This is a genomic window from Stutzerimonas frequens (assembly GCF_024448335.1).
In the GTDB taxonomy this organism is placed as follows: domain Bacteria; phylum Pseudomonadota; class Gammaproteobacteria; order Pseudomonadales; family Pseudomonadaceae; genus Stutzerimonas; species Stutzerimonas frequens.
The window spans coordinates 113,932-168,923 of sequence record NZ_JAMOHM010000001.1 but is presented as its reverse complement, the minus strand read 5'-3'; the positions used below and the strand labels follow the sequence as shown (position 1 = coordinate 168,923).

At 65.6% G+C, this 54,992-nt stretch carries 56 protein-coding genes (1 of these 56 running past the window's edge); 30 read left to right on the top strand and 26 right to left on the bottom strand.

The features are described from left to right. The 3 genes from NAO55_RS00780 to NAO55_RS00770 form a co-directional block, all read left to right on the top strand. Positions 1–148 carry the 3' portion of a cupin domain-containing protein gene (locus NAO55_RS00780; RefSeq protein ID WP_020306743.1) on the top strand. Its footprint begins 401 nt before the window's first position, so the window shows 148 of its 549 coding nt (coding positions 402–549); the start codon falls outside the window, past its left edge; the stop codon is at positions 146–148. Positions 149–310: 162 nt separating this feature from the next. Continuing rightward, on the top strand, positions 311–736 hold the full coding sequence (locus NAO55_RS00775) for a c-type cytochrome (protein WP_020306742.1): 426 nt from the start codon (positions 311–313) through the stop codon (positions 734–736). Between the two features lie 132 nt (positions 737–868). Next, on the top strand, positions 869–1,405 hold the full coding sequence (locus NAO55_RS00770; RefSeq protein ID WP_102839538.1) for a cupin domain-containing protein: 537 nt from the start codon (positions 869–871) through the stop codon (positions 1,403–1,405). 22 nt (positions 1,406–1,427) lie between these two features. Here NAO55_RS00770 and NAO55_RS00765 read toward each other — a convergent pair whose 3' ends face one another. The 4 genes from NAO55_RS00765 to NAO55_RS00750 all read right to left on the bottom strand — a co-directional run bounded on the left by NAO55_RS00765 (position 1,428) and on the right by NAO55_RS00750 (position 5,891). Continuing rightward, positions 1,428–2,000, bottom strand: a complete 573-nt coding sequence (locus tag NAO55_RS00765; protein ID WP_013981607.1) for a xanthine phosphoribosyltransferase — start codon at positions 1,998–2,000, stop codon at positions 1,428–1,430. A 136-nt stretch (positions 2,001–2,136) separates the two neighbouring features. Beyond that, positions 2,137–2,721 carry a 3-keto-disaccharide hydrolase gene (locus NAO55_RS00760; protein ID WP_102839539.1) on the bottom strand — a complete coding sequence of 195 codons (585 nt, stop codon included), beginning with the start codon at positions 2,719–2,721 and terminating at the stop codon, positions 2,137–2,139. A gap of 9 nt (positions 2,722–2,730) precedes the next feature. Beyond that, on the bottom strand, positions 2,731–4,353 hold the full coding sequence (locus NAO55_RS00755; protein WP_102839540.1) for an alpha-amylase family protein: 1,623 nt from the start codon (positions 4,351–4,353) through the stop codon (positions 2,731–2,733). A 2-nt stretch (positions 4,354–4,355) separates the two neighbouring features. Next, a complete protein-coding gene (locus tag NAO55_RS00750; RefSeq protein WP_102839541.1) occupies positions 4,356–5,891 on the bottom strand; it encodes an alpha-amylase family glycosyl hydrolase in 1,536 nt (511 codons plus the stop codon). A gap of 185 nt (positions 5,892–6,076) precedes the next feature. Here NAO55_RS00750 and gap point away from each other — a divergent pair, with 185 nt between their 5' ends. From gap to NAO55_RS00725, 5 genes are all read left to right on the top strand, one after another. Next, the gene (gene gap, locus NAO55_RS00745) at positions 6,077–7,087 is read left to right on the top strand and encodes a type I glyceraldehyde-3-phosphate dehydrogenase (protein WP_102839542.1); all 1,011 of its coding nucleotides are present in this window, start codon (positions 6,077–6,079) and stop codon (positions 7,085–7,087) included. Further along, positions 7,084–7,665: a cyclodeaminase/cyclohydrolase family protein gene (locus NAO55_RS00740; protein WP_102839543.1), complete on the top strand. Its 582-nt coding sequence runs from the start codon at positions 7,084–7,086 to the stop codon at positions 7,663–7,665. The genes gap and NAO55_RS00740 overlap by 4 nt, the downstream gene beginning before the upstream one ends. A 159-nt stretch (positions 7,666–7,824) precedes the next feature. Continuing rightward, complete coding sequence (locus NAO55_RS00735) at positions 7,825–8,991, top strand: iron-containing alcohol dehydrogenase (RefSeq protein WP_102839544.1); 1,167 nt, start codon at positions 7,825–7,827, stop codon at positions 8,989–8,991. A gap of 4 nt (positions 8,992–8,995) precedes the next feature. After that, positions 8,996–10,498, top strand: a complete 1,503-nt coding sequence (locus NAO55_RS00730) for a CoA-acylating methylmalonate-semialdehyde dehydrogenase (RefSeq protein ID WP_102839545.1) — start codon at positions 8,996–8,998, stop codon at positions 10,496–10,498. A gap of 91 nt (positions 10,499–10,589) precedes the next feature. Further along, complete coding sequence (locus tag NAO55_RS00725; protein ID WP_013981614.1) at positions 10,590–11,384, top strand: IclR family transcriptional regulator; 795 nt, start codon at positions 10,590–10,592, stop codon at positions 11,382–11,384. Here the strand turns inward: NAO55_RS00725 and trhA are convergent. Beyond that, positions 11,372–11,989, bottom strand: coding sequence for a PAQR family membrane homeostasis protein TrhA (trhA, locus tag NAO55_RS00720; RefSeq protein WP_102839546.1), 618 nt, complete (start codon positions 11,987–11,989; stop codon positions 11,372–11,374). The genes NAO55_RS00725 and trhA overlap by 13 nt on opposite strands. 89 nt (positions 11,990–12,078) lie before the next feature. Further along, complete coding sequence (rep, locus tag NAO55_RS00715; RefSeq protein ID WP_102839547.1) at positions 12,079–14,088, bottom strand: DNA helicase Rep; 2,010 nt, start codon at positions 14,086–14,088, stop codon at positions 12,079–12,081. 242 nt (positions 14,089–14,330) lie between these two features. On the opposite strand from rep, the gene NAO55_RS00710 reads away from it, so the two are divergent. Continuing rightward, positions 14,331–15,968, top strand: coding sequence for a putative bifunctional diguanylate cyclase/phosphodiesterase (locus NAO55_RS00710; protein WP_102839548.1), 1,638 nt, complete (start codon positions 14,331–14,333; stop codon positions 15,966–15,968). 39 nt (positions 15,969–16,007) lie between these two features. Here NAO55_RS00710 and NAO55_RS00705 read toward each other — a convergent pair whose 3' ends face one another. The 3 genes from NAO55_RS00705 to NAO55_RS00695 all read right to left on the bottom strand — a co-directional run bounded on the left by NAO55_RS00705 (position 16,008) and on the right by NAO55_RS00695 (position 19,906). Next, positions 16,008–17,981 carry a BCCT family transporter gene (locus NAO55_RS00705; RefSeq protein WP_102839549.1) on the bottom strand — a complete coding sequence of 658 codons (1,974 nt, stop codon included), beginning with the start codon at positions 17,979–17,981 and terminating at the stop codon, positions 16,008–16,010. 131 nt (positions 17,982–18,112) lie between these two features. Further along, positions 18,113–19,609 carry a YifB family Mg chelatase-like AAA ATPase gene (locus tag NAO55_RS00700; protein WP_102839550.1) on the bottom strand — a complete coding sequence of 499 codons (1,497 nt, stop codon included), beginning with the start codon at positions 19,607–19,609 and terminating at the stop codon, positions 18,113–18,115. 36 nt (positions 19,610–19,645) lie between these two features. Further along, complete coding sequence (locus NAO55_RS00695) at positions 19,646–19,906, bottom strand: accessory factor UbiK family protein (RefSeq protein ID WP_013981620.1); 261 nt, start codon at positions 19,904–19,906, stop codon at positions 19,646–19,648. A gap of 396 nt (positions 19,907–20,302) precedes the next feature. Between NAO55_RS00695 and glnK the strand changes: the two genes are divergently transcribed. The 5 genes from glnK to sutA all read left to right on the top strand — a co-directional run bounded on the left by glnK (position 20,303) and on the right by sutA (position 24,306). Continuing rightward, positions 20,303–20,641 (top strand): P-II family nitrogen regulator, encoded by a 339-nt coding sequence (gene glnK / locus NAO55_RS00690; RefSeq protein WP_003096476.1) that lies wholly within the window; start codon positions 20,303–20,305, stop codon positions 20,639–20,641. A 38-nt stretch (positions 20,642–20,679) separates the two neighbouring features. Further along, the gene (locus NAO55_RS00685; protein WP_102839551.1) at positions 20,680–21,996 is read left to right on the top strand and encodes an ammonium transporter; all 1,317 of its coding nucleotides are present in this window, start codon (positions 20,680–20,682) and stop codon (positions 21,994–21,996) included. 122 nt (positions 21,997–22,118) lie between these two features. Beyond that, the gene (locus tag NAO55_RS00680; RefSeq protein ID WP_102839552.1) at positions 22,119–23,369 is read left to right on the top strand and encodes an ammonium transporter; all 1,251 of its coding nucleotides are present in this window, start codon (positions 22,119–22,121) and stop codon (positions 23,367–23,369) included. A gap of 102 nt (positions 23,370–23,471) precedes the next feature. Next, positions 23,472–23,897, top strand: a complete 426-nt coding sequence (locus NAO55_RS00675; RefSeq protein ID WP_102839553.1) for a secondary thiamine-phosphate synthase enzyme YjbQ — start codon at positions 23,472–23,474, stop codon at positions 23,895–23,897. A gap of 79 nt (positions 23,898–23,976) precedes the next feature. Continuing rightward, complete coding sequence (gene sutA / locus NAO55_RS00670) at positions 23,977–24,306, top strand: dormancy-specific transcriptional regulator SutA (RefSeq protein ID WP_102839554.1); 330 nt, start codon at positions 23,977–23,979, stop codon at positions 24,304–24,306. Positions 24,307–24,375: 69 nt separating this feature from the next. Here sutA and NAO55_RS00665 read toward each other — a convergent pair whose 3' ends face one another. From NAO55_RS00665 to lptM, 6 genes are read right to left on the bottom strand one after another with little or no spacing between them, the layout of a single operon-like run. Next, positions 24,376–25,077, bottom strand: coding sequence for an HAD family hydrolase (locus NAO55_RS00665; RefSeq protein WP_063539580.1), 702 nt, complete (start codon positions 25,075–25,077; stop codon positions 24,376–24,378). After that, positions 25,074–25,973 carry a tyrosine recombinase XerC gene (gene xerC, locus NAO55_RS00660; RefSeq protein ID WP_102839555.1) on the bottom strand — a complete coding sequence of 300 codons (900 nt, stop codon included), beginning with the start codon at positions 25,971–25,973 and terminating at the stop codon, positions 25,074–25,076. Before xerC ends, NAO55_RS00665 begins: the two co-directional genes overlap by 4 nt. 56 nt (positions 25,974–26,029) lie before the next feature. Next, positions 26,030–26,722 (bottom strand): DUF484 family protein, encoded by a 693-nt coding sequence (locus NAO55_RS00655; protein WP_011911742.1) that lies wholly within the window; start codon positions 26,720–26,722, stop codon positions 26,030–26,032. Beyond that, positions 26,719–27,549: a diaminopimelate epimerase gene (dapF, locus tag NAO55_RS00650; protein WP_063539582.1), complete on the bottom strand. Its 831-nt coding sequence runs from the start codon at positions 27,547–27,549 to the stop codon at positions 26,719–26,721. Before dapF ends, NAO55_RS00655 begins: the two co-directional genes overlap by 4 nt. 10 nt (positions 27,550–27,559) lie before the next feature. Continuing rightward, the gene (lysA, locus tag NAO55_RS00645) at positions 27,560–28,807 is read right to left on the bottom strand and encodes a diaminopimelate decarboxylase (RefSeq protein WP_102839556.1); all 1,248 of its coding nucleotides are present in this window, start codon (positions 28,805–28,807) and stop codon (positions 27,560–27,562) included. Between the two features lie 12 nt (positions 28,808–28,819). Continuing rightward, on the bottom strand, positions 28,820–28,960 hold the full coding sequence (gene lptM / locus NAO55_RS00640; protein WP_003283423.1) for an LPS translocon maturation chaperone LptM: 141 nt from the start codon (positions 28,958–28,960) through the stop codon (positions 28,820–28,822). Between the two features lie 188 nt (positions 28,961–29,148). Here lptM and cyaY point away from each other — a divergent pair, with 188 nt between their 5' ends. Both cyaY and rnk read left to right on the top strand, forming a co-directional pair. After that, positions 29,149–29,481 carry an iron donor protein CyaY gene (cyaY, locus tag NAO55_RS00635; protein ID WP_020306713.1) on the top strand — a complete coding sequence of 111 codons (333 nt, stop codon included), beginning with the start codon at positions 29,149–29,151 and terminating at the stop codon, positions 29,479–29,481. 161 nt (positions 29,482–29,642) lie between these two features. Beyond that, complete coding sequence (gene rnk / locus NAO55_RS00630) at positions 29,643–30,047, top strand: nucleoside diphosphate kinase regulator (RefSeq protein ID WP_020306712.1); 405 nt, start codon at positions 29,643–29,645, stop codon at positions 30,045–30,047. A 177-nt stretch (positions 30,048–30,224) separates the two neighbouring features. Here rnk and NAO55_RS00625 read toward each other — a convergent pair whose 3' ends face one another. The 7 genes from NAO55_RS00625 to argH form a co-directional block, all read right to left on the bottom strand. Next, the gene (locus NAO55_RS00625; protein ID WP_102839557.1) at positions 30,225–33,047 is read right to left on the bottom strand and encodes a class I adenylate cyclase; all 2,823 of its coding nucleotides are present in this window, start codon (positions 33,045–33,047) and stop codon (positions 30,225–30,227) included. Positions 33,048–33,199: 152 nt separating this feature from the next. Continuing rightward, positions 33,200–33,445: a TIGR02647 family protein gene (locus tag NAO55_RS00620; RefSeq protein ID WP_063539585.1), complete on the bottom strand. Its 246-nt coding sequence runs from the start codon at positions 33,443–33,445 to the stop codon at positions 33,200–33,202. 78 nt (positions 33,446–33,523) lie between these two features. Beyond that, on the bottom strand, positions 33,524–33,967 hold the full coding sequence (locus tag NAO55_RS00615; RefSeq protein ID WP_102839558.1) for a hypothetical protein: 444 nt from the start codon (positions 33,965–33,967) through the stop codon (positions 33,524–33,526). A 65-nt stretch (positions 33,968–34,032) separates the two neighbouring features. Further along, a complete protein-coding gene (locus NAO55_RS00610) occupies positions 34,033–34,560 on the bottom strand; it encodes a hypothetical protein (RefSeq protein WP_063539586.1) in 528 nt (175 codons plus the stop codon). Between the two features lie 93 nt (positions 34,561–34,653). After that, positions 34,654–35,802, bottom strand: coding sequence for an NnrS family protein (locus NAO55_RS00605; protein ID WP_102839685.1), 1,149 nt, complete (start codon positions 35,800–35,802; stop codon positions 34,654–34,656). A 35-nt stretch (positions 35,803–35,837) separates the two neighbouring features. Further along, the gene (locus NAO55_RS00600) at positions 35,838–36,317 is read right to left on the bottom strand and encodes a GNAT family N-acetyltransferase (protein ID WP_102839559.1); all 480 of its coding nucleotides are present in this window, start codon (positions 36,315–36,317) and stop codon (positions 35,838–35,840) included. Between the two features lie 193 nt (positions 36,318–36,510). Continuing rightward, positions 36,511–37,905, bottom strand: a complete 1,395-nt coding sequence (gene argH, locus NAO55_RS00595) for an argininosuccinate lyase (RefSeq protein ID WP_102839560.1) — start codon at positions 37,903–37,905, stop codon at positions 36,511–36,513. A gap of 207 nt (positions 37,906–38,112) precedes the next feature. Here argH and NAO55_RS00590 point away from each other — a divergent pair, with 207 nt between their 5' ends. The 9 genes from NAO55_RS00590 to NAO55_RS00550 all read left to right on the top strand — a co-directional run bounded on the left by NAO55_RS00590 (position 38,113) and on the right by NAO55_RS00550 (position 46,453). Beyond that, positions 38,113–39,171, top strand: coding sequence for a sensor histidine kinase (locus NAO55_RS00590; RefSeq protein WP_102839562.1), 1,059 nt, complete (start codon positions 38,113–38,115; stop codon positions 39,169–39,171). Beyond that, positions 39,168–39,914, top strand: coding sequence for a LytR/AlgR family response regulator transcription factor (locus NAO55_RS00585; protein ID WP_102839563.1), 747 nt, complete (start codon positions 39,168–39,170; stop codon positions 39,912–39,914). The genes NAO55_RS00590 and NAO55_RS00585 overlap by 4 nt, the downstream gene beginning before the upstream one ends. A 155-nt stretch (positions 39,915–40,069) precedes the next feature. Continuing rightward, positions 40,070–41,008 carry a hydroxymethylbilane synthase gene (gene hemC / locus NAO55_RS00580; RefSeq protein ID WP_102839564.1) on the top strand — a complete coding sequence of 313 codons (939 nt, stop codon included), beginning with the start codon at positions 40,070–40,072 and terminating at the stop codon, positions 41,006–41,008. Then, on the top strand, positions 41,005–41,775 hold the full coding sequence (locus tag NAO55_RS00575) for a uroporphyrinogen-III synthase (protein WP_102839565.1): 771 nt from the start codon (positions 41,005–41,007) through the stop codon (positions 41,773–41,775). Before hemC ends, NAO55_RS00575 begins: the two co-directional genes overlap by 4 nt. 16 nt (positions 41,776–41,791) lie before the next feature. Continuing rightward, positions 41,792–42,967, top strand: a complete 1,176-nt coding sequence (locus tag NAO55_RS00570; protein WP_102839566.1) for a uroporphyrinogen-III C-methyltransferase — start codon at positions 41,792–41,794, stop codon at positions 42,965–42,967. Further along, positions 42,964–44,184, top strand: coding sequence for a heme biosynthesis HemY N-terminal domain-containing protein (locus NAO55_RS00565; protein WP_102839567.1), 1,221 nt, complete (start codon positions 42,964–42,966; stop codon positions 44,182–44,184). Before NAO55_RS00570 ends, NAO55_RS00565 begins: the two co-directional genes overlap by 4 nt. Positions 44,185–44,303: 119 nt before the next feature. Further along, the gene (locus NAO55_RS00560; protein ID WP_063539595.1) at positions 44,304–44,795 is read left to right on the top strand and encodes a disulfide bond formation protein B; all 492 of its coding nucleotides are present in this window, start codon (positions 44,304–44,306) and stop codon (positions 44,793–44,795) included. 252 nt (positions 44,796–45,047) lie between these two features. Next, positions 45,048–45,515, top strand: coding sequence for an Rsd/AlgQ family anti-sigma factor (locus NAO55_RS00555; RefSeq protein ID WP_063539596.1), 468 nt, complete (start codon positions 45,048–45,050; stop codon positions 45,513–45,515). Positions 45,516–45,619: 104 nt separating this feature from the next. Beyond that, positions 45,620–46,453 (top strand): AlgP family protein, encoded by an 834-nt coding sequence (locus NAO55_RS00550; protein WP_102839568.1) that lies wholly within the window; start codon positions 45,620–45,622, stop codon positions 46,451–46,453. Here NAO55_RS00550 and NAO55_RS00545 read toward each other — a convergent pair. Beyond that, on the bottom strand, positions 46,429–46,905 hold the full coding sequence (locus NAO55_RS00545; RefSeq protein ID WP_102839569.1) for a TIGR02444 family protein: 477 nt from the start codon (positions 46,903–46,905) through the stop codon (positions 46,429–46,431). The two genes, NAO55_RS00550 and NAO55_RS00545, sit on opposite strands and share 25 nt — an antisense overlap. 68 nt (positions 46,906–46,973) lie before the next feature. On the opposite strand from NAO55_RS00545, the gene NAO55_RS00540 reads away from it, so the two are divergent. The 5 genes from NAO55_RS00540 to NAO55_RS00520 are packed head-to-tail and all read left to right on the top strand — an operon-like array spanning position 46,974 to position 51,376. Continuing rightward, positions 46,974–48,884 (top strand): ATP-binding cassette domain-containing protein, encoded by a 1,911-nt coding sequence (locus NAO55_RS00540; protein ID WP_102839570.1) that lies wholly within the window; start codon positions 46,974–46,976, stop codon positions 48,882–48,884. Continuing rightward, entirely contained in the window at positions 48,881–49,465 is a 585-nt protein-coding gene (locus tag NAO55_RS00535) for a mechanosensitive ion channel domain-containing protein (protein ID WP_020306698.1), read from the top strand. Before NAO55_RS00540 ends, NAO55_RS00535 begins: the two co-directional genes overlap by 4 nt. Positions 49,466–49,468: 3 nt before the next feature. Continuing rightward, positions 49,469–50,230 carry a TerC family protein gene (locus NAO55_RS00530; protein WP_102839571.1) on the top strand — a complete coding sequence of 254 codons (762 nt, stop codon included), beginning with the start codon at positions 49,469–49,471 and terminating at the stop codon, positions 50,228–50,230. A gap of 43 nt (positions 50,231–50,273) precedes the next feature. After that, positions 50,274–50,906 (top strand): LysE family transporter, encoded by a 633-nt coding sequence (locus NAO55_RS00525; protein ID WP_102839572.1) that lies wholly within the window; start codon positions 50,274–50,276, stop codon positions 50,904–50,906. 14 nt (positions 50,907–50,920) lie between these two features. Next, the gene (locus NAO55_RS00520; RefSeq protein ID WP_102839573.1) at positions 50,921–51,376 is read left to right on the top strand and encodes a YaiI/YqxD family protein; all 456 of its coding nucleotides are present in this window, start codon (positions 50,921–50,923) and stop codon (positions 51,374–51,376) included. On the opposite strand, the gene NAO55_RS00515 is transcribed toward NAO55_RS00520, so the two are convergent. From NAO55_RS00515 to elbB, 3 genes are all read right to left on the bottom strand, one after another. Beyond that, positions 51,351–53,483, bottom strand: a complete 2,133-nt coding sequence (locus tag NAO55_RS00515) for a putative bifunctional diguanylate cyclase/phosphodiesterase (protein WP_102839574.1) — start codon at positions 53,481–53,483, stop codon at positions 51,351–51,353. The two genes, NAO55_RS00520 and NAO55_RS00515, sit on opposite strands and share 26 nt — an antisense overlap. A 111-nt stretch (positions 53,484–53,594) precedes the next feature. Then, positions 53,595–54,062 (bottom strand): thioesterase family protein, encoded by a 468-nt coding sequence (locus NAO55_RS00510; protein WP_017244283.1) that lies wholly within the window; start codon positions 54,060–54,062, stop codon positions 53,595–53,597. Between the two features lie 143 nt (positions 54,063–54,205). Next, positions 54,206–54,871 (bottom strand): isoprenoid biosynthesis glyoxalase ElbB, encoded by a 666-nt coding sequence (gene elbB / locus NAO55_RS00505; protein WP_011911772.1) that lies wholly within the window; start codon positions 54,869–54,871, stop codon positions 54,206–54,208. Between the last annotated feature and the right edge of the window lie 121 nt (positions 54,872–54,992).

Here is a 54,992-nt window from a genome sequence, read left to right as displayed (position 1 = left end):
GCGTCTCGAATTGACCGTGAATGGTCAGGTCTATGTGCTGGAGAGCGGCGACAGCTACTATTTCGAGAGCGCCAAGCCGCATCGTTTTCGCAATCCGTTCGACGCGCCGGCGCGGTTGATCAGCGCGACGACACCGGCCAACTTTTAACCACTACCGGCCTAGGTTCGTCCGAAAGTTGCGATGCGACAAAGCGTCGCTGGGAATCCTCGGGCCTTTCGTATTGTTTCGGCCGGCATGGCTTGCCGTTATACTGACCGCCGCTCGCGATACCGTGGCCGCGGGCGTGTCTAGCCACAATGAGGGTGTAAGGTGAACCTGATTAAGAAGATCCTGGTAGCACAGACTGCCGTATTGGCCCTGTGGGCAATGAGCGCTCAGGCTGCGACCGACGAAGCAATCGCCGAGCGCCTCAAGCCGGTGGGCGAAGTATGTATCCAAGGTGAAGAATGCGCAGCCGCTGGTGCCGGCGCTGCCGTTGCCGCTGGTGGTGCCGCCCGTAGCGGTTCCGATGTGTACGGCAAGTTCTGCACTGCCTGCCATGGCTCTGGCCTGCTGAACGCGCCGAAGACTGGCGATACCGCCGCCTGGTCGGCCCGTGCCGATGCCGCCGGTGGTCTGGACGGCCTGCTCAAGCACGCCATCAGCGGTATCAACGCCATGCCGCCGAAAGGCACCTGTGGCGACTGCTCCGATGACGAGCTGAAGGCCGCCATCCAGCACATGTCCGGCCTCTGATCGAGCGCCGCGTCATCAGCAAAGCCGCCTCCGGGCGGCTTTGTCGTTTCTGGCGGGAGCAAAGCGCGAGCGTCTCGAGTCGAAACTGATACGGCCGCCTGGCCGATTCATCGATCCGAGACGGAGGCCCGCATGCCCAGTACCGCGCCGCATCCCGAACAGTTGCAGCTCACCAGTGACGGGCGCACGCCCAACAGCCCGCACCCGGTGCTGATCTATCGCCACCTGCCCTTGGCGGGGCCGAGTCCGGCCGAGGCGTTCGAGCGGCTGTTCGACAGTCATCTCTGGCCGTCGGCCTGGCGCGGGACGGTTTACGACTACGACCATTACCACTCCACCGCCCACGAAGTACTCGGCGTGGCCAGCGGCTGGGCACGGTTGATGCTCGGTGGGGAGCATGGAGAGGAGGTCGAACTGCGCGCCGGCGATGCGCTGGTGCTGCCGGCCGGCACCGGGCATTGCGCACTGGAGGCCAGCGAGGATTTTCAGGTGGTGGCCGGCTATCCGGTCGATCAGCAGTACGACATGCAGCGCCCCGAGGCGGCCAGCCATGACGACTCGAAGGCGCGGATCGCCCGCGTCGGCGTGCCCGTCAGCGATCCGCTGGCAGGCACGCAGGGTGCGCTGGTTACGCTGTGGCGCGGGAAGGCCGCGCCGGTCGCCTCATGAACGGCGCATGCGCAGATCGCGTTCAGTCGATGAACTGCACGGCGCCATCGGCCAGCGAGGCGACCCGGGCCAGTGACTCGACGCGGTAGCCGGCTTCTTCCAGCTCCTTGCGCCCGGTCTGGAAGGACTTCTCGATGACGATACCGAGGCCGGCGATGCTGGCCCCGGCCTGATTGATGATCGAGATCAGGCCCTTGGCGGCTTTGCCGTTGGCCAGGAAGTCGTCGATGATCAGCACGCGGTCGTTGGCAGACAGGTGCTGCGTCGATACAGCGATGGTGCTTTCCACCTGCTTGGTGAACGAATAGACGGTCGCGGTGAGCAGGTTGTCATGCAGGGTCAGCGACTGATGCTTGCGGGCGAAGATCACCGGTACGCCCAGCTCCAGGCCGGCCATCACGGCCGGTGCGATGCCCGAGGCCTCGATGGTGACGATCTTGGTGATCCCGTCATCGCGGAAGCGACGAGCGAATTCTCGGCCGATGGCCTGCATCAGCACCGGGTCGATCTGGTGATTGAGGAACGCGTCGACCTTGAGAACCCGGTCGGAAAGCACGATGCCATGACTGCGAATCTTATCTTTCAGCTGTTCCACGAACGCTACCTCAAGCGTGGGCGGCCGCGGCTTGCCTGACGCTCGGCGCGGTGGCGCTTCTGCCGTCACTGCGTTTCGCAGCCTGGAAAAGCCGCGCATTCTCGCTCAATTCGCGGCGCCGATCCAAGGGCGACGTTCAGCTGAGCGGTTCGATCGACAGGCGGCGAAAGCGCACGGCCTCGCCATGGTGCTGCAGCACGATGTGGCCGGCGGTGGCCTGTGCATACAACGGCTTGTCGGCGAACTTGCTGGTCCGAATCTGCATGCGCAGATCCGGGTCATCCAGGCGATAAGAAAGCACCATGCGGTTGTCCAGCCAGTGTTCGACGTCCGCGTCGCGAACCAGCAGCGCGCCTTCCATGAAACTGCCCGGTTCGATCGGCGTTTCCTGCTGCGTTGCCCGCAGGCCGTACAGGGCGCCGTTGCGTGTGGTCGGCTCGGCGCCGTCGGGATGCACGGCATCGTCCAGCAGCTGCATTTCCGGCCCGCTTTGCCAGGCGAGTTCGGCGGCCTCGTCGACGCGGTAGAACACCCCGGAGTTGCCGCCGACCGGCAGCGCGTATTCGAAACGCAGGATGAAGTTCGCGTAGCGCTCGCGGGATATCAGGTCGATCCGCGGCGCACCGACGATGGCGCACAGCTGCTCCTCGTCGCGGTACCAGCTGCCCTCGGGAAAATCGGCGCCGTGCCAGGCACGCCACTGTGTTGCGTCGAGAATCATGCGTCGCTCCTATCCGAACAGTTGCTGCTTGCGCCGCAGCCAGCGGTAGCCGTACGGACCCAGCCGCAGCTGGAGCGGGGAGCCCTCGGGCTGCCCGTAGTCGCAGTCGGCGAGTACATCGACCATGTCCTGCAGGTCGTCGTCGGTGATCGTCACGGTGGTCTCGCGGTCCGCCAGATTCACCAGCATCAGCACCGTGGAATCGTTGTCGTGGCGAATGGCGAACACGCTCGGGTCGTCCACCTCCACCGTGCGCCGCTTGCCGATGCCGATCTCGCGCAGGCCGATGCGGGTGCGGATCATGTTGCCGGTGCGTGCCATCAGCGAGTCGCTGCGCAGGGTCTGGGCGAATACGTTGACCCTGTCGAAGGCGAAGGGCCCTTCATCGATCACCGGGGCGATCAGCCGTTGCGCGTCGATGCAGGAGAAGCCGGCGTTGGGCTCGTTGGACCACTGCATCGGCGTGCGCACCGCCAGCCGTTCCGGGCGCTCGAGATCGTCGCCCATGCCGATTTCCTCGCCGTAGCGGATGATCGGCGTGCCGGGCAGGGAGAAGAGCAGGGCGTGGGTGGCGGCGATGCGTCGCTCGTCGCCGTCGAGCATGGGCGCCAGGCGTCGGCGAATACCGCGGTTGTAGGCGCGCATGTTCTGGTCGGGGGCAAAGGTATCCAGCACCTCGTTGCGCTCATCCTCCTCCAGCCGGTCGAGGCTCAGCTCGTCGTGGTTGCGAATCCACAGGGCGTATTGCGAATGGCTGGGTGGCAGCGGCTGGCTGTTCAGCGCGCGACAGAGCGGCTCGGCCTGCTGCCTGGCGAGGGCGAGGAACAGATGGTTGTTGACCCAGAAGTCCAGCAGCAGGGTGACGCGGTCGGCCTCGTCACCGAAGTACTCGATGTACTTCTCCGGATCGGTATCGATCTCGCCGAGCAATACGGTCTCCGGGCGGCGCATGGTGACGAAGTCGCGCATGTGTTCCAGCAGCCAGTAACCCTGGCGCAGGTCGCCACCGCCGGCCTGGCGCACCATGTGCACCGCGGCGTCGATGCGAAAGCCCGACACGCCCAGGCGTAGCCAGAACGACATGATCCGCTCGATCTCGTGGATCACCCGCGGGTTGGTCAGGTTCAGGTCCGGCTCATGCTTGTAGAACAGATGGCGATAGTACTGGCCGGCCTGCTCGTCCCAGGTCCAGACGCTGTCTTCCACCGTGGGAAAGATCGGCTCGATGGCGTCGTCCGGCTCGTCGGCCCAGATGTAGTAGTCGCGATAGGGCGAATCGCGGTCGCGGCGCGCTTCCTGGAACCAGCGGTGTTCGCTGGAGGTATGCTGCACGACCAGCTCGATGATCACGTGCAGACCCAGTTCCTCGGCCTTCTCCAGCAGGGCGACGATGTCGGCCAGGTCGCCGAAGCGCTCGGCCACCTGCAGATGGTCGCTGATGTCGTAGCCGGCATCCTCGAATGGCGACTGGTAGAAGGGCATGAGCCAGATCGCGGTGCAACCGAGGCCGCGAATGTAGTCGAGGCGCTCGGTGATGCCGCGCAGATCGCCGCAGCCATCGCCGTTGCTGTCACGGAACAGCGAGGGGTCGATCTGATAGATCACCGCGTTGCGGTACCAGAGTGGGCGCATGGTCAGGCCTCCGTGGGGCGCAGCACGAGTGCCTGGCCCGGGTTCAGGGTGCCGGCATAGGGCTCGCCTTCGCCGAGGCCGTCGCTGGCGATTTCCACCGTCCAGTCGCCACTCTGCGGGCAGGCATGCGCCGCTTCGGCGAAATTGATGCAGACCAGCCGCAGGTCATCGCCCAGCTGCCGGCGGTAGGCGAGCACCTCGGGGTGCGAGGGCAGTTCCTCGAAGTCGCCGTGCAGCAGCGCCGGGCTGGCCTTGCGCGCTGCGAGCAGGCGCTGATAGAGGGCGAACATCGAGTTCGCCGCGCCGACCTGCCGTTCCGCGGCCAGCTCGTCGGCATCGGGCGGAAAGGGCAGCCAGGGTGAGGCGCCATTCCAGTCATGGGGCGGTTCGGCCAGCCAGGGAATGGGAGCACGACAGCCGTCGCGGCCGCCCGGGTCGATGCGCGCCTCGTCGGCGATGTGTGCGTCTTCCAGGCCCAGTTCCTCGCCCTGGTAGATGAACGGTGTGCCGCGTAGCGTCAGCAACAGCACCGCGGCAGCGCGGGCGGCGCGCTCGGAGCCCTGGTAGCGGCTGCGCTGGCGCACATTGTCGTGGTTGGACAGCACCCAGGTCGGCCAGGCGCCGGCCGGCTGCAGCCAGTGCTCGACCTCACGGATGCAGGTGCGAAACAGCACCGGGTCCCAGGGCGCATCGAGCGGATTGAAGTTGAAGGCCAGGTGCAGCTCATCGCCGGCGCCGTAGTACTGCAGCACGCGCTCGGTGGAGCGGATGTTCACCTCGCCGACCAGCATGCGATCACCGGGATAGCTGTCGACCAGCTTGCGCAGGCCGCGCAGCACCTCGTGGCTGTAGGGCTGGTCGTTGAAGTCCGACAACGGCTGACCGGCCTGGCAGCGCGGATCGTCGGCGAAGCTCGGATCCTTGCCGGTGCAGTGAATGACGTCGATGCGAAAGCCATCGATGCCGCGATCGAGCCAGAAGCGCAGCACGTCGTGCATTGCCGCGACCACTTCGGGGTTGCGCCAGTTCAGGTCCGGCTGCTTGGCCAGGAACAGGTGCAGGTAGTACTGCTGGGTGTGTTCGTCCCAGGTCCAGGCGCTGCCGGCACCCAGCGCAGCGCGCCAGTTGTTCGGCTGGTCCCGCCAGATGTACCAGTCGCGCTTGGGGTTGTCCCGCGAGCTGCGCGACTCGACGAACCAGGGATGCTCGTCCGAGGTGTGATTGGGCACGAAGTCCAGCAGCACGCGAATATCGCGGGCATGGGCCTCTGCGATCAGCCGGTCGATGTCGGCCAGCGAGCCGAACAGCGGGTCGATGTCGCAGTAGTCGCTGATGTCGTAGCCGGCATCGGCCATCGGCGAGCGGAAGATCGGCGACAGCCACAGGGCATCGACCCCCAGCCGCTTGAGGTAGTCGAGGTGTCGCAGTACGCCCTGGAGGTCGCCGATGCCGTCGCCGTTGCTGTCAGCGAAGGATCGCGGGTAGATCTGATAAACGGTCGCGCCCTTCCACCACGGCATTCGGGTCGTCTCGCTCATGCTGCGTACCCCCTGATTCGTCTGAGGTGCGGCGGCCACGGGGCGCCGCCTTGTCAGCCATACGACTGGCAAGCGGGACACGGGTTCGCCACTTCTCTTGATCCGGGTCGGCTCATGGAGAACGCAAGGGTGGATACTGCGCCTAAGCTAACGACTGACTTTCAACCCCTCCGAGGAGATTTGCCATGCTGCGTATTGCCATCAATGGGTATGGGCGTATCGGTCGCGCGGTGGTGCGCGCGCTGTTCGAGCGCGGATTGCAGGATCAGCTGCAGGTGGTCGCCATCAACGACCTCAGCGAGCACAAGACGCTGGTGCACCTGACCCGTTTCGACTCGACCTTCGGTCGTTTTCCCGAGCCGGTGACGCTCGAGGGCGACTCGATGGTGGTGCGCGGTCAGTCCATCCGCCTGCTGGCCGAACGCGACGCCACCCAACGGCCGTGGAAGGAGCTGGGCGTCGATGTGGTGCTCGAGTGCACCGGCAAGTTCAAGCAGCGCGCGGCCATCGAGCAGCACCTGCAGGCCGGTGCCGGCCGGGTGTTCGCCTCGCATCCGCTGGACGGCGGCGACCTGACCGTGGTCTACGGTGTGAACCATCAGCTGCTGGCGGACCAGCGGGTGATCTCCAACGCCTCCTGCACCACCAACTGCCTGGCACCGCTGGCCAAGGTGCTGCACGAGGCGGTCGGCATCCGCCAGGGGCTGCTCAACACCGTGCACTCCTACACCAACGACCAGAACCTGCTGGACAAGGCGCACAAGGACCTCTATCGAGCCCGCGCCGCCGGGCTGTCGATGATTCCGTCCACCACCGGTGCGGCCAAGGCCATCGGCCTGGTGCTGCCGGAGCTGGCCGGGCGTCTGGACGGCCTCTCGGTGCGGGTGCCGACGCCGAACGTCTCGCTGGTCGACCTGACCTTCATCGCCGAGAACGCGCCGGCAAGCGTCGACGCGATCAACGAGATCCTCCGTGCCGGGGCGCAGAAACTGCCGGCCGGTGTGATGGAGTGCAACGAGGAAGCGCTGGTCTCCTGCGACTTCAACGGCTATCCGGCGTCGTGCGTCGCCGACCTCAGCCAGACCCGCGTGCAGGGTGAGCTGGTCAAGGTGATGGCCTGGTACGACAACGAGTGGGGCTTCTCCAACCGCATGCTCGATGTGCTGCTGCACTGGCAAGGCGCCAACGCCGGATGACCGACGCCGACCGACCTGGTGTGGGGCAGGGGCTGTGGCAACTGCCCCTCGCGCAGTTTCGCAATGCCGTGGCCGAGCGCGCGCTGCCCGGCTGCGGCGCGGTCGCGGCGGTGACCGCGGACCTCGCCGTAGCGCTGATCGTCAAGGCGCTGCGGGTCTCGGCGAGGCAGCGCGACGATGACCGCTGCAGCGCGCTGCTCGACGAGGCGCGGGCACTGCTCGGCCGTCCTGGTGCCTTTGCCGACGACGATGTGGCGGTCTTCTCGGATTTTCTGAAGGGCGACGAGAGGCGGGCGCCCAAACTGTCGCGACAGGCCTGTGCCGTGCCGCTGGCCACCGCCCATGCCTGTATCGAGGCGCTGGGCATTGCCGAGCGTGCCGTGCCGCTGGTCGAGCCCGCGCTACGGTGCGACGTCGAGGCCGCCGTCCTGTTGCTGGTCGCCTGTGTCGATGCCGTGCTGCTCAATGTCGACGCCGACCTGCAAGGGCTGGACGACGCGCAGGCGCGCGAGCGAGTGCGGGTGCGGGCCGAGCGGCTGGCCATGGCACTGGAGCGGCATCGGCAACATTCGGTTTGATCAGCATGCGTACTGCGCAGCAAATAAAACGAGACCATCGGTCTCGTTTTGTATTGACGTCTACCCATTCGCTTTCTACTCTCCAGGCTCGAAAGTGAGACATAAAGTCTCAGAATAAGAAGTCGCCATGCCTCAGGCGGCCCACCTCGGAGAATGCTCATGAGCCACCGCATCGTTCTGCCGCGCCTGATGGAAGTCGGCGCTGGCGCCAGCGGGCAACTCGCCCGCGTGCTGCAGGAGCTGGGCTGCGATCGCCCGCTGATCGTCACCGACCGCATGATGGTCGAACTCGGCTATGTCGCGCGCATCGCCGGTCAGCTGGAAGAGGCCGGCATCGCCAGCCAGTGCTTCGCCGATACCCTGCCCGAACCGACCGCTGCCTCCATTCGCGCCGGCGTCGAAATGGTCCGCCAGGGCGATTTCGATTCTATCGTCGCCCTCGGCGGCGGCAGCCCGATCGACTCGGCCAAGGCCATCGGCATCCTCGGCAAGTTCGGCGGCGAGATGCGCGACTACCGCTTCCCGCGCGATGTCAGCGAAGCCGGTCTGCCGCTGATCGCCATCCCCACCACCGCCGGCACCGGCTCGGAGGCGACGCGTTTCACCATCATCACCGACGAGACCAGCGACGAGAAAATGCTCTGCGCGGGCCTCGGCTTCATGCCCATCGCCGCGCTGATCGACTACGAGCTGACCCTCTCGCTGCCGCCGCGGGTCACCGCCGACACCGGCATCGACGCGCTGACCCACGCCATCGAGGCCTATGTCAGCCGCAAGGCCAGCCTCTACAGCGACTCTCAGGCGCTGGAAGCCATGCGCCTGCTGGCGCCGAACCTGCGCACAGCGTTCCACCAGCCGGACGACCGCGCCGCGCGTGAAGCGATGATGCTCGGCGCGACACTGGCCGGAATCGCCTTCTCCAACGCCTCGGTGGCGCTGGTGCACGGCATGAGCCGGCCGATCGGTGCCTTCTTTCATGTGCCGCACGGGCTGTCCAACGCCATGCTCCTGCCGGCGATCACCGCCTTCTCGATTCCCGCGGCGCCCGAGCGCTACGCCGACTGTGCGCGGGCCATGGGCGTCGCCGCACAGACTGACGGCGTCGAGGTGGCGAACGACAAGCTGCTCGCCGAGCTGCGGGCGATCAATCAGGAGCTGAAAGTGCCGAGCCCGGAACAATTCGGCATCGCCCGCGAACGCTTCTTCGAGCTGCGCGCGACCATGGCGCGTCAGGCGCTGGCCTCCGGCTCGCCGGGCAACAACCCGCGCGTGCCCACGGAAGCGGAAATCATCGACCTCTACGAAACCGTCTGGAACCAGGAGTGAAGCCATGCAGACCCTCGGCAACCTGATCAACAACGAGGCCGTCGCCGGCCGCTCCGAGCGCCATGCCACCGTCTACAACCCGGCCACCGGCGAGCCGCGCCTGTATGTCTCACTGTCCTCGGCGGACGAAACCCGCGAAGCCATTGCCGCTGCCCAGGCCGCCTTCGATGGCTGGTCGAAGACGCCGCCGCTGGTGCGCGCGCGGGTCATGTTCCGCTTCAAGGAACTGCTCGAGCGCCGCCGCGACGACGTCGCCCGCTTGATCACCAGCGAGCACGGCAAGGTGTTTTCCGACGCCCAGGGCGAAGTGACCCGCGGGCTGGAAGTGGTGGAGTTCGCCTGCGGCATCCCGCATCTGCTCAAGGGCGAGTTTTCTTCCAACGTCGGCCGCGACATCGATTCGAACTCGCTGATGCAGCCGCTCGGTGTCTGCGCCGGGATCACCCCGTTCAACTTCCCGGCCATGGTGCCGCTGTGGATGCTGCCGGTGGCCATCGCCTGCGGTAACACCTTCGTCTTGAAGCCCTCGGAGAAGGACCCCAGCGCGACGATGCTGATCGGCGAACTGCTGGCCGAGGCCGGGTTGCCGGCCGGTGTGTTGAACATCGTCAACGGCGACAAGGAAGCGGTGGACGTGCTGCTCACCGATGAGCGGGTGCAATCGGTCAGCTTCGTCGGCTCGACGCCCATCGCCGAATACATCTATGCCACCGCCTCGGCCCACGGCAAGCGCTGCCAGGCGCTGGGCGGGGCGAAGAACCACATGGTGGTGATGCCCGACGCCGATCCGCAGCAGGTCGTCAGCTCGCTGATGGGCGCGGCCTACGGCTCGGCCGGCGAGCGCTGCATGGCGATTTCCGTCGCGGTGTGTGTCGGCGACGAGGTGGCTGACAAGCTGGTCGAAATGCTCAAAGGCGAAATCAGCCAGATGCGCACCGGCCCGGGCCTGGGCGTCGAGCCCGAGCCGCACATGGGCCCGCTGGTGACCCGCGAGCACCAGCAGAAGGTCAGCGGCTACATCGATCTGGGCGTGGAGGAAGGTGCAACGCTGGTCTGCGACGGCCGCGGCATCAAGGTCGAGGGCTACGAGAAAGGCTTCTATGTCGGCCCGACGCTGTTCGACCGGGTCACGCCGAGCATGCGCATCTACCGCGAGGAGATCTTCGGCCCGGTGCTGGCCGTGGTGCGGGTTGCGTCGTTCGACGAGGCGCTGCAACTGATCAACGACCACGAGTTCGGCAACGGCACCTCGATCTTCACCCGTGACGGCGACACCGCGCGGCAGTTCGAGGAGAACGTCAAGGTCGGCATGGTTGGCGTCAACGTGCCGATTCCGGTGCCGATGGCCTTCCATTGCTTCGGCGGCTGGAAGCGCTCGGTGTTCGGCCCGCTGAACATGCACGGCCCGGATGGGGTGCGTTTCTTCACCCGGATGAAGACCGTGACTCGTCGCTGGCCCACCGGTATCCGTGCCGGCGCCGAGTTCGCCATGCCGACCATGAAGTAACCCGCGCGGTCCCGTAGCACTGGCGGTGCCGGTCGCTACACTCCCGGACGCCCTGCGGGGCGTCCATCTCTATCGAACGACAAGGCAGACGATGCGCAGCACTCCCCGCGAGAAAGGCTCCTCCATCACCCGTGTGCTGGAAATCATCGAGGCGGTGGCGGCGGCGAAGGAGCCGCTCAGCCCGACCGCGCTGGCCGAGCGCCTGGACATCCCCAAGGCCAGCGCGCACCGGCTGGTGCAGACCCTGGAGAAGGAAGGCTTCCTGCAATTCGGCCTGCGCGGCGGGCTGCTGCCGGGCGAGCGCCTGCATGTCGCGGCGCTGAACATCCTGCGCAGCAGCCGGCACAAGGCGCTGCGCCAGGCGATCCTGCGCCAGCTCTCCGAAGCCATCGGCGAGACCTGCGGGCTGGCGATCCCGGACGGGCTGGACATGCTCTATTTCGATCGGGTGCAGACCAACTGGCCGCTGCAGATCAACCTGCCGATCGGCAGCCACACGCCGCTCTGGTGCACCGCCAGCGGCAAGCTCTATCTGGCCTCGCTGCCGCCAGAGCAACTGGAACGGGTGCTGCCGCGTCTGCCGCTGCAGCGGATGGCGCGCAACACCCTCACCGATCTCAGCGCGCTGCGCGACGACCTGGCCCGCGTGCGCGAGGAACAGCTGGGAACCGACTGCGAGGAATTCATCGACGGCATGGTCGCCTGTGCGGTGCCGGTACGAGCATCCGACGGCGAACTGCTGGCCTGCCTGTTCAGCCACGCGCCGGTGATCCGCTGTTCGATGGCGCAGCTGCTGGCATTCGTGCCACGGATGCGTGCCGCTGCACGCGAACTGGAGGCGGTGCTCGGCAGCGCGGCGGCGCTGGAGGCCGATCAGAGCACGTAGAACAGAATGGCGATGAAGTGCAGCAGGCTGCCGACCATCACGAAGATGTGCCAGATGCCGTGCCAGTGCCGGAAGCGGTCGTCGAAAACGAAGAAGACGATGCCCACCGTGTAGCAGATGCCGCCGGCCAGCAACCAGCTGAAACCGGCGCCGCCCAGGGCGGCGAACAGCGGCTTGACCGCCACCAGCACGATCCAGCCCATCACCGCGTAGATCACCAGTGACAGCACGCGAGCCTCGGAGCGCGGCTTGATCTCCTGCAGCATGCCGATCACGGCGAGACCCCAGACGATGCCGAACAGCGTCCAGCCCCAGGCGCCAGCGAGGGTGACCAGACAGAACGGCGTGTAGCTGCCGGCGATCAAGAGGTAGATCGACAGGTGGTCGAGCTTGCGCATGACCACCTTCGCCCGCCCGCGCAGGCTGTGATAGAGCGTCGAGATGCTGTAGAGCAGGATCAGGCTCAGACCGTAGATCGCCACGCTGACGATCTTCAGCGGCGAGCCGTCGAGCGCGGCGAGCACCAGCAGCCAGATCGCGCCGAGGCAAGCCAGCAGCGCACCGACCAGGTGCGTCCAGGCATTGAAGCGTTCGCCGTGATACATCCCAATCCTCCTGAAACCGCGACGCCACCAGCATGCCGCGGCCGGGTTACAGGATTCAAATCGACCGCGAGAAAAAGCGAGCCCTGCCGTCAGCGCTTGAGCATCGCCCGCATCGCCGCCAGCGCGTCGTTGCCGCGCGCCGCTTTCACCTCGACCGGCGCCTCTTCCCCGCCTTCCCAGACCAGATCCTCGGGCGGCAGTTCGTCGAGGAAGCGGCTCGGCGTGCAGTCGATCACCTCACCGTACTGCTTGCGCTTGGCGGCAAAGGTCAGCGCCAGGTTGCGCTTGGCACGGGTGATGCCGACATAGGCCAGGCGCCGCTCTTCCTCGATGGTGTCGGCCTCGATGCTGGAGCGGTGCGGCAGGATCTCCTCCTCGAAGCCGATGATGTACACCGAGGGAAATTCCAGGCCCTTGGAGGCGTGCATGGTCATCATCTGCACGCCTTCGGCGCCTTCTTCCTCTTCCTGCTGGCGCTCGAGCATGTCGCGCAGCACCAGCTTGCCGATGGCGTCCTCGATGGTCATGTCGCCGTCTTCGTCTTTCTCCAGCGTGCTCTTCAGCGCGTCGACGAGGAACCAGACGTTGCCCATGCGCGCGTCGGCCACCTTGTCGCTGGAGGCGTTCTGCCTGAGCCAGTTCTCGTAGTCGATGTCCATCACCATGCTGCGGATGGCGGCGATCGGGTCGTTGACTACGCACTGCTGGCGGACGTTGTCCATCCAGTGCTTGAAGCGCGCCAGGCGCTCGGCGTAACGGCTGTCGAGATGCGCGCCGAGGCCGATCTCGTCGGATGCGGCGTACATCGAGATGCCGCGCTCGCTGGCGTAGTTGCCGAGCTTTTCCAGGGTCGTCGAACCGATTTCCCGGCGCGGCACGTTGATCACCCGCAGGAAGGCGTTGTCGTCGTCCGGGTTGACCAAGAGGCGGAAGTAGCTCATCAGGTCCTTCACCTCCTGGCGGGCGAAGAAGCTGGTGCCGCCGGACAGGCGATAGGGAATCTGGTGGTGCTGCAGCTTCAGCTCCATCAGCTTGGCCTGGTAGTTGCCGCGGTAGAGGATGGCGAAGTCGCTGTAGGGGCGCTGGGTACGCAGGTGCTCGGTGAGGATCTCAAGCGCCACCCGCTCGCACTCGGCGTCCTCGTTGCGCGTGCGGATCACGCGGATCTCGTCGCCGTGGCCCATCTCCGACCACAGTTGCTTCTCGAACACATGCGGGTTGTTGGCGATGAGGATGTTGGCGCATTTGAGGATGCGGCTGGTGGAGCGGTAGTTCTGCTCCAGCATCACCACCTTCAGCGAGGGGTAATCCTCCTTCAGCAGCATCAGGTTTTCCGGACGCGCGCCACGCCAGGCATAGATCGACTGGTCATCGTCGCCGACCACGGTGAACTGGTTGCGCATGCCCACCAGCAGCTTCACCAGCAGGTACTGGCTGGCGTTGGTGTCCTGGTATTCGTCCACCAGCAGGTAGCGGATGCGGTTCTGCCACTTCTCCAGGATGTCGGCGTGCTCCTGGAAGAGTTTCACCGGCAGCAGGATCAGGTCGTTGAAGTCCACGGCGTTGTACGCCTTGAGCGTGCGCTGATAGTGCAGGTAGACGATGGCGGCGGTCTGCTCCTTCGGCCCGCGAGCGTTGGCCAGGGCCTCGTCGGGCAGGATCAGGTCGTTCTTCCAGCTGTCGATCAGGTTCTTGATCTCGTCGGCACCGTCGTCGCCGGAATACTCCTTCTGCATGATGTCGGTGAGCAGCGCCTTGATGTCGCCGTCATCGAAGATCGAGAAACCGGGCTTGTAGCCCAGGCGCGCGTATTCCTTGCGGATGATGTTCATGCCCAGGTTGTGGAAGGTGGACACGGTCAGACCGCGCGCCTCGCTGCCCTTGAGCAGCGTGCCGACGCGCTCCTTCATCTCCCGCGCCGCCTTGTTGGTGAAGGTCATGGCGACGATGTGGCGGGCCTGGATGCCGCATTGCTGCACCAGATAGGCGATCTTGCGGGTGATCACGCTGGTCTTGCCGGAGCCGGCACCGGCGAGCACCAGCAGGGGGCCGCCGACGTAGTTCACGGCTTCCTGCTGCCGAGGGTTGAGTCGGGACATGTTGTTCAGGTCGTTCGAAACGGGGGCGCGAGTTTAACAGGCCGAAAGGGTGATGCAGGCGCGTTACAGACGCAATAAAACGCCGGTCGTCGCGCGTGGGGCTTGGCTAATGGCAAGAATCGATTAGTCTTGTCGCGCTGCAGGATGCTGGTGGTTGCACAGGGACTGGTGGGATCGGAGACCCTTTGGTGTCTTCAACAGCTCAAGAGTCCGGAGGCCGCTTGCCAGCGCCTGCCCAACCCATGCCACTGTTGCTGTTGGCGCATCGCCCAGACTGGGCGGCGCGGCTGCGCGCCTGCCTGCAGGGTTCGGCCCACGCCGAACAGCTGGTCGTGACGACGGACTGGCAAACCGTCAGCCAGCAGCTCGAATCTCCCTGTCTGGTCCTGGCGACGCCGCAATGCCGACCCGCACCGGGGCGCTTTCCCTGGCCGCTGATCCTGCTGCTCGACGAGGAGCCGGAAGAAACCCCGGAAGGTGCGGTCGACTGGCTGGTGGCCGACCAGCTCAGCGCCGAGGTGCTGCGCCGTTGTCTGCGCTACGTGCGCGAGCGCTGCAACCTGCAGGGCACCCTGCAGAAGCTTGCGGTGCGCGACCCGCACACCGGCATCGCCAATCGTCAGGGCTTCCAGGCGCAGCTGCTCGACGCCCTGAGCGAGCACGACGGTCATGGCCTGGAGCTCGGCTACCTGGACCTGGACAATTTCCGCCACGTCAACGACGCCCTCGGTCACGAGGCCGGAGATCGCCTGATCCTGCAGGTGGTCGCCCGGCTCAAGGCGCAGCTTGAAGTGGGCGATCTGCTGGCGCGGCTGGGCGGCGACGAGTTCGCCTTGCTGCTCGATACCCGTGACGATGCCGGGCGCGCCGATGCGATCGCCGATCGCATCGTCGAGGCGCTGGCCGAGCCCTACTGGGTGGATGGCGAAAGCCTGATGCTCGGCTGCAGCCTCGGGCTGGCGCGAGCCAGCGCCGGCACCTCGGCCGATGCGCTGCTCTGGCATGCGCAACTGGCGATGCGTCAGGCCAAGGCCAGCCAGGGCTGCACCTGGTGCCTGTACGACGAGCACGTCAGCCGCAGTGCCCGCAGCCTGGCCGACCAGGAGGGCGAGCTGCGCCGCGCGCTGCGCCGTGGTGAGCTGGAGCTGCACTACCAGCCGCGGCTGTGTCTGGACACGGGCCGCGTGGTCGGCATCGAGGCGCTGGTGCGTTGGCTGCATCCCGAACGCGGTCTGCTCGGGCCGGACGCCTTCATTCCCATGGCCGAGGAAAGCGGCCTGATCGTGCCGCTCGGCTACTGGGTCATCGCCCGCGCCCTGCGCGACCTGCAGAGCCTGCACGAGCAGGGTGCGGACTCGCTGCACATGGCGGTCAACCTGTCGTTCCGGCAGTTCCAGGACAGCCAGTTGCTGCCGACACTGACGCGGCTGATCGACGAGCGCGCCATCGATCCGCACTGGCTCGAGTTCGAGCTTACCGAAACCGCCGTCATGCGCCGCAGCGAGCAGGTGCAGACCGCCATGCAGGCGCTTGGCCAGCTGGGCGTGCGCTTCTCGCTGGATGACTTCGGCACCGGCTTTTCCTCCTTCGTCCACCTGTCCAACCTGCCGATCACGCTGCTCAAGATCGACAAGAGCTTCGTCGCCAGCATGGGCGCCCGCCCGGAAAAGCGGCAGCTGGTGGAGGCGATGGTCGGGCTGGCGCACAACCTGCGGCTGGAGGTGGTGGCCGAGGGCGTGGAAACCGCCGAGCAGCTGGAGCTGCTGCGCCAGTTTGGTGCGCAGCAGGTTCAGGGCTATCTGGTCAGCCAGCCGTTGCCGCTGGCCGAACTGCTGAGCTTCATGAGCGCCGAGCGCCAGACCGCCGGCCTGGCGCACTGAGTCGAGGCGCCCCGGCACTACGGCCGGGACGCGCCGCCATCAGCGCACCATGTGCAGGAAGTGCATGTGCTTCTCGTACTGGCCGAGGATGTCGCCGATCACGTCTTCACGGCTCCAGCCCATCACGTCGTAATCCTGCCCGCCTTCCTTGAGATGCACCTCGGCGCGGAAGTACTTGCGCTCCTCGCGCTCGTCGTCCTCGCTGGTGGCGACGAAACTCGGCATGGCGTAGGCCCGCGGGCGCACCTCGTAGATGAAGTCCGGCTCGCCTTCGTGGGTGATTTCGAAGCGCAAGCGACGATCGTCACCTTCGCTGATCTCCACCGCATAGCCCTGCTTGCGCATTTCCTCGGCGATGTCTTCGTAGGCCGGACGCACCACTTCGGTGATGAAGCGCACCACATGGGCGCGTCGCGGGAACAGCATCAGCGTACGCAGGCGACGTTGCCAGCCACCGGCGCTGCGCGGTGCACTGGGTGACGTGCTCAGGGCCTGGTAGCGCAGCCCCTGTTTGGTGGCATCCAGGCGCAGCGCCTTGAGCAGACCCCACATCGAACAGAGTAGCGCGATGGTGAAGGGCAGGGCGCTGGCGATGGTCGCCGTTTGCAGTGCGGTCAGACCGTCGGCCAGCAACAGCGCGATGGCCACGCCACCCATGGAGGCGGCCCAGAAGATGCGCTGCCAGACCGGCGTGCCCTGCTTGCCACCGGAGGCGAGCATGTCCACCACCAGTGCGCCGGAGTCGGCCGAGGTGACGAAGAACACCACGACCATGATGATCGCGATCAGCGAGATGAAGGCCGAGAAAGGGAAGTGCTCGAGGAAGGCGAACAGCGCCAGCGAACTGTCCTGCTCGATGGCCTCGCCGAGACTGCTCACGTGTTCCCAGAGGATCATGTGGATGGCTGTATCACCGAACACAGTCATCCACAGCAGGGTGAAGGCGGTAGGCACCAGCAGCACGCCGGTGACGAACTCGCGGATCGTCCGGCCGCGCGAGATGCGCGCGATGAACAGGCCGACAAAGGGCGACCAGGCCAGCCACCAGCCCCAGTAGAACAGCGTCCAGCCGCCGATCCAGTCGTTCGGTTCGTAGGCGTAGAGGTTGAAGGTCTTGTCGACGATGTCCGACAGGTAGCTGCCGGTGTTCTGCACGAAGGTCTGCAGGATGAACACCGTCGGCCCGGCGACCAGCACCAGCAGCATCAGCAGCGCGGCCAGCGAAAGGTTCAGCTCCGACAGCCGGCGCACGCCCTTGTCCAGGCCGGTTACCACTGAGATCGTCGCCAACAGTGTAGTGGCGACGATCAGGCCGATCTGCACCGGCACCGATATCGGCAATCCGTACAGGTGGTTGAGCCCGGTGTTGATCTGGGTGACGCCCAGGCCGAGCGAGGTGGCGACGCCGAGCACCGTGCCGATGATGGCGAAAATGTCCACGGCGTGCCCGATCGGCCCGTGGATGCGTTCGCCGATCAGCGGGTAGAGCGCCGAGCGCAGGGTCAGCGGCAGGCCGTGGCGGTAGGCGAAGTAGGCCAGGATCATCGCCACGATGGCGTAGATCGACCAGGCATGCAGGCCCCAGTGAAAGAAGGTGATCTTCATGGCATCGCGGGCGGCGAGGACCGTGCCGCCTTCGCCCGTCGGCGGCGAAAGGAAATGCATCACCGGTTCGGCCACACCGAAGAACATCAGGCCGATGCCCATCCCGGCCGAGAACAGCATGGCGAACCAGGTCAGGGCGCTGTAGTCCGGTTCACTGTGATCCGGGCCGAGCTTGATGTCGCCGTAACGACTGAAAGCCAGCAGCACCACCATCAGCAGGATGAGTGCGACAGCGAGGATGTAGAGCCAGCTGACGTTGGCGATGATCCAGGCCTGGGTATCGCCGAATAGCGTTTGCGCGTGGCTCTGGAAGGCGACGCTGTAGATAACCAGCGCCAGGATGATGACCGCCGAGCCGTAGAAGACCGGGGCGTTGAGGTGAGAGGACGAGGGCTGTTTTGCCTCCATGCTGCGCTCCTTCGGGTTGTGTCTGGGGAGTGGCCGCCTGTGGCGAAAGCCATCCAAGTTAACACAGACCGCAAAGGATGCTGGTTGTCCGCAGCTGATCGAGTCGACGCAAGGCCCGCGCCAGAGCAGGCTCAGCTTTGACTGCCGGGGCGGTACTGCAGCGCTTCGGCAAGGTGCTGACGGCTGATTCGCTCGGCCTGTTCCAAGTCGGCGAGGGTGCGTGCCACCTTGAGCAGGCGGTGCGCGGCGCGCAACGACAGCGCCAGGCGTTCGCAGGCGCGTTCCAGCCAGGCCTGGTCGTCGGCACCGAGCTGGCAATGGCTGCGCAGGCCGGCCAGATCGAGAAAGGCGTTGGCGCAGCCCTGACGGGCGAGTTGCCGCTGCCGTGCCTCGGCGACTTGTGCGGCCAGCACCGCGCTGCTCTGGCCGGTCTGCGGCGGTGCGTTGAGGGCGGTTGCTTCGCGCGCCACGGTCAGGTGCAGGTCGATGCGGTCGAGCAGCGGCCCGGAGAGCTTGTTGCGGTAGCGCTGGATCTGCTCCGGCGTGCAGCGGCAGCGTCCGTTTGGGTCGCCCAGGTAGCCACAGGGGCAGGGATTCATTGCCGCGACGAGCTGAAAGCGCGCCGGAAAACGCACCTTGTCGCGGGCCCGGGCGATGACGATATGGCCGGATTCCAGCGGCTCGCGCAGGACCTCGAGTACCTTGCGATCGAACTCCGGCAGTTCGTCGAGAAACAGCACACCCTGATGCGCCAGGGTGATTTCACCCGGCTGCGGGCGGCTGCCGCCACCGACCAGCGCCGGCCCTGATGCACTGTGATGGGGCTGGCGGAATGGGCGTTGCGGCCAATGCTCCAGAGGGCTGTGGCTGGCCACCGAATGGATGGCGGCGACTTCCAGCGCCTCCTGTTCGTCCAGCGGTGGCAACAGGCCGGGCAGACGGCTGGCCAGCAGCGTCTTGCCGGTACCGGGTGGCCCGGAAAACAGCAGGTTGTGCGCACCGGCTGCGGCGATCAGCAGGCCGCGCTTGGCCGCCTGCTGGCCCTGCACGTCGGCCAGGTCAGGGTAAGGCTGGACCTGCCGTAGCAGGCCCTGGGCAACATAGGGCTCGAGTGGCGTGACGCCGTTGAAGTGCGCGGCGACCTCGAGCAAGTGTTCGGCGGCATAGACGGTCAGCCCCGAGGCGAGGCTGGCTTCCTCGGCGTTGGCCCGTGGCACCAGCAGTGCACGGCCGGCGGCACGTGCAGCGAGGGCGGCCGGCAGCACGCCCTGCACCGGGCGCAAGGCGCCGGACAGAGCCAGCTCGCCGAGGCACTCCAGTTTGTCGAGCCGCTCGTTGGGCAGCTGGCCGCTGGCGGCAAGAATGCCCAGGGCAATGGACAGGTCGAAGCGGCCACCGTCCTTGGGCAGATCGGCGGGGGCGAGATTGAGGGTGATGCGTCGGGCGGGAAAATCGAAGCCGGAGCTGAGGATGGCGCTGCGCACGCGATCCTTGCTTTCCTTGACCGCGGTTTCCGGCAGGCCGACCAGGGTCAGCGCCGGCAGACCGTTGGCCAGATGGGCTTCGACGGTCACCGCCGGCGCTTCGACGCCGATCTGCGCGCGGCTATGAACGATGGCCAGGGACATCCGATCACTCCTTTGATCGTGTCGCGGCCCGGTCTGTCAAGACGCGGGCGGCGTGAGCTTTTCTTCCAGTTCGGCAACCTTGGCTTCGAGCGCCTCCAGGCGCGCGCGGGTGCGGGCGAGCACCACCATCTGGCTGTCGAATTCGTCGCGGCTGACCACGTCGAGCTTGTTCAGTGCGCCCTGCACCACACCCTTGAGCTGGGCTTCGAACTCGCCACGCGGCAGCGGCGTCTCGCCGTTGAACAGGCGCGAGGCCTGGGAGCCGATGGCATCTAGGAAAGCTTTTGGCGGCAACATTGAAAACACCTGTCGTTGAACGGGGCGCAGTGTAGCACGGTGATTTTTCTGCCTTTCTTGCAGGTGGCGCACAAAAAATGAGCAGAGCTTGGTGCAGCTGCGCACCATTTCTGTGCGTTCATCAGGCGGAACCGTCCGTCGGGCCGCTTCGTTTGCGGCTGAACCCGCGTAGCAAGCGGCTTGCGCAAAGCTGGCATCGATTCTGCTTTGCTCCCGTTGACGCACGCACCGGTTCGTTGCGGTGCATGAGCGATTCGCGACGCTTCGTCGGAGAGATTGGTGGTGTCGGTCCGCGGCCCGGCTGAAGCCGGAGCGTTACAACAGCCAGACACTGAGCTTAGACTTGAGCCGGGTTCGTACTTCTGGGGCAAGTCCACCTAAACGGGAGAAGTTTTCATGAAACTAGTCACTGCCATCATCAAGCCGTTCAAGCTGGACGACGTGCGCGAGTCGCTGTCGGAAATTGGCGTACAGGGCATCACCGTGACCGAAGTCAAAGGCTTCGGTCGTCAGAAGGGCCACACCGAGCTGTATCGCGGTGCCGAATACGTCGTCGACTTCCTGCCGAAGGTAAAGATTGACGTGGCCATCGCCGACGATCAGCTCGATCGCGTGATCGAGGCCATCACCAAGGCGGCCAACACCGGCAAGATCGGTGACGGCAAGATCTTCGTGGTCAACCTGGAACAGGCTATCCGCATCCGTACCGGCGAAACCGATACCGACGCGATTTAAGCAGCACCTCCGAACCCCCACGCCCCAGGAGTAAAACCATGACTCTGCGAAGATTCGCAGGGCTAGGAGCCCTTTTGTCTCTGATAAGCCCAGGCATCGCCTTGGCGCAGGAGGCGACGCTGGATTCAGGCGATACGGCATGGATGCTTACGGCCACTGCGCTGGTGCTGTTCATGACCATCCCCGGGCTGGCGCTGTTCTACGGCGGCATGGTCCGCTCGAAGAACATCCTCTCGGTGATGATGCAGTGCTTCGCCATCACCGGCCTGATGAGCATCCTCTGGATGGTCTATGGCTACAGCCTCGCGTTCGATACCACCGGTATGGAAGCGGGCGTCACCAACTTCAATTCCTTCGTCGGCGGTCTGGATCGTGCCTTCCTCAGCGGCCTGACGCCTGACAGCCTGATCGGCGCGTTCCCGGAAAGCGTCTTCATCACTTTCCAGATGACCTTCGCCATCATCACCCCGGCGCTCATCGTCGGCGCCTTCGCCGAGCGCATGAAGTTCTCGGCGATGCTGGTGTTCATGGGCGTCTGGTTCACCCTGGTCTATGCGCCGATCGCGCACATGGTCTGGGGCGGTGACGGCGGCCTGATGTGGGACTGGGGTGTACTGGATTTCGCCGGTGGCACCGTGGTGCACATCAACGCCGGTATCGCTGGTCTGGTCGCCTGCCTGGTGCTGGGCAAGCGCAAGGGCTTCCCGACCACGCCGATGGCACCGCACAACCTGGGGCTGACCCTGGTCGGCGCGGCGATGCTGTGGATCGGCTGGTTCGGCTTCAACGCCGGCTCCGCCGTGGCCGCCAACGGCACCGCCGGCATGGCCATGCTGGTAACCCAGATCGCTACTGCAGCCGCGGCGCTGGGCTGGATGTTCGCCGAGTGGATCGGCCACGGCAAATCCAGCGCGCTGGGCATCGCTTCGGGCGTGGTCGCCGGTCTGGTCGCCATCACGCCGGCTGCCGGCACCGTAGGCCCGATGGGCGCGCTGGTCATCGGTCTGGTCTCGGGGGTGGTCTGCTTCTTCTGCGCCACCAGCCTGAAACGCAAGCTCGGCTACGACGATTCGCTGGATGCCTTCGGTGTGCACGGCGTGGGCGGCATCGTCGGTGCGCTGCTCACCGGCATCTTCGCCGCGCCCATGCTGGGTGGCTTCGGCGAGGTGGAGAACATCGGCCTGCAGCTGTGGATTCAGTTCAAGGGCGTGCTGTTCACCGTGGTGTACACCGGCATCGTCACCTACCTGATCCTCAAGGCGATCGATCTGGTGATGGGGCTGCGGGTCAACGAGGAGCAGGAGACCGTCGGCCTCGACCTCAGCCTGCACAACGAGCGCGGCTACAACCTGTAAGCCATTCAGGGCGCCCCGGAGCCAACCCGGGGCCAATCCGAAAAGCGGCGCTGGCCATCGATGCAGCATGCGGTGGCCAGCGGACCGAACAGCGCACAAAGCGCGACAGCAAGAGGTGACACATGGATAGCACTGCATTGATACCCGTCCAGTACGGACTCGATACCTTCTACTTCGTGATCTGCGGAGCGCTGGTGATGTGGATGGCGGCGGGTTTCGCCATGCTCGAAGCCGGTCTGGTCCGGGCCAAGAACACCGCTGAGATCCTCACCAAGAACATCGTGCTCTACGCGCTGGCGTCGATCATGTATCTGCTGGTCGGCTACTACATCATGTACTCCAGCCCGGAAGGCGGCATCTTGCCGAGCCTGGGCTTCCTGATCGGTGACGAGCATGCGGTCGATGTGGTCGCCGCCGGTGGTGAGGATGCGCCTTACTACTCGGCCCGCGCGGACTTCTTCTTCCAGATCGTCTTCGCCGCGACCTGCATGTCGGTGGTCTCCGGTGCGGTGGCCGAGCGCATGAAGCTGTGGGCGTTCATCGCCTTCGCGGTGGTGATGACCGGCTTCATCTATCCGGTTCAGGGCTTCTGGAAGTGGGGCGGTGGTTTCCTGGATGCCGCCGGCTTCCTCGACTTCGCCGGCTCCGGCATCGTGCACATGGCCGGTGCGGCCGCGGCGCTGGCCGGTGTCCTGCTGCTTGGTCCACGCAAGGGCAAGTACGGCCCGAACGGCCAGATCAACGCCATTCCCGGTGCCAACCTGCCGCTGGCGACTCTCGGTGCCTTCATCCTGTGGATGGGCTGGTTCGGCTTCAACGGTGGCTCGCAGCTGAAAATGAGCACCATCGAGGACGCCAACGCGGTTGCCCAGGTCTTCGTCAACACCAACCTCGCCGCGGCCGGTGGCCTGATTGCGGCGCTGATCACTGCGCGCCTGCTGTTCGGCAAGTCCGACCTGACCATGGTGCTCAACGGCGCGCTGGCCGGTCTGGTGGCGATCACCGCCGAGCCGCTGACCCCGAGCGCGCTGCAGGCGACGCTGATCGGTGGCGTGGGCGGCGTGCTGGTGGTGTTCAGCATTCTCGCGCTGGACAAGCTCAAGCTCGATGACCCGGTCGGTGCCATCTCGGTACACGGTGTCGTCGGCATGTGGGGCCTGCTGGCCGTGCCGCTGACCAATGCCGATGCCTCGTTCGGTGCCCAGTTGCTGGGGCTGGTCTCGATCTTCCTCTGGGTGTTCATCGCCAGCCTGATCGTCTGGGGCATCATCAAGGCGGTGATGGGCCTGCGCGTCAGCGAGGAAGAAGAGTATGAGGGCGTGGACGTGGTCGAATGCGGTCTGGAAGCCTATCCGGAGTTCACACGTCAGTAACGACTCAAAGGGTCATGACAAGGGCGCCTTTTGGCGCCCTTTGTTTTTTTCGGCGCCACGCTAGAATGCGCGCGACCCGTCGTTGAACATGAGCCTTCGAACATGTGGCAACAGACCCTGATCACCCTGCGCGCCCGGCCGCGCGGCTTTCATCTGATCACCGACGAGGTGCTCGGCGCGCTGCCGGAACTGCGTCGATGCCAGGTCGGTCTGTTACACCTGTGGCTGCGGCATACCTCGGCCTCGCTGACGATCAACGAGAATGCCGATGCGGCGGTACGGCGCGACTTCGAACGCTTCTTCAATTGTCTGGTGCCCCAGGGCGAAGAGGGTTACGAGCATGACTACGAAGGGCCGGACGATCTGCCGGCGCACTTCAAGGCCAGCTTGCTCGGTTGCCAACTGAGCCTGCCGGTGAGCATGGGGCGCCTGGCGCTGGGGACCTGGCAGGGCATCTATCTCGGGGAACACCGCGACCAGGGTGGCGCGCGGCAGATAGTCGCAACGCTGCACGGGACGGCAAGTTGAATTTTTTTTTGGCGGTGTCGGTCATTCCGCATCGCTGGGCTATAACTTACTCCGCTTTGGCAAAGCCATGAGGTAGAACATGAGCGACGAAGAACTAGAACAAGACGATCTGGACGTGAGCGACGAGGAGGAAGGCGAGGAGCTGAACGCTGCCGATGACGGCGACGACAGCCTCGACGAGGAGGGCACCGACAGCGAGCGGGCCACGCCGACCAAGAAGGCCAAGGCCAAGTCCGCCGAGCCGGACGAGCTGCCGAGCCTGGAAGCCAAGCAGAAGGAGCGCGAAGCGCTGGCGCGGGCCATGGAAGAGTTCCTGGCACGTGGCGGCCGCGTTCAGGAGGTCGAACCCAATGTGGTCGCCGACCCGCCGAAGAAGCCGGATAGCAAGTACGGCAGCCGTCCTATCTGAGCTGCACGGATCACGAAGAAGCCCGCTATTGAGCGGGCTTCTTCGTTTCAGCGGCGCGCTGGCGGTGGCTCAGTTGTCGCGCCAGGCGAGCAGCAGCTTGGGCAGGTCGGCCAGGCGCTGGATCTCGGCGTCGGGCTGGTAGTCGTGCGCCCAGGCGATCCGCTTCGGGTTGAACCACACCGCGCGTAGCCCAGCCTGCTGTGCGCCGGCGATGTCGTCCAGGGCATGGTCGCCGATGTGCACCGCCTGTTCCGGGCGCGCATCACCCAGGCGCAGGGCCTGCTGGAATGGATGCGGATCCGGTTTGCCGACGCCCAGATCCTCAGCGCACAGGGTGAACTGGAAGTAGTCCGCCAGGCCCAGGCGGCGCACATCCGCATTGCCGTTGGTGATCACGCCGAGGGTGTAGTGATTGGCCAGGAACTCCAGTGTGGGTTGCACGTCGGGGAAGATCTGCACCTCGTGACGAGCATCGAGGAACACCTGGAACGCCTGCTCGGCCAGGCCGTTCGCCTCGTCGGCAGGGTAGCCGGCATCCTGCAGGGCATGTTGCAGAATGCGCCGGCGCAGCTCGCTGATGCGGTGGCGCAGCGCCGGCTCCTGCTCCACCAGCATGCGGCGTATTGCACCCAGCGCCTCGATGGGAAAATCGCCGAGCCGCGGTGCATAGGCGGCGAGCCAGTCGCGCAGTGCGGTTTCCGCGCTCTGGATGGCTGGCGTGGTTTCCCAGAAGGTGTCGTCGAGGTCGAAGGTGATCAGGCGGATGCTCATGTGTCGGTGTCCTGCTTGCGCTTGGCGCGCGGATGCGCATGGTCGTAGACCTTGGCCAGGTGCTGGAAATCCAGGTGGGTGTAGATCTGCGTCGTGCCGATGTCGGCATGGCCGAGCAGCTCCTGCACCGAGCGCAGGTCCTGCGAGGATTCCAGCAGATGGCTGGCGAAACTGTGGCGCAGCATGTGCGGGTGCAGATGCTGACCGAGTTCGCGCACACCGGCCTGGCGCACCCGCAGCTGCACGGCACGGGCGCCGAGGCGACGCCCTTGCTGGCCGATGAACACCGCACCGTCGGCGGGCCCGGCCAGCGTTCGCAACGGTAACCAGGCCTGCAGCGCCTCATGCGCCTTGCTGCCGACCGGCAGTTCGCGCACCTTGTTGCCCTTGCCCAGTACCCGCACCAGACCGGCGGCGAGGTCGAGCTGATCGAGGTTCAGACCGACCAGTTCGGACAGGCGCAGACCGGAGGAATAAAACAGTTCGAGCATCGCCTGATCGCGACGGGCGATGAAATCGTCCTCGACACCGCCATCGAGCAGCTGCATGGCGCGATCGGTATCCAGCAGGCGCGGCAATCGGCGCTCGCCCTTGGGGGCGGACAGGCCGGTGGCCGGGTCGTGCTCGCAGAGCCCTTCCTGGTTGAGGTAGCGATACAGCCCGCGCACTGATGACAAGAGGCGTGCCAGGCTGCGGCTGGACTGTCCCTGGCGATGCTGTTCGGCGATCAGGTGGCGCAGATGGCGGCCCTGCAGGTCGCGCCAGCCGGCGATGCGCTCGCGCTCGCAGTAGGTGAGAACCTTGTCCAGATCGCGACGATAGGCATCCAGCGAATGGCCGGACAGCTGCCGCGCGCTGCGCAGGTATTCGAAGTAGGCGTCGAGTTCGTTCTGCACCGGGCTCCCTCGCTCGCGAAAAGAACGGCCGCGCCAGCCGACGCCGGCGGCTGCGCTCAGCGTACCGAGCGCAGCGGGGTGCCGAAGCGCGGCAAGACGCGCGCGAGCACTTCGGCGATATAACCGAGGAACAGGGTGCCCAGCGAGCTCTTGTAGTGCTGCGGGTCGCGGCTGCCGATGGCGAGAACCCCCAGCTGGTCGTCGAGGCTGACCACTGCGGCGGAGCCGACGCTGGGGCCATCCTCGCCGAACAGAAAGCTGAGCTCGTGGGGACGCAGCACGCCGCAGATGGTCTTGCCACCCTCGAGCAGGCCACCGATGTTCTGCTTGGCCTCGGCGGTGCTGACGCAGCGGCCGACCGGCAATGTCGCCTCGCTGAACAGGATGAGGCTGACGTAGGGTACCTGGAACTCGTGGCGCAGGCTGTCTTCCACTGCGCTGACCACTTCTTCCAGGCTGCCGGCGTCGAGCAGGTCGAGCACCAGGCGGCGGGTCTTGTCGAACAGGCGGTCGTTGTCGCGCGCGACGTCCATCAACTGCGACAGCCGATGGCGCATCTCGATGTTGCGCTCGCGCAGCAGCTTGACCTGACGCTCCACCAGCGACACCGCGGTGCCCGGTTGATGGGGAATGCGCAGCTCGGGGATCAGCTCGTCGTGATCGACGAAGAATTCCGGATGGGCGCGCAGGTAAGCGGCGACGGCTTCGGCGTCGGGTAGCGGAGTGCTGCCCTGAGTCTGGTCGGTCATAGGCGAACCTGTCCTTCAAATACACGAACGGCGGGGCCGGTCATCATAACCGGCTGCCCCGGACCTGCCCATTCGATGGACAGACGGCCACCCGGCAGCTCGATCTGCACCGGCGAGTCCATCCAGCCCTGGCGAATCGCCGCGACCGCAGCCGCGCAGGCACCGGTGCCGCAGGCCTGGGTCTCCCCGGCGCCGCGTTCCCAGACGCGCAGCCGCGCATGGCGGCGGTCGACCACCTGCAGGAAGCCGACGTTGACCCGCTGCGGAAAGCGCGGGTGATGCTCGATCTTCGGCCCCAGCTCATGCACCGGCGCCTGCTCGACGCTGTCGACGCGCAGCACCGCATGGGGGTTGCCCATGGATACGGCGGCCAGCTCTACGCGCTGGCCATCGACGTCGAGCGGATAGCTCAGGGCTTCCTGCTCGGCCTGGAACGGAATTTCGGCCGGCACCAGTCGCGGCGGGCCCATGTCCACGCGGATCTGCCCATCGGGGCGGATATCCAGCTCGATGATGCCGCCCTTGGTTTCGACCTTGATCTTGCGCTTGACGGTCAGGCGCTTGTCGACCACGAAGCGGGCGAAGCAGCGCGCGCCGTTGCCGCACTGCTCCACTTCCGAACCATCGGAATTGAATATGCGGTAGCGGAAATCCACGTCCGGATTCTGCGGCGGCTCGACGATCAGCAGCTGATCGAAGCCGACACCGGTGTGGCGGTCGCCCCACTGCTTGGCGTGCTTGGGCTGGATGTGCGCGTGCTGGCTGACCAGGTCGATGACCATGAAATCGTTGCCCAGACCGTGCATCTTGGTAAAGCGCAGAAGCATGATCTTGGCCTCAAGTGGGCAGCAGGCTTTCGCCGGCGTACAGCTCCTGAACGCTCTCGCGACGGCGCACTTCGAAGGCCTGGTCACCATCCACCAGCACCTCGGCGGCGCGGCCGCGGGTGTTGTAGTTGGAGCTCATGACGAAGCCGTAGGCGCCGGCCGAACACACCGCCAGCAGATCGCCTTCGACCAGCGCCAGCTCGCGATCCTTGGCGAGAAAGTCGCCGGTCTCGCAGATCGGCCCGACGATGTCGTAGCGACGGGTATCGCCTTCGTGCGGCTGCACCGCGACCACGTTCATCCAGGCCTGGTACAGCGCCGGGCGGATCAGGTCGTTCATCGCCGCATCGACGATGGCAAAGTCCTTGTGCGCGGTGTGCTTGAGATATTCCACGCGGGTCAGCAGCACGCCGGCATTGGCGACGATGGAGCGGCCCGGCTCGAACACCAGTGCCAGCCCGCGGCCTTCGATGCGCTGGCGCACGGCCTGGATGTAGTCGCCGGCCAGCGGCGGCTGCTCGTCGCGATAACGCACGCCGAGCCCACCACCGAGGTCGAGGTGACGGATCTGGATGCCGCGGGTGGCGAGCCGATCGACCAGCGCCAGCAGGCGGTCGAGGGCATCGAGGAAGGGCGGCAGGCTGGTCAGCTGCGAACCGATGTGGCAGTCGACGCCGACCACGTCCAGGTTCGCTAGCTCGGCGGCACGGGCGTAGACCGCCTCGGCGTTGTCGATATCGATGCCGAACTTGTTCTCTTTCAGACCGGTGGAAATATATGGATGGGTACCGGCATCCACGTCCGGATTGACCCGCAGCGACACCGGCGCCTTCATGCCCAGCTCGGCGGCAACCTGCTGCAGGCGCTCCAGCTCGTCGGTGGATTCGACGTTGAAGCAGTGCACGCCAACTTCCAGCGCGCGGCGCATGTCGTCGCGGGTCTTGCCGACGCCGGAGAAGACGATACGGTCCGGCTGTCCGCCGGCGGCCAGCACACGCTCCAGCTCACCGCGCGAGACGATGTCGAAGCCCGCGCCGAGACGCGCCAGGACGTTCAGCACGCCCAGGTTGGAGTTGGCTTTGACGGCAAAGCAGACCAGGTGCGGCATGCCATCCAGCGCATCGGCATAGGCCCGGTACTGGGCTTCGATGTGCGCGCGGGAATAGACGTAGGTCGGGGTGCCGAAGCGTTGCGCGAGTGCGGGCAGTGCCACGCCTTCCGCGAAGAGTTGACCGTCGCGGTACGAGAAGGCCTTCATGAACAGCCTCCTTTAGAGTTCGAAACGGTCTTTGGAACGTTCTTTGACGGTCTGCTCGTCATCCGGCAGGTACAGCGGACCTTTCTGGCCACAACCGCTGAGCGCGGCGGCGAAGACGGCAAGGGCGATGAAGGGAAGCAGAAGGCGCTTCATGGGGGCTGGAATCCTTGAAAAATCTAATCGCCGGAGTATACCCAGCACCCGGCAGATTGCCTATGCGAGCAGCACGTCACACGGCGGCGTTGCTGGCCGCCGGCTCGCTTGATCCGGGCGGGGCCTGCTAAGCTCGCCGCCGTTGAGCGCGGCCTCGTCGCGCGCAGAACAATTCGAGGATGTCTTGCATGAGCCTGAGTGAAGCCCGTTATCACGATCTGGTCGATGCCGTACAGGAGAGCGTCGAGGACGTATTCGATGACACCAACCTGGATGTCGACCTGGAAAACTCCGGTGGCGTGCTGACCGTTCGCTTCGACAATGGCAGCCAGCTGATCCTCAGTCGTCAGCCTGCGCTGCGCCAGCTGTGGGTGGCGGCGCGCTCCGGTGGCTTTCATTTCGACTATGACGAGGGCAGCCAGTTGTGGTTGTGCGATGCCAGTGGCGAACGGCTCGGTGAGTTGCTTTCGCGGGTGACGCTGGAGCAGGGCGGCGAGTCGCTGGAGTTCGAGGATTTGTGACGCCAGCGCCGCGCAGGCCCCGTATTCCGGGGGGCTGTCGGCAGGGGCCTTGCTTATTCGGGCTGCTGTGATAGTGTCTCTCGCAGGTCAACAAAACCCCGCCTTCGGGCGGGGTTTTGCTTTTTTCGTGTTTTATTTTTCGCAGGAGCTTGCCAGAACCCATGACCAGTGCACCGCCGATCATCCTTACCAAACTCGATCTGCAGCGCCTCGAGCGGCTGCTCGACAGTCTGGACGACTACGGTCCGGCCGCCGAAGCGCTCGAGCAGGAACTGTCGCGGGCGCAGATCGTGGAACGCAGCGAGATGCCTGCCGGTGTCGTGACCATGAACTCGCGTGTGCATTGCCGCGACGAAGGCAGTGGCAAGGACTACCACCTGACGCTGGTCTACCCACACGATGCCGGCAAGGAAGGCACCGTATCGGTGCTCGCCCCGGTCGGCACTGCGCTGCTGGGCATGAGCGTCGGCCAGCACATCGACTGGCCGGCCCCCGGCGGCAAGATGATCAAGCTCACCCTGCTGGCCATCGAGTATCAGCCCGAAGCGGCCGGCGATCCGTTCTGACGGGCAGCGCTTGCGAAATGATCAGCCCGGCCGCCGCTGCGCCCGGGCTGGTAACAGCTTCCGGCAGCTCTGCCTCTCTTGAAGCAACAACCGTTCGATAGCACTGCACCCTGCTGCTGGTTCGTCGGGCCAGAACCTCGCGCCGCGACGTTCGCTGAGGCCCCCGCCAGTTTCCCTCTATTGTTCCAACACCGCGTTCAGTGCCGCCTCCAGCCGCGACTTGTAACGCAGGTATTGCACCGTCTGGCTACGGCCGCTTCCGTGCAAACCGGAGAGGTCAAGATCGGTGATGTAACAGGGGTAGCGTTCGCCCGCGCGGCGGTGCGCGAGGATCGTGCGCGCCACGGCGGCGAACAGGTCTGTACCGTACTCCAGGCCGGAAAACTCCTGCTGGTTGCAGTACAGCGTGACCTGGGAGCGGCCGTTCTCGCTCGCATCGACGATGGCTTGCACGTCATAGAACGGATCGTTGATCTCGCCTTGCGGCAGCGGCCGGCGTTCCAGCTGCGCAGGTTGCGTGATGCTGGCGGGGCGGATGCGGTAGATCAGGATTGCCGGATCGGTGGTCTCCGCCATGGTGGCGGTCTGCTGCGCCCTGCGCCGATAGAGCATCGATTCGAGAAAGCGCAGCAATGGCTTGAGCAGCGAACGCTCGTCGCGATAAGGCAACGTCTGCTGCCAGAGCGCGTTGCATTCGTCGAGTACGCTCAGCTCCGCCGTTTCGCCCAGGCTACGGTAGAACACCTGCAGGCAGCCCGGGCGGCCTTGGGCCAGCATCAGCGCCAGTTCCTCACCCTCCAGCGCCTTGCGATCGAGCTGCAGCGGGCTGTAGGCGTGGTGCGCCTCGGCGAGATGTTCAACCAGCGCGTCGCGGTCGTTCAGGCTGCTCACGCGCAGGCTGTCGTGGTCACGCTGCAGCACGTGGAAGTGCTGACGGACCTGCAGCAGGTAGCGGGCAGCCGGGGCGGCGGCGAGGCTGGCGCACGCATCGTGGAATATTTCTTCGACGCGCCGGCCGATGGCCTGGCCGCGGTTGCGAGCGAAGCAGAATACCTGCAGTTGCGGCTCCGCCTCGCGTGTCGTCTGCTCGACATAGTCGCGCAGGCATTGTGGCAGGGCTGTCGGTCCCTCGTAGCGGGTCACCATTAGCTCGTTCCAGCTGTTGAGGGTGATCTGATCGATGCTCAGCACGAGGTTTTCCGGTGCTGCATTCTGGATGGCCTGTTCGGCGATCGTCGGCTGCTCCGGTGCAAGCTGCATCGGATCCAGCCCAACATTGACCAGCAGCAGTACGCGGCTGGGGCGGCAGGCGGCGAGCAGCGCTTCCTCGCTGACCGGCTGCAGGGGCAGGGGCAGTACGCGGCGCAGGTCGCTGAACAGCGCGAACAGCTCTGCCTCGCTCAGGCCGCTGTCGCCGGGAAACAGCGACAGGTGGGTACTGGCATCGACGACACCGTTGCGATGGCACCAGGCGAGCAGCGCGATGAGTTCGCGCGCGCGCTTGAGCGGGGCGTAATTGGACAGCTCCGGTGCCGTGAGCTGCCCCTGGTAGAGCGACCAATGGGCATCGCCTGCGGCATCGTAGCCGTGGACGAGCGTCAGGCTGTCTTCGCTCATGTCGGGCGATATGCCGAGGTTGATCACCTCCACCTTGCCGGCCTTGCGCTCGATGGCGGCGTACAGGCGGCGCCCCAGTACGCCGAGGTCGCGGCTGGTGAGCGCGCTGGTCGCCTGCAGGCGACGGGTGAACTCACTGAGAAAGCGGTAGCCATAGGTCAGCTCGTTGACCAGCGCACGGCGCTCCTGGCTGACCTGCCGGACCTTCCAGCGGCTGCGGTTGTCGAGCAGGGAGAACTGTTTTTCGTCCCAACGCCAGTCACGGGTAAAACGCTCCAGCAGGATGCGCTGCCAGCTCTTGCTACGGTTGACCGGTGGCCGGCTCAGTGGTCGGTTGATCTTCAGATACAGGCAACGTCGGGCCAGCTCCAGGCGCTCACGGTCGCCGCGCTCACTGAGGTAGCGTTCGATGGCCTGGTAGGCAGCGATGTAGGGGTCGAGTTCCTCCAGCGCGTCGAGGCGACCCTGATAGATGGCTTGCTTGAAATCCAGCGCCAGGCAGCGCAATTGTGGGTACTGGCTGGCATAGACCTCGACCAGCAGCAGCTTGAACAGCGACTTGTAGGGCGCGTCGATGGCCTTGTACAGCTGCCAGAGGCCGGCGCCGACGAACTCCCCTGGCGGCACCTGGCCAAGGTGGCCGAGATCAAGCACTTCGTCGGCGCGCACGAAGCGCTTGGCCAGCAGCGTCGCGACGTATTCGGCGTAGCGATGCTCTTCGTAATCCGGCACCAGCCACCAGAGCGGTGTGCAACCACCGAGCCAGAGCGCGGTGCGGTAGAACTCGTCGAGCAACAGGTAATGCTGGGTGGTGCCGCAGTCATCCGAAGTCAGCTTGGCTTCGCGCTGGCCCTGGGTGAAGCGCTGCGGGTCGACCAGAAAGAAGTGCGCCTCGCTGCCCTGGCTCGCGGCCCAGCTGCGTAACAGCTCGCATTTGCGATGCAGTTCCTCGATCTGCTGCGTCGTCAGCTCCGGATCGTGGCAGACCCAAACGTCCAGATCGCTGTGCTCATCCTGCGCGACGGTGCCCAGGCTACCCATCAGGAACAGGCCAAGGATGGGTTGGAGTGTCTTGCCGCGCAGCGGTTTGTAGGCGAACGAGCGGCTCAGGCGCTGGGCTTCGGCCAGTTGCTCGGCATCCGGCTCGAAATGGGCCAGCCCGGCGGGAGTGCTTGCCGAGACGTAGCCGGGCAGTATCGGATGGTTGACGTGAAACAACAGCGGCAGCAGCTTGAGTACCTGCTGCTGTCGGGTCGACATGGCCTGGGCGGCGCGCTCCAGACGTGCGCTGTTGATGGCCAGAAAGCGCGCCCGCAGCGTGGCCAGCACCTTGCGGTCGATGCCGTCTTCGAGAATCGGGTGGATGTGCTGGGTGCGGGTCATGGTGGTTCGTGCAGGCGAGGCTAACCCCTGTTCATCGGCCACTTGGCGTGCGGCTTGAGGCGGGGCGCAAGTTTGCCAGCTGTGAGCGACCAACGGCCAGGGCCGGCATCATCCGTAACCCTGGACTGGCGAAGCGGAACGGCAATGTGGTGTCAGGCCGTGGCGGTTTCCGAGAGGATGGTAAGCAGGGTCTGCGCCTGTTCAGCGGCGTCGCGGCCAAGGCTGGTGAGGTAGCCGCCATCGTTCTGGGTGATCAGTCCCTTGGCGTGGAGGCGGCCGAACGCGGCGATGGTGGACGGGCTGGCATCGTGATGCACTTTCAGCCCTTCCTGCAGGTTTTCCAGATTGAACTGGCAAAGCACTTCCAGTTCGGCGACCAACTCAGGGGTGTACGACATGCTCGCTCCTCGGGTGGTGGGCTCATGCCCTGTCCGCTGAGTGTAGATGCTGGCGGCGACCCTGCCTTGATCCAGGTCCTATTCGGATGCCTGCGGCAGTTCCGGCAGCTTGCGCAGCATGGCCTCGTAGGCGGCACCGTCGAAAGGGCGGTCTTCGCTGAGCATCGCGCGGATCTCGTGGGCGAGGACCAGCGCCATCATCTGCAGGCATTCGTCGCGCTCGTAGCCGACCAGCGTCAGCTTGTTCAGCGTGGCCTGGGTGGCCGCGGGCTCACCGGCTTCAAGCTGGTTCTCGATCGCCTGGATCAGGGTCTCTTCGGCGAACGCTTCATCTTCATCGTTGCTGGGTGTGTCTTGCGCCATGGCAGGTATCTCGTCGAGCGGGGCCGGATTTTCTGCGTCCAGCTGGCATATCGTGCAGCTACCGTCATCCGGGCGGTTGGTTTCGACGTAGCGTACCCGGCGCTGAGCGGCCTGGCGATCGGCATCGACGCGATAGCGGGGGCGGTCTGGATCGGACATGGGTTTCTCCATAGGGATGCATCCAGCTAAGCACCGGCTGCCCCGTGAAGCAATGCCGCGGCGCGTCAGTCCATCAGGCTGAGGGCCAGGCAGAGCAGGCCGAATGCGCTCCAGACCAGCGAGAAGATGATCGGTGTGCGCAGCGAGAACAGCAGGGTGCGCTTGTAGCGAGGCCCGCCGACCGGGCTGCTGCCTTCGCCGAACAGGGCCGATTCGTTGTTCGGCAGCATGCCGACGCGGCCTTCGAGCTGCAGCAGCTCGGACTGTTTCTGATGCCAGCGTTCGATGACGTCGAAGTTGGACTTGATGCCGGGCATCGCGTGCAGCGACGTGACCAGGCCGAGCACCGAGAGAATCGCCGGCACCACCAGACGGAACAGTTCACCCCACTCCGGGTTGCTGTTGGCCATCGATGAGGCGAAGGCAATCATCAGGAACGACTGCGACGACAGGTAGGCGCTGGTGCGTTCGGCCAACAGCGAGGATTCGAAATGGATTTCGGAGCGGTAGAACATCAGGCGCTCCTTGGGCGAGTCGAAGAGCTCGGCGCCCTGGGTGTTCTGGTTCAGCAGCAGGGTGCGCAGGTCGGTCATGCAGGCCTCGGCGAATGCGGCGGCGGACCAGGGGGCAGTCGCCGTCGGTTGCATGTAGGTCAAGCGTAACGCGCGAGAGTTCCGGCCGATGACTCAGCGGCCAGCTTTACCGCGATGGCTGTCCGCGTGTGCCTCGCGACAACGCCAGAGCAGCAAGACCAGCGCCAGAAAGGCCAGCGACCAGCAGCCGGCGGCGAGCAGTAGCCAGCCTTGCTGAGGCTGATTCAATAGGGCGGGCAGCACCCGTGCCAGCGCCGCCAGGCTGATCAGCAGCGCCACCGGCTGTATCCAGGGCTGGGCCGCGGGATCGCGGAACCGGTAGAGCAGCCGGGTACGGGCCATGACCGCGAAGGTCAGGCTGCCCAGCGCGCCGACGGTCAAGGTGTGCAGCGTTGCGTTCAATGGCAGCGCCGGCAGCAACGTCCCCAGGCCAAGCAATAGCAGGCCAATGGCGAGCCAGGCATAGCCGAGCAGCAGGGTCAGCAGCTCCGGCCGCGCACAGCGCCAGGGTTGCCAGCGCAGCAGGCGGATGGCCGTGAGTAGGGCGGCGGCGACCAGTACGGCACCGGTCACTTGCCGGGTAAGCGGCCAGGGCAGGAGGTTCAACAGCAGGGCGAGGCCGAGCAGGATCAGCACGGCGCCTTCGATATGTGGCTGCACTCGCGCATCCAGTCGCCATCCCCGGCTCTGCGCGTAACCGGCGATGGCTGGCGCGATGATCCGTCCGCCCATGAAGAACATCAGGATGGCGACCAGTAGCAGCGCCTCCTCCAGCATGAGCCGCTCGAAGCCAGCTGCAAAGCCGCCGCTGGCGATGGCGCTGAGCAGGCCAAGTACGGCAACCACCGGGGCAACCGTCTGGTTGCGCCATTTTTTCGCGGCGCCGAGAAAGCGCGGCAACACCTTCCAGGCAAATCCGGCAGCAAAGGCGCCGGCGCTGGCCAGTGCCAGCCAGGAACCTGGCCAAAGCAGGAAACCGAGGCGCGCCAATGCCCAGCAGCCGAGTAGCGCAAGGGTAAAGCGCAGTGGCTGCGGGCCGAGCAGGTAGCCGGCGATCACCGCGAGTGCAAAGCCGAAGAGCATCTCGTGGGCGTGACCGGCGGATGTGGCGAGCCCGGGCGGCGCGGGAAGCAGACCAAGTAGCGCCAGTACCGAATACGGCAGGATCAGCGCCGCGTAGAGCGCGGCAGCCGGGAAGAACCAGGCGTTGGCAAACGGCAGACGCGCCTTGCGCGGCGGCAGCTCAGCGGCTGACGCAGGCGAGCTCGAACGATCGCTCAACCCGCCGCGAACTCTGACAGTGCATCGCCGGTCAGGCGGTAGCCGATCCACTCGTTCTGCGGCCTGGCACCGATGGATTCGTAGAAGTCGATGGCTGGCTGATTCCAGTCCAGCACCGACCACTCGAAGCGCCCGCAGCCGCGCGCTACCGCCAGTTTGGCCAGATAACGCAGCAGTGCCTTGCCGGCGCCGACGCCGCGCTGCTGCGGGGTGACGTACAGGTCTTCCAGATACAGGCCGTGCTTGCCCAGCCAGGTCGAGTAGTTGAAGAAGTACACCGCGTAGCCGATCGGCTCGCCGTCCAGCTCGCAGATCAAACCATGGGCGCTGCTGCCGTCGGCGAACAGGCTGTTCTCGATGCCGGAGACGTCGGTCTTGACCTCGTGCTCGGCCTTTTCATAGATGGCCAGATCGGTGATGAAGCGCAGGATCAGTGCGGCGTCTTCGCGAACCGCGGGGCGAATGTCGAGGGGCATCTCAATCTTCCTGAGCGGGAGAGGGGTGAGCGCATTGTTGCGCCAGTTGGCGGGCTTGTGAGGATGGTCATCACCTGCCGCTTGAACCGCACATTGGCCCGGCGGCGGCCACCGAGCTGCAGCGCCAGACGGCGCGACAACCCGGCTCTGCTGCAAGCTGAACAGCCGACCGCAAGCGGTCGGCCGACTCCGGTCAGCGGGACGCGAGCAGCGCCTGGCCGCGCTTGACCGCGGCGCGCACCTGATTAGGCGCCGTACCGCCGATATGGTCACGGGCGTTGACCGAGCCTTCCAGGGTCAGCACGGCGAACACGTCATCGGTGATCTGGTCGCTGAACTGGCGCAGCTCGTCGAGGCTCATCTCGGCCAGGTCCTTGCCGGTCTGCACGCCGTACTTCACCGCGTGGCCGACGATCTCGTGGCAGTCGCGGAACGGCAGCCCCTTGCGCACCAGGTAGTCGGCCAGGTCGGTGGCGGTGGAGAAACCGCGCAGCGCCGCCTCGCGCATGATCTCGCGCTTGGGCTTGATCGCCGGGACCATGTCGGCAAAGGCCCGCAGCGAGTCGCGCAGGGTGTCGGCGGCGTCGAACAGCGGCTCCTTGTCTTCCTGGTTGTCCTTGTTGTAGGCCAGCGGCTGGCCCTTCATCAGCACCAGCAGGCCGGCCAGCGCGCCAAATACGCGGCCGGTCTTGCCGCGCACCAGCTCGGGCACGTCCGGGTTCTTCTTCTGCGGCATGATCGAGGAGCCGGTGCAGAAGCGGTCGGGCAGGTCGATGAACTGGAACTGCGCGCTGGTCCAGAGCACCAGCTCTTCGGAGAAGCGCGACAGGTGCATCATCGCCAGCGAGGCGGCGGCACAGAATTCGATGGCGAAATCGCGATCGGACACGCCATCCAGCGAGTTGCCGGAAATCGCTTCGAAACCCAGCAGCTCGCAGGTGATCTCCCGCTGGATCGGGTAGGTGGTGCCGGCCAGTGCAGCCGAACCCAGCGGCATGCGGTTGGTGCGCTTGCGGCAGTCGACCAGACGCTCGTAGTCGCGGCTGAGCATCTCGAACCAGGCCAGCAGATGATGGCCGAAGGTCACCGGCTGGGCGGTCTGCAGGTGGGTGAAACCGGGCATGATGGTGTCGGCTTCGGCTTCGGCGAGACCCAGCAGACCCTGCTGCAGGCGGGTGATTTCGCCGAGGATCAGGTCGATTTCGTCACGCAGCCACAGGCGGATGTCGGTGGCGACCTGGTCGTTGCGGCTGCGGCCGGTGTGCAGCTTCTTGCCGGTGACGCCGATGCGGTCGGTCAGACGCGCCTCGATGTTCATGTGCACGTCTTCCAGGTCGACGCGCCAGTCGAAGGTGCCGGCCTCGATCTCGCTCTGGATGTCCTTGAGGTTGGTGATGATCTGCTCGCGCTCATCGGCGCTCAGCACGCCGGCCTTTTCCAGCATGGTGGCGTGAGCGATCGAGCCCATGATGTCGTGGCGGTAGAGGCGCTTGTCGAACTCGACGGAGGCGGTGAATCGGGCGACGAAGGCGTCGACGGGCTCGCTGAAACGGCCGCCCCAGGACTGGTTGGTCTTGTCGGTGCTCATGTATGCGCTCGCTGAAATCCGAAGGCTGAGGAAAGGCGGCGATGATAGCAGGGATGGCGCTGCGGGCGGGCACACCGGGCGCAGCCGGGCGAAGGGTGAGCTGGCTGGCAAATCCGCACGATTTCGCCTTCGCCGACGGGTGCTTGGCTTGCCGTCACCGAGGCGTGCAAGGAAACTCCCGGCAGGTCGATCCACAGGCTGATCCGCGTGAAAACCACCGCCGTATCCGATGATTTCTTCGTTCCCGAGCTGTGCCAGCCCGAGGCCTTGCTCGGCCTTGTCCTGCTCGCCGAGCTGCTGGTGTTCGTGCTGGTGCTGGCCGAACCCATGCAGCCGGGCTTCGACTGGATGCGCCTGGCGCTGACCTCGTTGTTCGTGCAGTGGATCGTGCTGCTGTCGGCCGGCACCATGTGTCTGCTGCGTCCACTGTTGGCGCGGCTCCGCGCGGCGTTGGCCGGGCTGGCGTGCTGCGCGCTGGTGGTCGGGCTGACGCTGGCCTGCACCGCCGTGGCGGACATCTACCAGCTCGGGGGCCCGCTTTCGCGCGACGGCGAGGTCAATCTCTACCTGCGGCACGCGCTGATCAGCCTGATCATGTCGGGTCTGCTGCTACGCTATTTCTATCTGCAGAGCCAGTGGCGGCGCCAGGAGCAGGCCGAGCTGCGGGCGCGGATCGAATCGCTGCAGGCGCGCATTCGTCCGCACTTCCTGTTCAACAGCCTCAACAGCATTGCCGCGCTGGTGGCCAGCGATCCGGCCAAGGCCGAGCAGGCGGTGCTGGACCTGTCCGACCTGTTCCGTGCGAGCCTGGCGCGGCCGGGCACGCTGGTGGCCTGGCGTGACGAACTGGAGCTGTCGCGCCGCTACCTGTCGATCGAACAGTACCGCTTGGGCGACCGGCTGCAGATGGACTGGCGGGTCGACAGCGTGCCGGACGACCTGCCGATTCCGCAGCTGACGCTGCAGCCGCTGCTGGAGAATGCGCTGGTCTATGGCATTCAGCCACGTATCGACGGCGGTCTGGTCAGCGTAGCCGCTGAATATGTCGATGGTGTGTTTCAGTTGGTGGTCAGCAACCCGTTCGACGAAACCGCTCAAGCGCAGGCTTCACGGGGTACGCGGCAGGGTTTGCAGAACATCGACGCACGATTAGCGGCACTTTTCGGTCCGCTAGCGAGTCTCAGCGTGGAGCGCCGTGAAGGCCGCCATTACACATGTCTACGCTATCCATGTGCGAGACAAACGCAGGAAGCCAGATCTATATGAATGTCCTGATTGTCGATGACGAACCTCTAGCCCGCGAGCGCCTCAGCCGACTGGTAGGTGACCTCGACGGCTATCGTGTCCTCGAGCCTGCTGCCAGCAATGGCGAAGAAGCATTGACGCTGATCGAGGAACTGCGCCCTGATATCGTGCTGCTGGATATCCGCATGCCCGGGCTCGATGGTCTGCAGGTTGCAGCCAAGCTTTGCGAGACGGATGCGCCGCCAGCGGTGATTTTCTGTACTGCCCATGATGAATTCGCCCTGGATGCCTTCCAAGTCAGCGCGGTTGGCTATCTGGTCAAGCCGGTGCGCCCGGAGCACCTGTCCGAGGCGCTGAAGAAGGCCGAACGGCCCAATCGCGTTCAGCTCGCTGCCTTGACCCGTCCGGCTGCGGTGTCCGGTGCCGGACCGCGCAGCCACATCAGCGCGCGAACCCGCAAGGGCATCGAGCTGATTCCGCTGGATCAGGTGATCTACTTCATCGCCGACCACAAGTACGTCACCCTGCGCCACGTTGGTGGCGAGGTGCTGCTGGACGAGCCGTTGAAATCGCTGGAGGACGAGTTCGGCGAGCGCTTCGTGCGCATCCATCGCAACGCGCTGGTGTTCCGCGATCGGATCGAGCGTCTGCAACGCACGCCGCTCGGCCACTTCCAGCTGTTCCTCAAGGGGCTCGACGGCGAGGCGCTAACCGTGAGTCGGCGTCATGTGGCCGGCGTGCGCAAGCTGATGCAGAACCTCTGAGCCAGCACGGCTCGCTGCGTTGGTGACCGTCAGCTGGTACGGCTGGCGGGCTCCGGCGTGGTGGCATGACAGCGCGCTTTACTTGATTCCGGCCAACGCAGGCTGGTTGTCCGGCCTGTTATCATCGCCGGCAATTCACTGTTCTGGAATTGTCCATGTCTCGCGAAATTCGCATCGCCACCCGCAAGAGTGCCCTGGCCCTGTGGCAGGCCGAATACGTCAAGGCGCGCCTGGAGGCGTCGCATCCGGGGCTCAAGGTCAGCCTGGTGCCGATGGTCAGCCGCGGCGACAAGCTGCTCGACGCACCGCTGGCGAAGATTGGCGGCAAGGGTCTGTTCGTCAAGGAACTGGAAACGGCACTGATGGAGAACGAAGCGGACATCGCCGTGCACTCCATGAAGGACGTGCCGATGGAATTTCCCGAAGGGCTGGGCCTGTACTGCATCTGCGAGCGTGAAGATCCGCGCGATGCCTTCGTCTCCAACCACTTCGACGACCTCGATGCGCTGCCGCCCGGCAGCGTGGTCGGCACCTCGTCACTGCGTCGCCAGGCCCAGCTGCTGGCGCGGCGGCCGGACCTGAAAATCCAGTTCCTGCGCGGCAACGTCAACACCCGGCTGGCCAAGCTCGATGCAGGTGAGTACGACGCCATCATCCTCGCTGCCGCCGGGCTGATCCGCCTTGGCTTCGGTGAGCGCATCCGCTCCAGCATCAGCGTGGACGAGAGCCTGCCGGCCGGCGGTCAGGGCGCGGTCGGCATCGAATGCCGTACCACCGACAGCGAACTGCACGCGCTGCTGGAATGCCTGAACCACGCGCCGACCGCGACTCGTGTCGTAGCCGAACGCGCCTTGAACAAGCGCTTGAACGGCGGCTGCCAGGTGCCGATCGCCTGTTACGCGGTGCTCGAAGGCGAGCAGCTATGGTTGCGCGGATTGGTCGGCCAGCCGGACGGCACCGTGCTGCTGCGCGCCGAAGGCCGGGCGCCTGCCGCCGAAGCCGAGGCGTTGGGCGTGCAGGTCGCCGAGGAGCTGCTGGCCCAGGGTGCCGAGCAGATCCTCAAGGCGGTCTATGGCGAGGCTGGTCACGCGTGACTGGCTGGCGCCTGCTGCTGACCCGGCCGGCCGAAGAATGCGAGGCGCTGGCGGCAACACTCGCCGAAGCCGGCGTGCACAGCGCCAGTCTGCCGCTGCTGGCGATCGAGCCGTTGCCGGAAAAGGCCGAGCAGCGTGCGGCGATCCTCGAGCTGGATCGCTATTGCGCCGTCATCGTGGTCAGCAAACCGGCTGCCCGGCTGGGCCTGGAGCTGCTCGACCGCTATTGGCCGCAGCCCCCGTTCGGTCAAGCCTGGTTCAGCGTCGGTGGCGCCACCGGGGCGATCCTCGAAGCCTATGGGCTGGATGTCAGCTGGCCCGAGCGGGGTGACGACAGCGAGGCGCTGCTGGCGCTGCCGCAGTTGGAGCACGCGCTGGCCCGGCCCGATCCGAAGGTGCTGATCCTGCGTGGCGAGGGTGGCCGCGAGTTTCTCGCCGAGACATTGCGCGCGCGCGGGGTGCAGGTGGATATCCTCGAGCTGTACCGGCGTTACCTGCCCGATTACCCCTTGGGAACACTCGCCGCCACGCTCCGCTCGGAACGGCTCAACGGCCTGGTGGTCAGCAGTGGGCAGGGTCTGCTGTCGCTGCATGAGCTGGCAGCCGATACCTGGCCCGAATTGTCTGAGCTACCCTTGTTCGTACCCAGCCCGCGGGTGGCGGAGATGGCTCGACAGTTGGGCGCCAAACGAATTGTGGATTGCCGCGGCGCAGGAGCTGCGGCCTTGCTGGCGGCCTTGCGGGAAACCGCGGTGGTCGCTTCCTGATGCAAAGGATGGAAACGTGAGCGAAGCAGATTCCAAGAAAGAACCGCTGCAACCCCCCGCCAGTGAGCCGACTCCAGCCGTCGAGCCCGCCAAGCCGTCCAAGACTGCCCCGTCCAAGCCTGTCGCCAGTGGCGGCGCCAGGTCCCTGGCAACCGTGGCGCTGCTGGTCGGGCTGGGTGGCGTGGCGCTCGCTGGTTACGGCGTCTGGCAGCTGCAGCAGCTCGGCGTTCAGGAAGGCCAGCGACTCGAAGCCATGCAAGGCACCGCCGAACAGACGCGTCAGCTGGCCGAGCGCGAGCGCCAGATGGCGGCACGCCTTGGTCGTCTGGAGCAGTTGCCATCGGCCAGTGAGCTGGAGGAGCGGCGGCGTATGCTGGCGACGCTGCAGAGCGATCAGCAGCGCCTTTCCGGCCGGGTTGAGCAGGTGCTCGGCGCGAGCCGCGAGGAGTGGCGCTTGGCCGAAGCTGAACACTTGCTGCGCATGGCGATGCTGCAGCTGTCGGCCATGCAGGACGTGAAAAGCGCCGAAATGCTGGTTCACGAAGCCGATCTGATCCTGCAGAAGCAGGACGATCCCGCTGCCTACAGCACGCGGCAGAAACTGCTGGAAGGGCTCGAAGGTCTGCGTAGCCTGCCGGAACTCGATCGCACCGGGCTGTTTCTGCAGCTCGGCGCCTTGCGTGGGCAGACCGCTCAGCTCAGCGCACTGGCACCGGAGTTCGTCAATGGCGAGGCGCAGCCGGAAAGCGCCCAGGACAGCCGCTGGCAACGCTGGCTGAACGAGCTGACGCGCTACGTGCGGGTGGACTTCGACGCCAGTGCCGACGTCAAGCCGCTGCTTGCCGGGCAGACCTTGGGCCAGGTGCGCCTGGCCCTTTCGCTGGCTATCGAGCAGGCCCAGTGGGCGGTGCTCAATGGCAATGCCGAGGTCTATCGGCAGTCACTGGAGCAGGCCAGCTCGGTGCTCAAGGACCACTTCAGTGAAGACAATGGCCAGGCTCGCGGTCTGCGCAAGCGTCTCGAAGAGCTTTCACAGCGCGAGGTGGAGGTGACCCTGCCCGATCTTGCGCCGGCGCTGGAGGCGCTGCAGGCCTACGTACAGAAGCGTGAACGCCGCGACGCGGGCGATGCAGGTGAAGCGCCCGCCCAGCCCGAGACGCAGGATGCCGAGCAGGAGGCCCAGCGCACATGAAAAGACTGGCGTTGCTACTCATTCTGCTGCTTGCCGTTGCCGGATTCCTCGGCTGGGCGATCAGCCAGAGCGCTGGCTACGTGCTGATCACATATGATCAGTTCCGCTACGAGTCGAGCTTCTGGGTCTTCCTTGCCCTGGTCGCAAGCCTGTGGCTGGTGGCCGTTGTGGTGCACTGGCTGCTGGGGCTGTTGCAAATCTCCGGTGCGCTGGTCAACCCATGGTCGCGTCGCCATCGCGAACGCCGTGTGGAGAAGGCGTCCCGCAGCGGCCTGCGCGAGCTTGCCGAAGGCCAATGGGCGCCGGCGCTCAATCACCTGCAACTGGCCGCCGAGAAGGATCGGCAGCCGTTGGTGCATTATCTGGGCGCAGCGCGGGCGGCCAACGAGCTGGGCGAGTATGCCCAGAGCGATGAGCTGCTGCAGAAGGCTCGCGAGCGTGAACCCGAGGCGGCGTTGGCGATCGGCCTGACCCAGGCGCAGCTGCAGATTGCTCGCGGCCAGTATGTCGAGGCGCGCGCCTCGCTCAGCGAGCTGCAGAACGACCATCCGCGACATCCCTATGTACTGACGCTGCTGCAACAGCTGTATGTCCAGCTCGAGGACTGGGCAGCGCTGTGTCGGCTGCTGCCGGAGCTGCGCAAGCATCGCGTGCTGCCAGCGGCCAAGCTAAGCGAGCTGGAAGTGTTGGCCTGGACGGCGGCGGTCGAACAGGCCGGGCAGCCGTCCGAGCTGGCTCCGGAGGCGAGCATCGAGGCGCTGAATCAGCGTTGGCAGACCGTCCCCAGCGCACTGCGAGGGGAGCCACTGGTGGTGCGCGCCTACGCCGACGGACTCGCTCGCCTCGGTGCCCAGGGGAAAGCCGAGGAGGTTCTCTACGCGGCGATCAAACGGCAGTACGACGATCGACTGGTGGAACGCTACGGCCGCGTACTCGGGCGTGATCCGGCGCGCCAGCTGGCGCATGCCGAAGGCTGGCTCAAGGATCATCCGCAAAACCCCGTGCTGCTGCTTGCGCTGGGACGGCTCAGTCTGCGCAACGAGCTATGGGGCAAGGCGCGCGACTATTTCGAGGCGAGCCTACGCTTCGACCACCGCCCGGAGACCTGCGCCGAGCTGGCGCGTCTCCTGGCGCAACTGGGCGATACCGAAAGCAGCAATCGCCTGTTCCAGCAGGGCGTCGGTTTGCTCGATCGCAATCTGCCCGCGACTCTGTGACCGGCTCGTCAGGTCCGCCATGTGCCGGGCTTGACGCTTGCGCGGGTCTTTCTCGCCGCTTGTAAGGCTGTCCAGGTTTCCACTACCGTAGCGGACTTTCCCTTGCAAGCGGAGCCACCATGCGTCTGGCCAGCCCACGTTCCCTGTTCCTTCTCGCTTTTATCGGAAGCGCGCTGCTGATCGTCGTTGCGCTCTACATGGAACACGTAATGGGCCTGGCGCCGTGCCCACTGTGCATTGTCCAGCGCATCTGCGTGATCGCCTTCGGCCTGACCTGCCTGGTGGCTGCGATTCACGGACCGGCCAAGACCGGGCGGCGCGTTTACGCTGGTGTCGGCCTGTTGTTCGTACTGTTCGGCAGCGCCACTGCCATTCGCCAGATCTGGTTGCAGAGTGTGCCGGCCGATCAGCTGCCGAGCTGCCTGCCGAGCCTGGAATACATGATGGAAGCGTTGCCCTTCCAGGAAATCGCCCGTCTGGTGCTGCACGGCACCGCGGAGTGTGCCGAAGTGAGCTGGACGATGCTGGGGCTGAGCATTCCCGAGTGGAGTCTACTGGCCTTCATCGGCATGGCCATTGTCTGTCTGGCGCAGCTATTGCGCCGCGACTGAGCAAAACTTTCCTTCTTACCGTCGAACTCCCGTTGCGCTAGCAGGGTCTTCTCATGGACGTGCAGCGGCTAGGTGCGCTTGTGAGATTCGTCGGCTTTTCGCTTGATGCATCGAGCAGCGCGGCATAGTCTGCTCCTGCGGTGACGGATTTTCGCCATCCGCTGCCGCCACTCACCCAGGGCCGATACCGAAAGACAGAAAAACGTCTCGGAATGGCGTAAAAGCATCATCGATTAGGGAAGTGAGGACATCATGCTCGAGAGCTGTCGCAATGCCCAGGAACGCTGGGGTGGTGTACATCTGCTGATCGATCGCTGGCTGCACGAGCGCCATGCACTGATCAATGCCTATCACGAGTTGCATACCGATCGCGACGCGACCGCTCGACAGGCACTGCAGCGGTTCTGCGAATACCTGGTCGACTACGTCTCGGCCGGCCACTTCGAAATCTACGAACAACTGCTCGCCGAGGCCGAAGCGTTCGGCGATGCTCGCGCGATCGAGTTGGCCAAGCAGATCTACCCGCGTATCGAGACCATCACCAAGGTTGCGTTGGGCTTCAATGATCGTTGCGAGAAGGGCGATTGCCTGGGTAGCCCAGGCTTGGCCGACGAGCTCAAGCAGCTGGGCCAGCTGCTGCATGAGCGCTTCGAGCTGGAAGACTGCCTGATCGAAGTCCTGCATAACGCGCACAAACAGGCAGACGCCACTACCGCATGAGATGGTGGCCATGTCGCTGCCGGCCGGAGCCGCTCGGCGGGCGCTGGCGGCGCTAGAGCCGGCCGTCTAGTATGGGGGCACCGTTCCTGCCAGGAGGCGCCTCCATGCCCGCGAAGAAGAAGTCGGTTACCACCCCGCTGCATTTGCTGCAGCAGCTTTCCCTCAGTCTGATTGACCACCTTGACCAGGCCTGCGCTCGGGCGATCAAGGATGCCGAAAGCACGCTTGCCAAGCTGCAGAAGCAGCGAGGCAAGGCTCAGGACAAGCTGACCAAGGTCCGTGCCAAGCTGGACGACGCCGGCAATGCGGGCAAGGCCAAGGCACAGGTCAAGGCGCGCTCCCGGCTCGGCGAGTTGGAAGAGTCCCTCGCATTGCTGCAGAGCCGGCAGAGCGAAACCCTGACCTACCTGGCCGATCTCAAGCGCGATTCTGAGCAGAGCCTGAAGCTGGCCCAGGGTATCCGCAAGGTTGCCGATGATGCTGACAAGGCCTTGCGCAGCCAGTCTGCGACTGCTGTCAAGCCCGCCGCACCCTCCCGTCCGGCTGCGCGCAAGCCTGCTAGCAAGGTCGCCCCGGCTGCAGCCCAATCGGCAGCATCCGCCAAGGCCCCGACCACCAAGGCAGCGACGGCGCCGGCTGCTAAAGCGCCAGCCAAGGCTCCGGCAAAAGCTCCGACCAAGACAGCCGCGAAGACCTCGGCCGCTGCCGCGGCCAAGCCTGCGGCTACACGCCCTGCAACGGCTAAGGCTCCAGCCCGTGCACGCTCGGCCACTGTGGCCAGCCCCGCTGCTGCCGCGCAATCCGCCAACAAGGCTGCGCCCGTTGCGGCTGAGGCAGCGGCCAAGCCCACGGCAGCCAAGCCCGCGGCGAAAAAGCCTGCTGCTCGCAAACCTGCAGCCAAGCGCACCGGGACTCAGAAAGCTGCCAGCTCCAGCTGAGTCTGATAAGCCGCGTTGCGCAGGGTTTCCAGCGCAACGCGGCAACCACCATTCGGCCCAAGATCGCTCAACCAGCGGTCGGCACCGGCGCTTTCGCTCCATTCGCAGCTTGCCGTCTGCAGCCGCTCCAGCAGGCTGCGCTCAGCTTGCAGTTCCAGCGTCTTGAGCGCTTCGCGCAGTTCTCGCAAGGCTTCGTCCTGTTCTGCTGGCGAGCGCCATGCCTGGCGCAGTTCGCGCAGTGGCTCCACCACCCTGTGTCGCCAGGGTGCGGCGACTTCTTCCAGCGCACGCATCCGCTCCGGACTGCATGCCACTCCGCGTACCTCCAGCCAGGCCGCGCAGATCAGCACACAGACATCCGCCCCCTGACTTTGCAGTTCCAGGCAGGCGGTCTCGACCCCCTCTCGTGCGTAGCAGTGCAGGGCGAAGGTCCAGAGATCTGGGTTGAGCATAAGCGGTACGCCTTTTTTTTCGGCCGCCCGGCTGGCTTTCCGGGCGAACTGATAAACTCGCCGCCATTATGATCCGACTTCAGAACCTCACTCTACAGCGTGGCCCTCAGCGTTTGCTGGAAGGCGCCGAGCTGACCCTGCATCCCGGCCAGAAGGCCGGCCTGGTCGGTGCCAACGGTGCCGGCAAATCCACACTCTTCGCCCTGCTGCGTGGCGAGCTGGTGCCCGATGGTGGCGACTGCGAGCTGCCGCCGGATTGGCGCATCGCGCACATGCGCCAGGAGATCGATACCCTCGACCGCCTGGCGGTGGACTATGTGCTCGACGGCGACGTCGAGTTGCGTCGTATCCAGCGCGACCTGGCTGCTGCCGAGCAGGCTCATGACGGCAACGCCCTGGCGCGCCTGCACAGCGAGCTGGACAATGCCGACGGTTACAGCGCCGATGCACGGGCGCGCAAGCTACTCGCCGGGTTGGGCTTTTCCAACGAACAGATGGCGCTGCCGGTCGGTAGCTTTTCCGGTGGCTGGCGCATGCGTCTGAATCTGGCGCAGGCGCTGATGTGTCCTTCGGACCTCCTGCTGCTGGACGAGCCGACCAACCACCTCGACCTGGATGCGATCCTCTGGCTCGAGGACTGGCTCAAGGGCTATCCCGGCACGCTGCTGCTGATCTCCCACGACCGTGACTTTCTCGACGCGGTGGTCGACCACGTCATCCACCTGGAGCAGCGCAAGCTGACCCTCTATCGCGGCGGCTACTCGGCGTTCGAACGCACCCGCGCCGAGCGTCTGGCGCAGCAGCAGCAGGCCTACGAGAAACAGCAGGCGCAGCGTGCGCACATGGAAAGCTTCATCCGCCGCTTCAAGGCCAAGGCAACCAAGGCACGCCAGGCGCAGAGCCGGATCAAGGCATTGGAGCGGCTGGAGGAACTGGCCCCGGCGCACGTGGATTCGCCGTTCGATTTCCGCTTCCGGGAAGCCGACAAGGTCTCCAGCCCGTTGCTGGATCTGGCCGAAGGCCGCCTCGGCTATGGCGACAAGCTGGTGCTGGACAAGGTCAAGCTGCAATTGGTGCCCGGAGCACGGATCGGCCTGCTGGGCCCCAACGGTGCCGGCAAGTCGACCCTGATCAAGACGTTCTCCGGCGAGCTTTCGCCCCTCGGCGGCCGCCTGCAGCGCGGCGAGAACCTGGTGGTCGGCTACTTCGCCCAGCACCAGCTCGATTCGCTCGACCCGAAGGCCAGCCCGCTGCTGCACCTGCAGCGCATCGCCGCCAACGAGCGTGAGCAGACCCTGCGCGATTTCCTCGGCGGCTTCGATTTCCGCGGCGATCGTTGCGACGAGCCGGTGTTGAACTTCTCCGGTGGCGAGAAGGCGCGCCTGGCGCTGGCGCTGATCGCCTGGGGCAAGCCCAACCTGCTGCTGCTCGACGAGCCGACCAACCACCTCGACCTGGAGATGCGCCTGGCGCTGACCCTGGCGCTGCAGGACTTCGAAGGCGCGGTGCTGGTGGTGTCCCACGACCGCCATCTGCTCAAGAGCACCACCGACGAATTCCTGCTGGTGGCCGATGGCCGAGTGCAGGACTTCGACGGCGATCTCGAGGATTACGCGCGCTGGCTGGTGGACTACCGGGCGCGCCAGCAACCCATAGCGAGCGGCGAGCCTGCCGTGGACAAGACCGACAAGCGTGCCCAGCGCCAAGCGGCGGCTGCGCTGCGTCAGCAGCTGGCGCCGCACAAGCGCCAGGCCGACAAGCTGGAGAAGGACCTAGCTGGCGTGCACGAAAAGCTGGCCGCCCTGGAAGCGCGGCTCGGCGACAGTGCGCTCTATGAGGCGGCGCGCAAGGACGAACTGCGTGAGCTGTTGGCCCAGCAGGCCGAGCTCAAGGTTCGCGAAGGCGAGCTGGAAGAGGCCTGGCTGGAAGCACTGGAAACCCTGGAAGCCCTGCAGGCGCAACTGGAGGCCAGCGCGTGAACGAGACCTGGCTGGCCCTGATCGAGGAGTGGCGCCTGCAGTGGATGCTGGGCCTGCAGGTGCTGCTGATCCTGTTGGTGGCGTACGTGCTGCAGCGCCTGGTCGTGCGCGGACTGACCCGGCTGTCGTCGCGCTATCCGCTGCCGCCGGAGTTGCTGATCCCGGTGCGCGGTGGTATCCGCTGGTTCATCATCGGCGGTGCTTTGATCATGGTGCTGGAACGCTTCGGCGTCTCCGCCACGGTGCTGTGGACCGCCATTTCCGGTTTCGTCGCGGTCGCGGCAATCGCCTTTTTCGCGATCTGGAGCGTGCTGTCCAACCTGCTCTGTGCCGTGCTGATCCTCACCGTCGGTCCGTTCCGTCTGGGCGACGTGGTGGAGATCGTCGAGGCGTTCGACAAGCCGATCGTCAAGGGACGCGTCATCGACATCAATTTGCTCTACACGACCCTCGAGGAAGTGGCCGAAGCCGGGACTGGCGCCATCGTCCAGGTGCCCAACAGCCTGTTCTTCCAGAAAGCCGTGCGCCGCTGGCGCGGCGGCGACATGCAACTGATCAACCCTCCCACCCCAGAGAAGTAACCTATGGAATGGCTCAGCAACCCTGAAATATGGGTCGCCTTTCTGACCCTGACTGCCCTGGAAATCGTCCTAGGCATCGACAACATCATCTTCATTTCGATTCTGGTCAGCCGCCTGCCCAAGGCGCAGCAGCCCAAGGCGCGCTTCTTCGGCCTGGCGCTGGCCATGGGCACGCGGATCCTGCTGTTGCTGTCCATCGCCTGGGTGATGCGCCTGACCAACGACCTGTTCACGGTCCTTGGGGAGGGTGTTTCCGGGCGCGACCTGATCCTGTTCTTCGGTGGCCTGTTCCTCCTGTTCAAGAGCACCATGGAGATCTGGCACAGCGTCGAGGGTGAGGAAGAGGACCAGGCTGCTGGCAGCGGGGCAGTGAAGGCCGGGTTCCTCGGGGTCATCCTGCAAATCGCGGTGATCGATATCATTTTCTCGCTGGACTCGGTAATCACCGCGGTGGGCCTGGTGCAGAACGTTCCGGTGATGGTCGCCGCGATCGTCATCGCCGTGCTGGTCATGATGCTGGCGGCGGGTACCATCAGCGACTTCATCGACAAGCATCCGACGCTGAAGATTCTTGCCCTGTCGTTCCTCATCGTCGTCGGTACGCTACTCATTGCCGAAGCCTTCGACGTGCACGTGCCCAAGGGCTACGTCTACTTCGCCATGGCCTTCTCGCTGGGCGTCGAAGCGCTGAACATCCGCATGCGCAAGGCCATGAAGCGCAAGCTGAAGGAACCGGTGAAACTGGGCAAGGACATGCCGGACTGACCATCGCGCTAGAGTTCGCGCGCTCGACCAAGGGAGACTGACCATGACGCTGGAAACCTGGCTTGCCTTTTCCGTCGCCTGTTGGGTGATCAGCCTGTCGCCGGGCGCCGGGGCCATCGCTTCGATGTCCTGCGGCTTGCAGTACGGCTTCTGGCGCGGCTACTGGAACGCCATCGGTCTGCAGTTGGCGCTGGTGCTGCAGATCGCCGTGGTCGCCGCCGGTGTCGGCGCGGTACTGGCGACCTCGGAACTGGCGTTCGGCCTGATCAAGTGGTTCGGCGTCTGCTACCTGCTCTGGCTGGCCTGGAAGCAGTGGCAGGCACAACCGGAAGCGCTGGACGATTCGGCGGCGCCGCGGCCCATCGGCCGGCCGCTGAGCCTGGTGTTGCGTGGCTTCCTGGTCAATGCCAGCAACCCCAAGGCGATCGTCTTCATTCTTGCGGTGCTGCCGCAGTTTCTCGATCCGCAGCGGCCGCTGCTGCTGCAGTACAGTGAGATGGCGGCGACCATGGTGGTGGTCGATCTGGTGGTCATGGCCGGCTACACCGGGCTCGCCGCCAAGGTGCTGCGCCTGCTGCGTACGCCGCGTCAGCAGCGCCTGGTCAACCGCAGCTTTGCCACCATGTTCGCCGGGGCGGCGGCCCTGCTGGCGACTGTCCGGCGCGCCGCGGCATGAGTGCGCCGGGCCCGATGCGTGTGTGGATCGACGCCGATGCCTGCCCGCGCGCAGCCAAGGATCAGGTGATCAAGTTCGCCCTCAAACGCAAGTTCGAGGTGCTGCTGGTCGCCGGGCAGAGCCAGGTCAAGCCGGCGTTCGCCTGCGTGCGCCTGATCGTCGTGCCGAGCGGGCCGGATGCCGCGGACGACTATCTGGTCGAGCATGCCGAGCCCGGTGACCTGGTGATCTGCAGCGACGTGCCGCTGGCCGACCGGCTGGTGAAGAAGGGTGTCGCCGCACTCGACCCGCGCGGGCGCGAGTTCGACGAGCGAAACATGGGCGAGCGCCTGGCGGTGCGCAACCTGTTCACCGATCTGCGCGATCAGGGGCAGGTGGGTGGCGGCCAGGCAGCTTACGGCGAGCGAGACCGACAGGCGTTCGCCAATGCGCTCGACCGGCTGCTCACGCGATTGTCCCGGCCACAGTGAGCGGCCGCGCGGCCAGCCAGTCGCGCAGCGCCGGTAACGGCAGCGGCCGGCTGTAGTAGTAGCCCTGGATGAAGTCGCAGCCGTTCTCGCGCAGATAGTCGAGCTGCACCGCCTCTTCCACCCCTTCGGCCACCACCTTCAGCCCCAGCTTGTGCGCCATGGCGATGATCGCAGCGGTGATGGCGCGGTCGTTGGCCTGCTCGGCGATTTCCCGGACGAAGGCGCGGTCGACCTTGAGCGTATCGACCGGCAGCTGACGCAGGTAGGCGAGCGAGGAATAGCCGCTGCCGAAATCATCGATCGAAACCTTCACGCCCAGCTCGCGCACCGCATCCAGCGTGCGAATCGCCGCGCCGAGGCTGTTCATCAGGGCGTTCTCGGTGACTTCCACGGTCAGCCGCGCGGGCTCCAGCCCCGTGCGTTCGAGAATCCGCGCAACCACCGTGGGCATCTGCGGGTTGGACAGGTTGAGCGCCGAGCAATTGACCGCCATGCGCAGATCGTGACCTTCGCCCAACAGCACGGCCAGGTCGGCGCAGGCACGGCGCGCCACCCAGGTGTCCAGCTCGGCGACGAAACCGTGCTGCTCGGCCAGCCCGACGAAGCGCTCCGGACTGATGAATCCCTGCTGCGGATGCTGCCAGCGCACCAATGCTTCGAGACTCACCGGACGCCCGCTGCGGCCGTCGACGATGGGCTGGTAGTGCACGCTGAGCAGGTTCTCGTTCAGCGCGCGGCGCAGGTCTTGCTCCAACGACAGGTCTTCCTGGGCGCGCAGTTCCAGAGCCGGGTTGAAGCGCAGGCTGCGGTTGCGGCCGCTGGCCTTGCACTGTCCGACGGCCAGGCCGGCGTGGCGGAACAGGGCATCGAAGTTGAGGCCATCCTCCGGGTACTGACTGATGCCGATGCTGGCCGTAAGGCGCAGCTGGGTGTCGCCGAGGACGAACGGTGGGCGCAGCTGCTCGAGGATTCGGTTGGCCAGTGCCTGGGCGTGCTCCCATGCGCCCAGGGTGAGCACGCAGAACTCGTCGCCGGAGAAGCGCGCCAGCATGTCGTGCTGACCGAGCACCGCGCGAATGCGCTGCGCCGCCTGTTGCAGCGCCAGGTCGCCGCTGCGGTGACCGAGGCTGTCGTTGATGCGCTTGAAGTTGTCCAGGTCCACCACCAGTACGGCCAGCGCCTGGCGTTCCGCGCGCACGGCCAGCACCTGGGTGACCATCTCGGTGAAGGCACGGCCGTTGAACAGGTTGGTCAGCGGGTCATAGTGGGTCATCGCATTGAGCTGGTGCTCGGCCAGATCGAGCGCCTGGCGCTGCTCGCTGAAGCGCTGTTCGGCCCAGCTCGCGGCGATGCCGGTGACGATTACCAGCAGGGCTACCAGGCCGATCGCCGAGGCGAGGGCGCCCTGGCCGGTGTGGCTGCCGAATGGCGCGGCATGCTCCACGAGACCGGCGGGGACAGCCAGGGTCAGCGCGTGCATCCCGGTGTAGTGCATGGAGACGATCGCCGCGCCCATCACCAGGCTGCAGAGCAGGCGTTGCCAACGCTGATGGCGGCTCTGGCTGCTGCTGAAGTGGAAGCCCATTACCAATGCGGCGATGGAGGCGCCGATGGCGATCAGCACCGAGGCGGCGAAGGCCAGCGGCGCGTAGTACAGCGTGGCCAGCGAACGGATCGCGGCCATCCCGGTGTAATGCATCGCCGCAATGCCGATGCCGGCAGCAGTCCCGGCCAGGGCGTACTGCGCCACGCTCAACCGATCGCGGCCAAGCACGCGCATCACCACATAGGACACCGCCACGGCGATCAGTAGCGAAAGGGCGGTGATGCCGTGCTCGTAGCGAATGTCCAGCGGCGCGCGGAAGGCCAGCATGCCGATGAAATGCATCGACCAGATTCCGCCGCCCAGGGCGAAGGCGCCGACCCAGCGCCATAGCTCGCGCCCGCGCGGGCTGCTGCTGCGGCTGACCCGCTTGGCCAGGGCCAGGGCGGTGAAGGCCGCGGCGCTGGCGATCAGATAGGAGAGCACGACCAGCATCGGGTCGTGGCTATGCCCGAGCAGGGCAACCTGGTCGGCGGGCAGGTCGGAAAACAGCAGTCTGGACACGCGGCGGCACTCGAACTGTCGGGCGTCCTGCCTCGTCGAGATGATGGCTCATGGCCATGTTCGGCAGAGTGTACGAGAGCGCACCCCGGCCGCCAATCTCCTATCGGCCGTTCAGCCGCAAAGATAAGTGCCGGTGCCCACGGCGATCAGCGTGTCCGATTCGTTGTGCAGCTCCGAACGCACCACCGCGACCTTGTTGCCCGAGCGCAGCAGGGTCGCGCTGGCAGTGAAGCGCGTACCGCGGCCGGGGCGCAGATAGTCGATGCGCAGGTCGATGGTGCCGAGGCGGGACAGGCGGGCGGCGCGTTCCTGCATGGTCAGGTGACGATGCTTGTCGAAGGCGCCCAGCATCGCCATGGCGCCACCGACGACGTCGAGCAACGAGGCGATCACGCCGCCGTGGAGGATGCCATGGACGAAGTTGCCGACCAGCTCGGGCTTCATTGGCAGGTGCATCACCACCCGCGACGTGGATATTTCATCGAGCTCGATGCCCAGGGCCTGGTTGAAGGGGATGCGCTCGAACATCTGGCGTACCGCCTGGGCCTGCTCGGCGAGCAGCGCATCGTCATGGTTCATGGTCGGCATTCCTGAAAAGGGTCGGACCAAACTGCCCGAGGTCGTCCGGGCTGAACAGATCGACGGCAAGAGCACCCGCGGCTTTGGCGACTTTCGCGCAAAAAAATCCCGGGTTGCCCCGGGATTACGGTCTGTTCGAAGACTCAGTCCTCGGTGGTCATCTCCAGCACTCGGTCGACCAGCTTGTAGATGCCGGACGCCGCTTCGCTGATGGACTGTGCCAGCATGTAGGCCGGAGTAGTGACCAGGCGGTGCTGCTTGTCCACCACGATGTCGCTGACCTCGCAGGCCTGGTGGCTGGCTCCCATCTGGCCGACCGCCTTGGCGGCGTCGGCGTCGTCGCTGCCGAGGGTGCAGATCACGCCGGCGCCGAAGATCTCCGCGGCCATGGTCGGCGCGATGCACATCATGCCGACCGGCTTGCGCGCCTCGGCGAAGGCCTTGACCAGCGCCACCACGTCCGGCAGCGCCTTGCTGTTCGCACCTTCGGTGGCGAAGGTGGAGAGGTTCTTCGCGGCACCGAAGCCGCCAGGCATGATCAGCGCGTCGAAATCCTCGGCGCGTGCCTCGCGCAGATCCTTGATTTCGCCACGGGCCAGGCGTGCCGATTCGGTCAGTACGTTGCGCGATTCCGGCATTTCCTCGCCGGTCAGGTGGTTGATCACGTGCATCTGCGCAATGTTCGGTGCGAAGCACTGCACCTTGACGCCGCGCTGGTCCAGGCGCAGCAGGGTGATGACGCTCTCATAGATCTCCGAGCCGTCGTAGACGCCACAGCCGGATAGGATCACGGCGACTTTCTTGTTCATAGCGATACTCCTGGTCAGTTTCAACGGCCCTGGGGTGGGCGCTGCGGATGGCTCGATGCTAATACCTGGGGCGGTTCCAGGTAAGCCCCGCATGCTGGTTGGATTCGCCTGACCCGCCGGT

Excerpts from the sequence above, each read along its gene's own strand:
- NAO55_RS00770 (WP_102839538.1), top strand. The coding sequence starts at position 869 with ATGCCCAGTACCGCGCCGCATCCCGAACAGTTGCAGCTCACCAGTGAC.
- NAO55_RS00760 (WP_102839539.1), bottom strand. The coding sequence starts at position 2,721 with ATGATTCTCGACGCAACACAGTGGCGTGCCTGGCACGGCGCCGATTTT.
- NAO55_RS00755 (WP_102839540.1), bottom strand. The coding sequence starts at position 4,353 with ATGCGCCCACTCTGGTACCGCAACGCGGTGATCTATCAGATCGACCCC.
- NAO55_RS00750 (WP_102839541.1), bottom strand. The coding sequence starts at position 5,891 with ATGAGCGAGACGACCCGAATGCCGTGGTGGAAGGGCGCGACCGTTTAT.
- gap (WP_102839542.1), top strand. The coding sequence starts at position 6,077 with ATGCTGCGTATTGCCATCAATGGGTATGGGCGTATCGGTCGCGCGGTG.
- NAO55_RS00740 (WP_102839543.1), top strand. The coding sequence starts at position 7,084 with ATGACCGACGCCGACCGACCTGGTGTGGGGCAGGGGCTGTGGCAACTG.
- NAO55_RS00735 (WP_102839544.1), top strand. The coding sequence starts at position 7,825 with ATGAGCCACCGCATCGTTCTGCCGCGCCTGATGGAAGTCGGCGCTGGC.
- NAO55_RS00730 (WP_102839545.1), top strand. The coding sequence starts at position 8,996 with ATGCAGACCCTCGGCAACCTGATCAACAACGAGGCCGTCGCCGGCCGC.
- NAO55_RS00725 (WP_013981614.1), top strand. The coding sequence starts at position 10,590 with ATGCGCAGCACTCCCCGCGAGAAAGGCTCCTCCATCACCCGTGTGCTG.
- trhA (WP_102839546.1), bottom strand. The coding sequence starts at position 11,989 with ATGTATCACGGCGAACGCTTCAATGCCTGGACGCACCTGGTCGGTGCG.
- rep (WP_102839547.1), bottom strand. The coding sequence starts at position 14,088 with ATGTCCCGACTCAACCCTCGGCAGCAGGAAGCCGTGAACTACGTCGGC.
- NAO55_RS00710 (WP_102839548.1), top strand. The coding sequence starts at position 14,331 with ATGCCACTGTTGCTGTTGGCGCATCGCCCAGACTGGGCGGCGCGGCTG.
- NAO55_RS00705 (WP_102839549.1), bottom strand. The coding sequence starts at position 17,981 with ATGGAGGCAAAACAGCCCTCGTCCTCTCACCTCAACGCCCCGGTCTTC.
- NAO55_RS00700 (WP_102839550.1), bottom strand. The coding sequence starts at position 19,609 with ATGTCCCTGGCCATCGTTCATAGCCGCGCGCAGATCGGCGTCGAAGCG.
- NAO55_RS00695 (WP_013981620.1), bottom strand. The coding sequence starts at position 19,906 with ATGTTGCCGCCAAAAGCTTTCCTAGATGCCATCGGCTCCCAGGCCTCG.
- glnK (WP_003096476.1), top strand. The coding sequence starts at position 20,303 with ATGAAACTAGTCACTGCCATCATCAAGCCGTTCAAGCTGGACGACGTG.
- NAO55_RS00685 (WP_102839551.1), top strand. The coding sequence starts at position 20,680 with ATGACTCTGCGAAGATTCGCAGGGCTAGGAGCCCTTTTGTCTCTGATA.
- NAO55_RS00680 (WP_102839552.1), top strand. The coding sequence starts at position 22,119 with ATGGATAGCACTGCATTGATACCCGTCCAGTACGGACTCGATACCTTC.
- NAO55_RS00675 (WP_102839553.1), top strand. The coding sequence starts at position 23,472 with ATGTGGCAACAGACCCTGATCACCCTGCGCGCCCGGCCGCGCGGCTTT.
- sutA (WP_102839554.1), top strand. The coding sequence starts at position 23,977 with ATGAGCGACGAAGAACTAGAACAAGACGATCTGGACGTGAGCGACGAG.
- NAO55_RS00665 (WP_063539580.1), bottom strand. The coding sequence starts at position 25,077 with ATGAGCATCCGCCTGATCACCTTCGACCTCGACGACACCTTCTGGGAA.
- NAO55_RS00655 (WP_011911742.1), bottom strand. The coding sequence starts at position 26,722 with ATGACCGACCAGACTCAGGGCAGCACTCCGCTACCCGACGCCGAAGCC.
- dapF (WP_063539582.1), bottom strand. The coding sequence starts at position 27,549 with ATGCTTCTGCGCTTTACCAAGATGCACGGTCTGGGCAACGATTTCATG.
- lysA (WP_102839556.1), bottom strand. The coding sequence starts at position 28,807 with ATGAAGGCCTTCTCGTACCGCGACGGTCAACTCTTCGCGGAAGGCGTG.
- lptM (WP_003283423.1), bottom strand. The coding sequence starts at position 28,960 with ATGAAGCGCCTTCTGCTTCCCTTCATCGCCCTTGCCGTCTTCGCCGCC.
- cyaY (WP_020306713.1), top strand. The coding sequence starts at position 29,149 with ATGAGCCTGAGTGAAGCCCGTTATCACGATCTGGTCGATGCCGTACAG.
- rnk (WP_020306712.1), top strand. The coding sequence starts at position 29,643 with ATGACCAGTGCACCGCCGATCATCCTTACCAAACTCGATCTGCAGCGC.
- NAO55_RS00625 (WP_102839557.1), bottom strand. The coding sequence starts at position 33,047 with ATGACCCGCACCCAGCACATCCACCCGATTCTCGAAGACGGCATCGAC.
- NAO55_RS00620 (WP_063539585.1), bottom strand. The coding sequence starts at position 33,445 with ATGTCGTACACCCCTGAGTTGGTCGCCGAACTGGAAGTGCTTTGCCAG.
- NAO55_RS00615 (WP_102839558.1), bottom strand. The coding sequence starts at position 33,967 with ATGTCCGATCCAGACCGCCCCCGCTATCGCGTCGATGCCGATCGCCAG.
- NAO55_RS00610 (WP_063539586.1), bottom strand. The coding sequence starts at position 34,560 with ATGACCGACCTGCGCACCCTGCTGCTGAACCAGAACACCCAGGGCGCC.
- NAO55_RS00600 (WP_102839559.1), bottom strand. The coding sequence starts at position 36,317 with ATGCCCCTCGACATTCGCCCCGCGGTTCGCGAAGACGCCGCACTGATC.
- argH (WP_102839560.1), bottom strand. The coding sequence starts at position 37,905 with ATGAGCACCGACAAGACCAACCAGTCCTGGGGCGGCCGTTTCAGCGAG.
- NAO55_RS00585 (WP_102839563.1), top strand. The coding sequence starts at position 39,168 with ATGAATGTCCTGATTGTCGATGACGAACCTCTAGCCCGCGAGCGCCTC.
- hemC (WP_102839564.1), top strand. The coding sequence starts at position 40,070 with ATGTCTCGCGAAATTCGCATCGCCACCCGCAAGAGTGCCCTGGCCCTG.
- NAO55_RS00565 (WP_102839567.1), top strand. The coding sequence starts at position 42,964 with ATGAAAAGACTGGCGTTGCTACTCATTCTGCTGCTTGCCGTTGCCGGA.
- NAO55_RS00560 (WP_063539595.1), top strand. The coding sequence starts at position 44,304 with ATGCGTCTGGCCAGCCCACGTTCCCTGTTCCTTCTCGCTTTTATCGGA.
- NAO55_RS00555 (WP_063539596.1), top strand. The coding sequence starts at position 45,048 with ATGCTCGAGAGCTGTCGCAATGCCCAGGAACGCTGGGGTGGTGTACAT.
- NAO55_RS00550 (WP_102839568.1), top strand. The coding sequence starts at position 45,620 with ATGCCCGCGAAGAAGAAGTCGGTTACCACCCCGCTGCATTTGCTGCAG.
- NAO55_RS00545 (WP_102839569.1), bottom strand. The coding sequence starts at position 46,905 with ATGCTCAACCCAGATCTCTGGACCTTCGCCCTGCACTGCTACGCACGA.
- NAO55_RS00540 (WP_102839570.1), top strand. The coding sequence starts at position 46,974 with ATGATCCGACTTCAGAACCTCACTCTACAGCGTGGCCCTCAGCGTTTG.
- NAO55_RS00530 (WP_102839571.1), top strand. The coding sequence starts at position 49,469 with ATGGAATGGCTCAGCAACCCTGAAATATGGGTCGCCTTTCTGACCCTG.
- NAO55_RS00525 (WP_102839572.1), top strand. The coding sequence starts at position 50,274 with ATGACGCTGGAAACCTGGCTTGCCTTTTCCGTCGCCTGTTGGGTGATC.
- NAO55_RS00520 (WP_102839573.1), top strand. The coding sequence starts at position 50,921 with ATGCGTGTGTGGATCGACGCCGATGCCTGCCCGCGCGCAGCCAAGGAT.
- NAO55_RS00510 (WP_017244283.1), bottom strand. The coding sequence starts at position 54,062 with ATGAACCATGACGATGCGCTGCTCGCCGAGCAGGCCCAGGCGGTACGC.
- elbB (WP_011911772.1), bottom strand. The coding sequence starts at position 54,871 with ATGAACAAGAAAGTCGCCGTGATCCTATCCGGCTGTGGCGTCTACGAC.